General features: G+C 69.6%; 64 protein-coding genes (2 of these 64 cut by a window edge). 40 read left to right on the top strand and 24 right to left on the bottom strand.

Annotated features, from left to right (window positions below; all coding sequences use genetic code 11):
- The 6 genes from HW566_RS03285 to HW566_RS03260 form a co-directional block, all read left to right on the top strand.
- On the top strand, positions 1–369 hold the 3' portion of the coding sequence (locus HW566_RS03285) for a hypothetical protein (RefSeq protein WP_178010381.1). Its footprint begins 45 nt before the window's first position; the window shows 369 of its 414 coding nt (coding positions 46–414); the start codon falls outside the window, past its left edge; the stop codon is at positions 367–369.
- Between the two features lie 95 nt (positions 370–464).
- Positions 465–677 carry a hypothetical protein gene (locus HW566_RS03280; protein WP_178010378.1) on the top strand — a complete coding sequence of 71 codons (213 nt, stop codon included), beginning with the start codon at positions 465–467 and terminating at the stop codon, positions 675–677.
- Positions 678–693: 16 nt separating this feature from the next.
- The gene (locus HW566_RS03275) at positions 694–3,573 is read left to right on the top strand and encodes a tape measure protein (protein WP_178010377.1); all 2,880 of its coding nucleotides are present in this window, start codon (positions 694–696) and stop codon (positions 3,571–3,573) included.
- A gap of 2 nt (positions 3,574–3,575) precedes the next feature.
- Positions 3,576–4,352, top strand: a complete 777-nt coding sequence (locus tag HW566_RS03270) for a hypothetical protein (RefSeq protein WP_178010375.1) — start codon at positions 3,576–3,578, stop codon at positions 4,350–4,352.
- A gap of 8 nt (positions 4,353–4,360) precedes the next feature.
- Entirely contained in the window at positions 4,361–5,431 is a 1,071-nt protein-coding gene (locus HW566_RS03265) for a hypothetical protein (protein ID WP_178010373.1), read from the top strand.
- A gap of 146 nt (positions 5,432–5,577) precedes the next feature.
- Positions 5,578–6,162, top strand: coding sequence for a hypothetical protein (locus HW566_RS03260; RefSeq protein WP_178010371.1), 585 nt, complete (start codon positions 5,578–5,580; stop codon positions 6,160–6,162).
- Here HW566_RS03260 and HW566_RS03255 read toward each other — a convergent pair.
- Both HW566_RS03255 and HW566_RS03250 read right to left on the bottom strand, forming a co-directional pair.
- Positions 6,159–6,425 carry a DUF732 domain-containing protein gene (locus tag HW566_RS03255; protein WP_178010369.1) on the bottom strand — a complete coding sequence of 89 codons (267 nt, stop codon included), beginning with the start codon at positions 6,423–6,425 and terminating at the stop codon, positions 6,159–6,161. The two genes, HW566_RS03260 and HW566_RS03255, sit on opposite strands and share 4 nt — an antisense overlap.
- Before the next feature lie 104 nt (positions 6,426–6,529).
- The gene (locus HW566_RS03250) at positions 6,530–6,718 is read right to left on the bottom strand and encodes a hypothetical protein (protein ID WP_178010367.1); all 189 of its coding nucleotides are present in this window, start codon (positions 6,716–6,718) and stop codon (positions 6,530–6,532) included.
- 102 nt (positions 6,719–6,820) lie between these two features.
- On the opposite strand from HW566_RS03250, the gene HW566_RS03245 reads away from it, so the two are divergent.
- The 12 genes from HW566_RS03245 to HW566_RS03190 all read left to right on the top strand — a co-directional run bounded on the left by HW566_RS03245 (position 6,821) and on the right by HW566_RS03190 (position 14,598).
- On the top strand, positions 6,821–7,768 hold the full coding sequence (locus HW566_RS03245; RefSeq protein WP_178010365.1) for a M23 family metallopeptidase: 948 nt from the start codon (positions 6,821–6,823) through the stop codon (positions 7,766–7,768).
- A complete protein-coding gene (locus tag HW566_RS03240; protein WP_178010363.1) occupies positions 7,765–7,908 on the top strand; it encodes a hypothetical protein in 144 nt (47 codons plus the stop codon). Before HW566_RS03245 ends, HW566_RS03240 begins: the two co-directional genes overlap by 4 nt.
- On the top strand, positions 7,905–8,315 hold the full coding sequence (locus tag HW566_RS03235; RefSeq protein WP_178010361.1) for a hypothetical protein: 411 nt from the start codon (positions 7,905–7,907) through the stop codon (positions 8,313–8,315). Before HW566_RS03240 ends, HW566_RS03235 begins: the two co-directional genes overlap by 4 nt.
- The gene (locus tag HW566_RS03230) at positions 8,312–8,803 is read left to right on the top strand and encodes a hypothetical protein (protein WP_178010360.1); all 492 of its coding nucleotides are present in this window, start codon (positions 8,312–8,314) and stop codon (positions 8,801–8,803) included. The genes HW566_RS03235 and HW566_RS03230 overlap by 4 nt, the downstream gene beginning before the upstream one ends.
- The gene (locus HW566_RS03225) at positions 8,803–9,093 is read left to right on the top strand and encodes a hypothetical protein (RefSeq protein ID WP_178010358.1); all 291 of its coding nucleotides are present in this window, start codon (positions 8,803–8,805) and stop codon (positions 9,091–9,093) included. Before HW566_RS03230 ends, HW566_RS03225 begins: the two co-directional genes overlap by 1 nt.
- Before the next feature lie 13 nt (positions 9,094–9,106).
- Positions 9,107–9,484, top strand: coding sequence for a hypothetical protein (locus tag HW566_RS03220; protein ID WP_178010356.1), 378 nt, complete (start codon positions 9,107–9,109; stop codon positions 9,482–9,484).
- A complete protein-coding gene (locus HW566_RS03215; RefSeq protein WP_178010354.1) occupies positions 9,484–9,981 on the top strand; it encodes a hypothetical protein in 498 nt (165 codons plus the stop codon). Before HW566_RS03220 ends, HW566_RS03215 begins: the two co-directional genes overlap by 1 nt.
- A 28-nt stretch (positions 9,982–10,009) precedes the next feature.
- Positions 10,010–10,633, top strand: a complete 624-nt coding sequence (locus HW566_RS03210) for a hypothetical protein (RefSeq protein ID WP_178010352.1) — start codon at positions 10,010–10,012, stop codon at positions 10,631–10,633.
- Positions 10,626–11,519, top strand: a complete 894-nt coding sequence (locus HW566_RS03205; protein WP_178010350.1) for a hypothetical protein — start codon at positions 10,626–10,628, stop codon at positions 11,517–11,519. The genes HW566_RS03210 and HW566_RS03205 overlap by 8 nt, the downstream gene beginning before the upstream one ends.
- Positions 11,516–12,019, top strand: a complete 504-nt coding sequence (locus HW566_RS03200; RefSeq protein ID WP_178010348.1) for a hypothetical protein — start codon at positions 11,516–11,518, stop codon at positions 12,017–12,019. The genes HW566_RS03205 and HW566_RS03200 overlap by 4 nt, the downstream gene beginning before the upstream one ends.
- A complete protein-coding gene (locus HW566_RS03195; protein WP_178010346.1) occupies positions 12,016–12,879 on the top strand; it encodes a hypothetical protein in 864 nt (287 codons plus the stop codon). Before HW566_RS03200 ends, HW566_RS03195 begins: the two co-directional genes overlap by 4 nt.
- Before the next feature lie 990 nt (positions 12,880–13,869).
- On the top strand, positions 13,870–14,598 hold the full coding sequence (locus HW566_RS03190; RefSeq protein WP_178010344.1) for a hypothetical protein: 729 nt from the start codon (positions 13,870–13,872) through the stop codon (positions 14,596–14,598).
- A 132-nt stretch (positions 14,599–14,730) separates the two neighbouring features.
- On the opposite strand, the gene HW566_RS03185 is transcribed toward HW566_RS03190, so the two are convergent.
- Positions 14,731–14,988: a hypothetical protein gene (locus tag HW566_RS03185; protein WP_178010343.1), complete on the bottom strand. Its 258-nt coding sequence runs from the start codon at positions 14,986–14,988 to the stop codon at positions 14,731–14,733.
- A gap of 79 nt (positions 14,989–15,067) precedes the next feature.
- Here HW566_RS03185 and HW566_RS03180 point away from each other — a divergent pair, with 79 nt between their 5' ends.
- Positions 15,068–15,226, top strand: coding sequence for a hypothetical protein (locus HW566_RS03180; RefSeq protein ID WP_178010341.1), 159 nt, complete (start codon positions 15,068–15,070; stop codon positions 15,224–15,226).
- A gap of 502 nt (positions 15,227–15,728) precedes the next feature.
- Positions 15,729–16,067 carry a hypothetical protein gene (locus tag HW566_RS03175; RefSeq protein ID WP_178010339.1) on the top strand — a complete coding sequence of 113 codons (339 nt, stop codon included), beginning with the start codon at positions 15,729–15,731 and terminating at the stop codon, positions 16,065–16,067.
- Positions 16,068–16,952: 885 nt separating this feature from the next.
- Here HW566_RS03175 and HW566_RS03170 read toward each other — a convergent pair.
- The gene (locus HW566_RS03170; RefSeq protein ID WP_178010337.1) at positions 16,953–17,141 is read right to left on the bottom strand and encodes a hypothetical protein; all 189 of its coding nucleotides are present in this window, start codon (positions 17,139–17,141) and stop codon (positions 16,953–16,955) included.
- A 95-nt stretch (positions 17,142–17,236) separates the two neighbouring features.
- Positions 17,237–17,512 carry a hypothetical protein gene (locus tag HW566_RS03165; protein ID WP_178010336.1) on the bottom strand — a complete coding sequence of 92 codons (276 nt, stop codon included), beginning with the start codon at positions 17,510–17,512 and terminating at the stop codon, positions 17,237–17,239.
- Positions 17,513–17,616: 104 nt separating this feature from the next.
- Between HW566_RS03165 and HW566_RS03160 the strand changes: the two genes are divergently transcribed.
- The 3 genes from HW566_RS03160 (at position 17,617) to HW566_RS03150 (ending at position 18,944) form a co-directional block, all read left to right on the top strand.
- Complete coding sequence (locus HW566_RS03160; protein ID WP_178010335.1) at positions 17,617–17,877, top strand: hypothetical protein; 261 nt, start codon at positions 17,617–17,619, stop codon at positions 17,875–17,877.
- Positions 17,874–18,059, top strand: a complete 186-nt coding sequence (locus HW566_RS03155; RefSeq protein ID WP_178010333.1) for a hypothetical protein — start codon at positions 17,874–17,876, stop codon at positions 18,057–18,059. Before HW566_RS03160 ends, HW566_RS03155 begins: the two co-directional genes overlap by 4 nt.
- 588 nt (positions 18,060–18,647) lie before the next feature.
- Positions 18,648–18,944, top strand: coding sequence for a DUF7882 family protein (locus HW566_RS03150; protein ID WP_178010331.1), 297 nt, complete (start codon positions 18,648–18,650; stop codon positions 18,942–18,944).
- Positions 18,945–19,259: 315 nt separating this feature from the next.
- Here HW566_RS03150 and HW566_RS03145 read toward each other — a convergent pair whose 3' ends face one another.
- The 3 genes from HW566_RS03145 to HW566_RS03135 form a co-directional block, all read right to left on the bottom strand.
- On the bottom strand, positions 19,260–19,511 hold the full coding sequence (locus HW566_RS03145; RefSeq protein WP_178010330.1) for a hypothetical protein: 252 nt from the start codon (positions 19,509–19,511) through the stop codon (positions 19,260–19,262).
- A gap of 266 nt (positions 19,512–19,777) precedes the next feature.
- Positions 19,778–20,206 (bottom strand): hypothetical protein, encoded by a 429-nt coding sequence (locus HW566_RS03140; protein WP_178010328.1) that lies wholly within the window; start codon positions 20,204–20,206, stop codon positions 19,778–19,780.
- 10 nt (positions 20,207–20,216) lie between these two features.
- Positions 20,217–20,492, bottom strand: a complete 276-nt coding sequence (locus HW566_RS03135; RefSeq protein WP_178010326.1) for a hypothetical protein — start codon at positions 20,490–20,492, stop codon at positions 20,217–20,219.
- 90 nt (positions 20,493–20,582) lie between these two features.
- Here HW566_RS03135 and HW566_RS03130 point away from each other — a divergent pair, with 90 nt between their 5' ends.
- Entirely contained in the window at positions 20,583–21,542 is a 960-nt protein-coding gene (locus HW566_RS03130; protein ID WP_256728847.1) for a DMT family transporter, read from the top strand.
- 3 nt (positions 21,543–21,545) lie between these two features.
- Here HW566_RS03130 and HW566_RS03125 read toward each other — a convergent pair whose 3' ends face one another.
- The 5 genes from HW566_RS03125 to HW566_RS03105 form a co-directional block, all read right to left on the bottom strand.
- Entirely contained in the window at positions 21,546–22,523 is a 978-nt protein-coding gene (locus tag HW566_RS03125; protein WP_178010322.1) for an NAD-dependent epimerase/dehydratase family protein, read from the bottom strand.
- Positions 22,520–25,177: an alpha/beta fold hydrolase gene (locus tag HW566_RS03120; RefSeq protein WP_256728846.1), complete on the bottom strand. Its 2,658-nt coding sequence runs from the start codon at positions 25,175–25,177 to the stop codon at positions 22,520–22,522. Before HW566_RS03120 ends, HW566_RS03125 begins: the two co-directional genes overlap by 4 nt.
- Positions 25,174–26,196, bottom strand: a complete 1,023-nt coding sequence (locus HW566_RS03115) for a 3-oxoacyl-ACP synthase III (protein WP_178010321.1) — start codon at positions 26,194–26,196, stop codon at positions 25,174–25,176. Before HW566_RS03115 ends, HW566_RS03120 begins: the two co-directional genes overlap by 4 nt.
- Before the next feature lie 159 nt (positions 26,197–26,355).
- On the bottom strand, positions 26,356–26,763 hold the full coding sequence (locus HW566_RS03110) for an ImmA/IrrE family metallo-endopeptidase (protein ID WP_178010319.1): 408 nt from the start codon (positions 26,761–26,763) through the stop codon (positions 26,356–26,358).
- Entirely contained in the window at positions 26,750–27,118 is a 369-nt protein-coding gene (locus HW566_RS03105) for a helix-turn-helix domain-containing protein (RefSeq protein ID WP_178010317.1), read from the bottom strand. The genes HW566_RS03110 and HW566_RS03105 overlap by 14 nt, the downstream gene beginning before the upstream one ends.
- A 57-nt stretch (positions 27,119–27,175) precedes the next feature.
- Here HW566_RS03105 and HW566_RS16205 point away from each other — a divergent pair, with 57 nt between their 5' ends.
- Positions 27,176–27,577: a helix-turn-helix domain-containing protein gene (locus HW566_RS16205; protein WP_178010315.1), complete on the top strand. Its 402-nt coding sequence runs from the start codon at positions 27,176–27,178 to the stop codon at positions 27,575–27,577.
- Here the strand turns inward: HW566_RS16205 and HW566_RS03095 are convergent.
- On the bottom strand, positions 27,493–28,029 hold the full coding sequence (locus HW566_RS03095) for a nitroreductase family protein (RefSeq protein WP_178010314.1): 537 nt from the start codon (positions 28,027–28,029) through the stop codon (positions 27,493–27,495). The genes HW566_RS16205 and HW566_RS03095 overlap by 85 nt on opposite strands.
- Positions 28,026–28,433, bottom strand: a complete 408-nt coding sequence (gene msrB, locus HW566_RS03090) for a peptide-methionine (R)-S-oxide reductase MsrB (RefSeq protein WP_178010312.1) — start codon at positions 28,431–28,433, stop codon at positions 28,026–28,028. Before msrB ends, HW566_RS03095 begins: the two co-directional genes overlap by 4 nt.
- A gap of 66 nt (positions 28,434–28,499) precedes the next feature.
- Between msrB and HW566_RS03085 the strand changes: the two genes are divergently transcribed.
- The 5 genes from HW566_RS03085 (at position 28,500) to groL (ending at position 32,482) form a co-directional block, all read left to right on the top strand.
- A complete protein-coding gene (locus tag HW566_RS03085) occupies positions 28,500–29,495 on the top strand; it encodes a DUF2332 domain-containing protein (RefSeq protein ID WP_178010310.1) in 996 nt (331 codons plus the stop codon).
- 9 nt (positions 29,496–29,504) lie between these two features.
- On the top strand, positions 29,505–29,747 hold the full coding sequence (locus tag HW566_RS03080; protein WP_178010308.1) for a DUF3263 domain-containing protein: 243 nt from the start codon (positions 29,505–29,507) through the stop codon (positions 29,745–29,747).
- 29 nt (positions 29,748–29,776) lie between these two features.
- Complete coding sequence (locus HW566_RS03075) at positions 29,777–30,361, top strand: LytR C-terminal domain-containing protein (RefSeq protein WP_178010306.1); 585 nt, start codon at positions 29,777–29,779, stop codon at positions 30,359–30,361.
- A gap of 121 nt (positions 30,362–30,482) precedes the next feature.
- Positions 30,483–30,686: a cold-shock protein gene (locus tag HW566_RS03070; RefSeq protein WP_178010304.1), complete on the top strand. Its 204-nt coding sequence runs from the start codon at positions 30,483–30,485 to the stop codon at positions 30,684–30,686.
- A 176-nt stretch (positions 30,687–30,862) separates the two neighbouring features.
- Positions 30,863–32,482, top strand: a complete 1,620-nt coding sequence (groL, locus tag HW566_RS03065) for a chaperonin GroEL (RefSeq protein ID WP_178010302.1) — start codon at positions 30,863–30,865, stop codon at positions 32,480–32,482.
- A 76-nt stretch (positions 32,483–32,558) separates the two neighbouring features.
- Here groL and HW566_RS03060 read toward each other — a convergent pair whose 3' ends face one another.
- The 3 genes from HW566_RS03060 to HW566_RS03050 form a co-directional block, all read right to left on the bottom strand.
- Positions 32,559–32,846, bottom strand: a complete 288-nt coding sequence (locus HW566_RS03060; RefSeq protein ID WP_178010300.1) for a WXG100 family type VII secretion target — start codon at positions 32,844–32,846, stop codon at positions 32,559–32,561.
- Positions 32,847–32,971: 125 nt separating this feature from the next.
- Entirely contained in the window at positions 32,972–34,624 is a 1,653-nt protein-coding gene (locus tag HW566_RS03055) for a sensor histidine kinase (protein ID WP_178010298.1), read from the bottom strand.
- Positions 34,625–34,736: 112 nt separating this feature from the next.
- Positions 34,737–35,429: a response regulator transcription factor gene (locus tag HW566_RS03050; RefSeq protein ID WP_091503198.1), complete on the bottom strand. Its 693-nt coding sequence runs from the start codon at positions 35,427–35,429 to the stop codon at positions 34,737–34,739.
- Between the two features lie 89 nt (positions 35,430–35,518).
- On the opposite strand from HW566_RS03050, the gene HW566_RS03045 reads away from it, so the two are divergent.
- Entirely contained in the window at positions 35,519–36,523 is a 1,005-nt protein-coding gene (locus tag HW566_RS03045) for a CPBP family intramembrane glutamic endopeptidase (RefSeq protein ID WP_178010297.1), read from the top strand.
- Between the two features lie 6 nt (positions 36,524–36,529).
- Here HW566_RS03045 and HW566_RS03040 read toward each other — a convergent pair whose 3' ends face one another.
- From HW566_RS03040 to HW566_RS03030, 3 genes are all read right to left on the bottom strand, one after another.
- Positions 36,530–38,173, bottom strand: coding sequence for a DNA repair helicase XPB (locus HW566_RS03040; RefSeq protein WP_178010295.1), 1,644 nt, complete (start codon positions 38,171–38,173; stop codon positions 36,530–36,532).
- 73 nt (positions 38,174–38,246) lie between these two features.
- Positions 38,247–39,986, bottom strand: coding sequence for a helicase-associated domain-containing protein (locus tag HW566_RS03035; protein WP_178010293.1), 1,740 nt, complete (start codon positions 39,984–39,986; stop codon positions 38,247–38,249).
- Position 39,987: 1 nt separating this feature from the next.
- A complete protein-coding gene (locus HW566_RS03030; RefSeq protein WP_178010291.1) occupies positions 39,988–40,263 on the bottom strand; it encodes a multidrug ABC transporter ATPase in 276 nt (91 codons plus the stop codon).
- Positions 40,264–40,375: 112 nt separating this feature from the next.
- On the opposite strand from HW566_RS03030, the gene HW566_RS03025 reads away from it, so the two are divergent.
- Positions 40,376–40,759, top strand: coding sequence for a cold-shock protein (locus HW566_RS03025; protein WP_178010290.1), 384 nt, complete (start codon positions 40,376–40,378; stop codon positions 40,757–40,759).
- Positions 40,752–41,360 carry a DUF3027 domain-containing protein gene (locus tag HW566_RS03020; protein WP_372955786.1) on the top strand — a complete coding sequence of 203 codons (609 nt, stop codon included), beginning with the start codon at positions 40,752–40,754 and terminating at the stop codon, positions 41,358–41,360. The genes HW566_RS03025 and HW566_RS03020 overlap by 8 nt, the downstream gene beginning before the upstream one ends.
- A gap of 76 nt (positions 41,361–41,436) precedes the next feature.
- Here the strand turns inward: HW566_RS03020 and serC are convergent, their stop codons facing one another.
- Positions 41,437–42,549: a phosphoserine transaminase gene (serC, locus tag HW566_RS03015; protein WP_178010286.1), complete on the bottom strand. Its 1,113-nt coding sequence runs from the start codon at positions 42,547–42,549 to the stop codon at positions 41,437–41,439.
- Between the two features lie 124 nt (positions 42,550–42,673).
- On the opposite strand from serC, the gene HW566_RS03010 reads away from it, so the two are divergent.
- The 7 genes from HW566_RS03010 to HW566_RS02980 all read left to right on the top strand — a co-directional run bounded on the left by HW566_RS03010 (position 42,674) and on the right by HW566_RS02980 (position 52,920).
- The gene (locus HW566_RS03010; protein ID WP_178010284.1) at positions 42,674–43,372 is read left to right on the top strand and encodes a metal-dependent transcriptional regulator; all 699 of its coding nucleotides are present in this window, start codon (positions 42,674–42,676) and stop codon (positions 43,370–43,372) included.
- Between the two features lie 245 nt (positions 43,373–43,617).
- Positions 43,618–44,511 (top strand): M23 family metallopeptidase, encoded by an 894-nt coding sequence (locus tag HW566_RS03005; RefSeq protein ID WP_178010282.1) that lies wholly within the window; start codon positions 43,618–43,620, stop codon positions 44,509–44,511.
- A 314-nt stretch (positions 44,512–44,825) separates the two neighbouring features.
- Positions 44,826–45,323 (top strand): HNH endonuclease, encoded by a 498-nt coding sequence (locus tag HW566_RS03000; RefSeq protein ID WP_178010280.1) that lies wholly within the window; start codon positions 44,826–44,828, stop codon positions 45,321–45,323.
- A gap of 34 nt (positions 45,324–45,357) precedes the next feature.
- Complete coding sequence (locus HW566_RS02995) at positions 45,358–47,061, top strand: endo-1,4-beta-xylanase (protein WP_178010278.1); 1,704 nt, start codon at positions 45,358–45,360, stop codon at positions 47,059–47,061.
- 177 nt (positions 47,062–47,238) lie between these two features.
- The gene (locus HW566_RS02990) at positions 47,239–47,910 is read left to right on the top strand and encodes a hypothetical protein (protein WP_256728933.1); all 672 of its coding nucleotides are present in this window, start codon (positions 47,239–47,241) and stop codon (positions 47,908–47,910) included.
- Between the two features lies 1 nt (position 47,911).
- Positions 47,912–49,459 carry a DNA polymerase Y family protein gene (locus tag HW566_RS02985; protein ID WP_178010276.1) on the top strand — a complete coding sequence of 516 codons (1,548 nt, stop codon included), beginning with the start codon at positions 47,912–47,914 and terminating at the stop codon, positions 49,457–49,459.
- A complete protein-coding gene (locus tag HW566_RS02980; protein WP_178010275.1) occupies positions 49,459–52,920 on the top strand; it encodes an error-prone DNA polymerase in 3,462 nt (1,153 codons plus the stop codon). Before HW566_RS02985 ends, HW566_RS02980 begins: the two co-directional genes overlap by 1 nt.
- Positions 52,921–53,079: 159 nt before the next feature.
- Here HW566_RS02980 and HW566_RS02975 read toward each other — a convergent pair whose 3' ends face one another.
- Both HW566_RS02975 and HW566_RS02970 read right to left on the bottom strand, forming a co-directional pair.
- Positions 53,080–54,420, bottom strand: a complete 1,341-nt coding sequence (locus tag HW566_RS02975; RefSeq protein ID WP_178010273.1) for an alpha-amylase family glycosyl hydrolase — start codon at positions 54,418–54,420, stop codon at positions 53,080–53,082.
- A gap of 61 nt (positions 54,421–54,481) precedes the next feature.
- Positions 54,482–54,654, bottom strand: partial view of an MFS transporter gene (locus HW566_RS02970; protein WP_256728845.1) — the 3' end only. Its footprint extends 1,072 nt past the window's final position; only the last 173 of its 1,245 coding nucleotides appear in the window; its start codon lies off the right edge, out of view — the gene reads right to left on this strand; its stop codon occupies positions 54,482–54,484.

Raw genomic sequence — 54,654 nt, 5'->3', positions numbered from 1 at the left:
ACCCGCGAACCCGGCCCCAAGCCGGACTTCCTCGTCGTCGAGGATCACCTGAAGTGCCAGACCAGCGAGGGGGAGATTTCTCTCGACCTGCGCATCCCGATCGAGCGTCTCGAGCTGTTCATGGACATGGACGGCATCGAGGAGAAGAAGCTCCCGAAGTACCTGCGCGACGACATCCTCTGGCCCGAGGACCGCGACAAGATCGTGAGCATGCGCGACGGCGCGAAGGCGTTCCAGATCCTGCTGAAGTACGCCGAGACGATCGGTGAGCGGATGGGCGCCAGCCTGGGGGAATCCTCGCCCTCTACGCCTTCGTCGGAAAGCACAGGCGGGCCGTCCGATTCGACTTCCGACGCTATCTCGGACTGAGCCTCGACGACGTCGGCCGGTCGATCTCCTACCGGGAGGCGATCGACCACGTCGCTGAGCTCGAGAAAGAGTTCGGGTCGCACACCAGCGCCTCGGTGGCCGGGTGGGACTACGCCGTCACGTACGGCGAGTTCCTGACGTGGATGCACGCGACGTCGTTCATGAACGCGAACCGCGACACCAAGACCCACCCCGACCCGGTCGACCTGCCCACGCCGTGGCGGCAGGAGCAGGAAGTCGACGTCACCGCCGAGGAGCGCGAAGCCCTCCGCGCGGACCTGCGGGCACGATCCGCGTTCGCGCACTGATCCCCAGGGGGTGCCCATGACCGTTGTCGGCGCGGGCGAAGTCCCCATCTCCGCAACCTTCCCCGGCTTCCGGGGCGCCGTGATCTCACAGACCGACGCGGCCGCCTCGGAAGCCGGCGGACGGTTCAAGGCCGCTTTCGGGCGTGCCGTAAAGGGCATCGCCATCACCGTGGCAGCGGGCGTCGCCACCGCGTCGGCGAGCATCGCCGCGATCGGTGCGAAGGGCCTGGACCGGGCCCTGAACATCCAGGACGCCAAGGCACAGCTGACCGGTCTCGGCCACGACGCCCAGTCGGTCGGCACGATCATGGAGTCCGCCCTCGCCTCGGTCAAGGGCACCGCGTTCGGGCTGGACCAGTCCGCCCAGATCGCCGCGTCCAGCGTCGCCGCCGGCATCCGTCCCGGCGAGGACCTCACCCGTGTCCTCAAGCTCACCGCCGACTCGGCGACCATCGCGAAAGCACCGCTTTCGGAGATGGGTTCGATCATCAACAAGGTCGCCACGAACCAGCGGCTGACCACTGAGACGATGCAGCAATTCCAGGACCGGGGCATCCCGATCCTGCAGGCCGTCGCTGCCCAGATGAACATCACCGCCGACGAGGCCGCCGACATGGTCTCGCGCGGCGAGGTGGACTTCGCGACCTTCCAGGCCGCCCTCGAGTCCAGCGTCGGCGGCGCCGCCCTGTCCTCGGGGACCACCGCGCGCGGCGCGTTCGCCAACATCGGTGCCGCGTTCTCACGCATGGGCGCCATGTTCGTCCAGCCCGCCGTCGACGGCGCGCCCGGCCTGTTCACCTCGATCGCCGGCGCCGTCGACCGCGCGTCGGCAGCTATCGCTCCCTATGCCGCAGCGTTTGCCGACCGGCTCGGACCTGCCATCGCAACAGTGGCCGCCTACATCGACACCGTCGACTTCGGTCGCGTCATCGCCGGAGCCGAGGGCCTCTACGCCCTCGTCGCGGGTGGGGACTACTCGAGCAAGCTGCGCGAGGCGTTCAACCTCGAAGAGGACTCCGGGTTCGTCACCACGGTCCTCAACATCCGCGACGCGCTCACCGGCGTGTACGCCCTCATCGTCCAAGGCGATTTCACGAGCGCACTCCGCCGGGCCTTCGGGCTTGAGGAGGACTCCGGCTTCGTCACCTTCGTCCTCGGCGCCCGTGAGGCCGTCGCCGGGTTCTTCTCCTCGCTCTCGCAGGGGGACCTCGGCGGGGCGGCGTCAAGCATCGGCGCGTCGCTTTCGACGCTGCAGCCGGCGTTCGCGTCGCTGGGGGAGAGCCTGCCCAAGATTGGGCAGGCGATGGCCACCGTCGCCGCGACCGGTGTGACGGTGCTCGTCAACGTGCTCGCCTTCCTCTCCGATCACGTCGACACGATCATCAAGTTCATGCCGCTGATCGTCGCCGGCCTCATCGCCTGGAAGGTCGGCACCGCGCTGGTGTTCGCGGCGCAGCAGAACCTCGCGGTGCTGCAGCTGCGGATGCTGCCCCTGACCACCGCGAACACGTTCGCCCGCCTCGCGGCCGCGCGAGCGGAGCTGCAGCTCGCGGCCGCGACCGGCACGAGCACCGCGGCGCAGTCCGGCGGCATCCTCGCAACCGTGCGCGGCACGGCGGCACTCGTGGCGCAGAAGGTCGCGATGGTCGCCACCCGCGGGGCGATGCTCGTGGCCACCGCGGCACAGTGGGCGTGGAACGCCGCCCTCACGGCGAACCCGATCGGTATCGTCGTGGCCGCGATCGCAGCACTCGTCGCCGGGCTGGTGTGGTTCTTCACCCAGACCGAGCTCGGGCAGGCGATCTGGGGTGAGTTCACCCGGTTCCTGGGTGAGGCCTGGGCGAACATCGTCGCCGTCGCAACGAACGTGTGGGGCTCGCTCGCGTCGTTCTTCACCGACCTGTGGAGCGGCATCGTCGACGTCGTCACGAGCGTGTGGAACGGCATCGCTTCGTTCCTGCAGCCGGTGTTCGACTTCATCGCGACCCTGATCCGGGTGTACGTCGAGACGTGGATCAACATCATCCTGGTCCTCGCGGCTGTGCTCGTGACGGTCTGGAACGGCATCGTGTCCGTGGTCACCACAGTGTGGAACGCGATCGTCGCGTTCATCACCCCGATCGTCACGGCGATCGTCGACTTCATCGTCGGGTACGTCACCGGCCTGTGGACCTTCTGGTCCGGGGTGTGGACGCAGGTCAGCTCGTTCTTCACCGGCATCTGGAATGGGCTCCTGGCCTTCCTCGTCCCCATCATCGCCTCGGTGGTGATGGCGGTGCAGGGACCGGTGCAGGCCCTCTCCGGCTGGTGGAACGGCGTATGGGCGGGCATCAGCGCGTTCTTCGCCGGGATCTGGAACGGCATGGTCGGGGCGGTGTCCTCCGCGATCGGTCAGATCGGCGGGTTCGTCGGCGGCATCTTCGACACAGTCATGAGCGCGATCGGCGACGCCGGTCAGTGGCTCGTCGACGCCGGCGCCGATGTCGTCCGTGGCTTCTGGGAAGGCATCTCCGGAATGGGCGGGTGGCTGCTCGAGCAGGTCGGCGGGTTCTTCGACGGCGTCATCGGGTGGGCGAAAGACACCCTCGGCATCCAGTCGCCCTCCCGGGTCTTCCGCGCCGAGGTCGGGCAGATGGTCGGCGAGGGCATGGCCCTCGGCATCACTGACTCGAGCCCGATCGTGCAACGCGCCATGGTCGCCCTGACCGCGGTGCCACCTCGAGCCAGTGCGCCGGCTGCCGACCAGGGAACGCGAACCGCAGACGGCGCCCGCGAGGTGGCGGGTGGCGGGCCGCTGGTGCAGATGGACATCCACGCAGAAGGTGCCGACCCAGTCGAGATCGGGACCGTAGCGAGCTACAAGATTGCCGATCTCATCACTCGAAAGGGACAGTGACCGTGGACAAGCTCCTTCAACTGACCTCGGGGCGGCTGACGATCCGTCAGTCCCCCCAGGGGGAAGCGCGGCCGCGTGGACTCTACTTCGGCCCGGGCGGCTTCACCGGCTGGGATGACGGCGTCACGATGCGCTCCGAGACCATCGCACGGCCCCAGGCACACGGGGACTTCGACACGCCAGGGTACCTCTCCGGGCGGTTGGTGCCCATGAAGGGGACCTGCTTCGCAGACTCGATGGAAGACCTTGAGGAGATGCGCGACATGTTCGTCGGCCACGGCGGCGACGGCGGTAAGTTCACCGTCACCGTCGAGCGCAACGGGCGGACATTGTTCGGTTCCGCCCGTCAAGCGGCAGGAACCACGCCGACGTTCGAGGACATCGGCACCGGTCGCCGCGCGAAATGGTCGGCCAGCTGGTGGTTCCCCGACCCGCTGAAGTACGGGGCGGCGTTCGACTTCCCCGCGGGCCAGACGGTGCTCGCCGTGCACCGCGGGAACTTCCCCGCTCGGCCGCGCCTGCGCGTCTACGGCGACGCCGGAGGCGGCTACACCATCACAGGCCCCGGGGGCAGGCTCATCGTCATCACCCGCCCGCTCGTCGCGGGCCAGCCGCACACGTTCGACACGGCGACGGGTCGACTCACGATCGGCGGGGCCCGTGCCCTCGGCGGGATCGCCCGATCTGACCTGTTCACCCTGCCTCCCACGTCCGCGACGACGATCTCGGTGAGCAACGGCCTGACGCTGCAGGTGCTGGGGAACGAGACCTACCTGTAGGGGGCACTGTGCTGTTCACCACCGCGATCTGGGATGCACAGTCTGGCGAGGAGCTCGCAGTCCTGCCGGCGAAGGCCGGCACATGGCAGCGCGGGCGCGTGATCGAGCAGACCCACACGTTCCCGCTCAGGTCGCTGGGACTCACCGTCGACGAAGCGTATGTGCTGTTCGGCAAGGACCGCCCCCGAGACCGAGTCCTCACCGTCCTCGGCGACAGTATCCCGCTCTACCACGGGCTGGTCATCGACTCCGAGTACGAGAAGGCCAGTGGGCTGCTCGCCGTGAAGCACTGGGACGTGCGGGAGCTCGCCGCCGGGCGCTGGCTGTTCGGCATCGGCGGCTCCAATCAGACCTTCGCCTGGTCGGGGCTGTCATGGCGGGGCATGGCGCGCCGCGTCGCGCGCATCATCTACACCGACCCGATCTCCGCCGCATGGCCGCTCCCGGTCAACGTCGGCGCCGAGGAGGCCGGCGGGGAGTCGCTGACTTCCGAGGGCTACAAGTTCGAGAACGGCGAGGACCTCTTCACCGTCATCGAGGAGTCCCCGGGCGGACCCGATCTCGACTTCCAGCCTTACAAGCGCGACGGCCGATACGGGTGGGACTTCATCGCCGGGAACCCGTACCTCGCCGGCCCTGGCTACGAGTTCCACGCGCAGGCCGCCAAGTCGGGGCTCACGGACCTGAAGGTCACCACCATCGGGGCGCAGAAAATCACCGGTGTCCACGGCATCGGCGAGGGCTCCGAGTGGGACATGGTCCGCGGTGGCGCGGCGGCGCCCGTCTCGGCCGGCCTCGCACGCGACACGAAGCTGACGCTCAAGGAAGCGTCGCTCGACGTCGTGAACCAGCGGTCGGCCGCGTACCTCGCGTCACGGCTGAACACGTACGAGCAGTGGGCCTTCAACGTCCGCACCGACGACATCAACCTGACCCAGCTCCGCCTCGGCTCCGTCGTCCGCATCGAATCCCGCGGCGACGACTGGATCCGCGACGGCTGGTCCTCACACCGCGTGATCGCGTTCAGCGGCGACATCGCCGCGCCCGACTCGATCGCCCTGACCGTGGAGACAATCTGATGGTCTCAAGACCCACCCCGCACGCTCCCGAGCGAGCCGTCGACCGCCTCCTGACCCGCAACGACCGCACGGAAACGGCGTCTCCGCTCCGGTCCACGTCGGTCACGAACGGCCGGACACGGTTCTTCGGTGAAGATTCCCTCATCGTGATCGGCTCGCAGCTCGTGTCCGGCGTTCTCCGCGTCACAGGCCGGCTCATCATCGACGGCCTCGGCATCCTCACCGTCCAGAACCTCATTGAACTCTTCGGCAGCATGAAGGTCAAAGGCGGCGGCAGCATTGACCTCGACGGCGGCAAGATCCAGACCGGCAGCATCCGCATCGAGAACGGGATGATTTACGTCGGCGACGCGATCGTCATCGACAGCGCCACCAACACGATCCGCGTGGGCGAGGACATCGTCATCGATGGCGCTACCGGCGTGATCGAGGTCGGCGACATGATCCTCGACCCGGCAGAGAACGGCGGGATGATCAAGTTCCCGGGCGGGGGTGAGGTCTACGCTTCCGGCGGCGCGCTGTCCCTCTACTCGTCCTCGGCCGGTGCTTACGTCACGCTCGCCGGAGACGCCGCTGAAGTGCACGGCCCCGGGCTGAACTGGATCCGCATCGACGGTGCCGGAATCCAGTTCGTCGGGCTGCCGACCATCTCGCAGAGCGACGTCCCGGATAGCTTCCTCAACGCAGTTGTGAGCGACAGCAGTGGGCGCTTCCGCCGGGTCGTGGCCTAGTCGCAGAGGTTCGTTCGAGCGGCAGAGACGATCGCTCCGCTGTCGTCGTAGGTGCCCAGGACCCCGAGCTGCTCGTTCTCGATCACCGAGATCTGATCTCCCGGCGTGCCCTCTGCGATCTGCTCGCAAGCGTCGGCGCCGGCCGCGAGTAGCTGCTCGTCGGTCGCGTCGGGGATCTGAGTGTTCTCCGGCAGGTTCTCCCGCACTGCAGCGAGGAACGCGGACTCATCCGCGCCCGCCCCTGCCGACGGCGAGGTCGCCACAAGGGGCTCCGTGTCCGAGTCAATGCTGCTGGACGGTGCCGGCGCCGAGCATCCCGCGAGGAGAGCCAACATCAGTGCGGCGGATGCCGCGATCGCTGAGCGCTTCATTTCCCTGTCCAAGTCCTGATCGTTGTGCGGGAGACGCGCAGCGTGCGCGCTACCGCGGCTTCTGCGAGCCCGGCGTCGAGCGCGGCCAGGGTGACCTCTCGCGCGTGTGCGAGCGCCTTGTCGACGCCGTCTCGTGCTTCCTGCAGCTGAGTGGCTGCCTGCTCGAGCTGCTCGGTCTCTGTCATGTACTGCACTGTACATGCTTCTGCACTCCGCTGTACACACCGTTTCGCGTTTCAGCCCTCGGCATCCGCCGGGGGCTTCGTCATACCCGCAAGGAGAAGACCATGACCAAGATGCTGGCACCCGCCCCGCACGGGCGGTTCGTACGAGGCTGGGTCCCCGGCTCGCACCGCGGACGCGACGACGGCTGGCGCAACCATGACCCCGAGGGCACGAAGCACGTCCAGGCAGTCGTCGAGGGCGTCATCGTCGCGACGTCGAAGGGCGGCCACTACAACGGCGGCTGGGGAAACCAGTTCATCGTCGACCACGGCCACGGGATCTTCACGAGCTACAACCACTTCCGCACCGGCTCCATGATCGGCAAGGGCGTCGGTGACCGCGTGGCCGCGGGCGAGTTCCTGGGCCGCATGGGCTCCACCGGCGCGGCGACCGGCGACCACTCGCACTTCGAGGTCCGCGTCGGCGGCTCGGGCGAGCAGTTCCGCGTCGACCCGGCACCGTGGCTGAACGGCTCGAAGGAGATCCCCGGCGGCCAGCCTGCATCCGGTGGACTCGCACGCCAGCAGCGGCGGGTCCGCGCGAACGTCGGCACCGAGGGATACCTCAATGGCCGGTTGTCGCCGACGGTCGGTGACAACGTCCGCCAGCGGCTCGCATCGAACGTCGTCGGCAACTTCGACGGGTTCATCCGCGGCCAGGAAGTCACCGTCGACGGCGTCACCTCGAACATCTGGTTCCGGGGTGCGTTCAACGGCAACTTCTTCGCCGCGGCGGGCTTCACCTCGCAGTCCACCGATGGTCTCACCGACCTCGGCGGCTCCGCGGCGCCGGCCCCGGCGCCGATCGACGTGCGCCTCTTCGCGTTCCTCTCCGAGGCCTGGTACGTCTTCCCGTCGGCGGAAGCCGCGGTGAACGCCCCGCGCGGCCACCGCGGACCGACCGTCGGCCCTGGCGAGTTCTACGTCCACGAGATCCGCCACGGCGCCTACCGGATCGACGCCGGCTGGCTGCACCCCAAGGCGGGCGCGCACGTTCGGCGCCGCGGGTGAGCGACCGCATCATCGCGGCGACCGCGTGGTCGATCGCGGGGGCGGTATCCACCGTCCTCGCGGTCGGCCTCGCCTACGCCGCCGAGCTCGTGCGCGCCGGCATCGCCGTGCTCGCCGTCTTCGGGGGAGGTGCCTCGTGATCCTCCCCGCCACATGGCAGCGCAAGCTCGCTCACCTCTACGTGCCCGAGATGTTCGCCGTGATCCTAGGCCTCGGGTCGGGGATCTTCGGGGCGAGCATCCTCGCGATGCCGTCGAGCTACCGCAGCATCCCGTCGTTCGCGCAAGCGTTCGTGTTCGTCGCCCCGCACTGGTGGGGGATGGTCATGGTCGTCCTCGGGGTCGCGATGCTCAGCCTGCTCACGCACTCCCGAGCCGCGGCCGCCGTGCCGACGTTCCTGCTCGCGATCGTGTGGGTGCTCTGGGTCGTGCCGATCGCGCTCTCTCCCGGGTTCGCCCCGTCGGCGCCGATCGTCTACGGCATGATCTCGGTCCTCACCCTCGCGGCGGGTCTGGCATGTCTCGTGCCTCGGGAGGAGAAGCCGTGACCGAGTCCAAGCCCGTCCGTCTCACCTCGCCCGCGAACGCGTGGGCACTCGGCGCGCAGCTCATCGCACTGCTGATCCCGGTCCTGTCGGTCGTGGAGATCTACCAGCCGATCGCGCTCGAAGCGATCAGCATCCCGCTGGCCGACACCTGGCAGTGGCTGCTCTTCGTCGGCGCGTCGATCTCGCTGCTCGCCTCGCTCCTGATGCGCGGCGCGTTGGGCAGCGGCAACCGCATGCGCGCCGTGCTGCGCCTCGAGGGCGTAGCGACAGCGATCGTGTCGCTGTGCTTCGGCCTGCTGTGGGCCGCTCTCGTGCGTGAGTACGGCTTCGGCGCGAACCCGCTCACGCAGCTCCTCGTCGGCGGTCTCGGCCTCGTCGCCCTCGGGCGGGTGGGCCAGATCCTCTGGGACCTCTGGCGCTACCGCCGCGCTCTCAATGCCGGCCAGACCGCACGCGTGGAGGCGATCGCCCAGCCGAAGGGGACCTGATGACGGTGGAGTCGGTCGCCGCGCTGCTCGGCGTAGCGGCGGTCGTCATCACCGCGCTCGCCGCTCTCGTGAAGGCCTTCGCGGACCTGATCGGAGCGCGCGGCAAAAAGGACACCGCTCCGGCCCCGCAGCTCGGCATCACCGCCACCCCGCCTGCCAGCGACGACATCGACTACCGCGCGTACCTCGACATGAAGGAGCGCGCGGAGCGTGCCGAGGAGTCGCTACGCCGCTTCCTCAACCGCGGCGACCACATCGACGAAGACACCCAACCACTCGACCCGACCTAGGAGGTCACCCCTGATGGACATCGCAATCCCCGCCGCGCCGCTCGGCATCCTCACCCTGCTCGGCTTCTTCGCCCCCTACGCGATCGCCGCGCTCAACGGCATCCTGCCGGCGGTGACGAAGCCGATCCACCGCAAGGCGGTGTCGATCGCCGCGTCCGTGCTCCTCGCCGTCGTGGTGATGGCGTTCTACTACGGCATTACCCGCGAACCGATCACCGACTGGTGGCTGTTCGTGCTCGTGGCGATCGCCGTCGTGAACGCGTCCTACGCCGTCGTGACCGGCACTTCGGCGAAGAAGGTCGAAGCGGCCGTGACGAAGGACGCCGGCTCGGCCGACGGCGGGAACGTGCCCGACGTCACCTCGATGCCCGACCACCGCGCGGTCGACTGATGCCGCTGATCACCGGGCGGCTCTCGGACTTCCAAGGAAACCCCGGGCTCGAGGTTCACCCGCGGATCGTGTTCCGCCCGAGCGGAGCCGCGGTCGGCGGGACATCGCTGTTCTACAGCCGCCCGGTGATCGTCGACACCTTCGGCCCGGACGGCTCCTTCTCAGTCGAGCTGCAGTCCACCGACGAGCTCTGGCACATCGCCGGAGACGACGTCTGGTACGAGGTCACGATCGACCGTCTCGTGGCAGGCGCGGACTATATGCCCTGGGATCACCCCGGATGGCGGCTGAAGGTTCCCGCCGGGGGCGGGCTGTTTTCCGCGCTCGTGGTCGCTCCGACGAACCCTGCTCAGGTGTGGTTCGGTCCCGGCAAGCGCCCGTGGATGCCGGAGGGCGACGAGCCGACGCAGGCCCTGGTGCCGTCGGCGTACACCGGCTGGTACCGCACCAACACCGTGCCCGATCGGGGCTTGGACAACTACTTCGAATGGGAGTGATGCGCTGATGGTGTGGAAGCCCAAGGCGATGATCGCGCTCGCCAATGACCTGGTCATGGCGGCGGAGATCCTGCGGCCGGATTCTGATTCACGCGCAGCGATCCAGACGATCGCGAACGCGCTGATCTCCACGGCGATCGCGACAGACCCGACCTTGTCGGAGAACGTGGTCGCAGCTGCGGCCGCGGCCGTGGACACCGAGCTCGGGACCCGGGCGCTGCTGCAGTCGACGGGGGCCTCGACCGGGGGGCTGCAGGAGCGGTTCCCTGACAGCGATGCGCTGGGGTGGAAGTCCGACACGGACTTTGTCGACGGGAACCTCGGCACGACCCTGCCCGGCCCCGCGACGGTGGCGGCGCTGCAACGGGTCGGGTTCCCTGTCGGCGCCGACGCGCCGCCCGAGGAGGGCGTCGGGTTCGGTATCCGCGCCGCCGATGGCCGCAACACCGCGCTCGAGACCGCGACGACCTACGACGAGGTGACAGGGGTTGTTCCCCGCTCGCTGCGCGCGCAGATCGCCGATGGTCTCGTCACCGCTCATCACAACATCAAGGGCCCCGCACTGGCGGCGCTCGTGCCCGCTGGCCGGTTCGTTCTGCATGAGCAGGCGGACGGGTTCCACCTGATCCTCGGGGAGAAGACCAATGCCTGACCTCGGCCTCATCGGCGGCGCCACGACCGCCGCCCAGCACCCGTTCACCGTCGAGGACATCTTCGCGGACGAGGGCGGGCTGCTGAAAAAGCGCGGCAAAGTGATGTACGCGCACGACTTCACCCGCGGGTATGGCGGCTGGAACCCCGTGCACAACGCCACCGGCGGGGAGCACCCCCGCTCGCCGCTGTCGCTGGTGGACTACCCCGCCCGTGCGATGCGGCTCGCCGCCCCCGGCCCGACCCTGGGGCAGGGGACCAGCACCGACGCGATCCTGCGTCTCGCGCGGCCGCGGTTCCTCACCGACGCGAACGGCCCGGTCGTGTCGGTGTCGTTCCGATACGCGATCTTCACCGAGTACGCCACCAACGCGTCGGGCGGTTCCCACCAGGCCACCTCGATCAAGTCGATCGGGTTCGGGCTGGACACGCAGGGGTGGTCGGATGCGCAGCGGGAACGGCAGTTCTTCTGCGTCCTCGCTGACTCGACCACGGACGTGAACGTGGAGACGTACCGGCTCCGCGGGTCACGCCCGAACACATCGACGGCGATCCAGTTCGCGAACGTCTCGCCGGCGCGGGCGTCGGGGCTGCTCATCGGGCAGAACGAGAACAAGGTGAACCTCGCCTACGGGCGCCTCACTGTGCGCCCCGGGCTGGTGTCGGACTACATCGAGATGCAACTCGGCGGGAAGACGGTCGACCTCCGCGGGATCACCGCGGTGAACGAGCCCATCCAGTGGGGCGCGACGAACTACAACGCCGACTTCAACGGCGGGTTCAACCCGTTCTTCAGCGTCGAGGTCCTCGCCGCTGCGACCGAGGTCCTCGCTGCCGGCCTCCTCATCACCGACATCTGTGTCACCTACGGAGACGAGCTCGCATGACGTACACGCAGACCCACATCCTGCTGTCGGAGGCATGGCCTGACGGCATCACCCCCGACGCCTCCGACGGGATCTCCAACTTCATCCCGGCGAACGGGTGGACGTGCGAGACCACGGACTTCCTCACGTTCGAGGGCCGGTACATCGGCGTCGACACGGGCACCGCGGAGACCCCAATCGCCCCGCCGACATCGATGGAGTGGGCGTTGATCCCGCAGATCGGGATCGCGCACACGACGTCATACCAGCGGTCGCGGCCGGCGTGGCGTGATGTCACCCCCGCCGATCTCGGCATCACCGTGATCGGGGCGAGCATCGTCACGACCGGCACACCCCGCGTGGTCGTAACCACCAGTCCGACGCAGACCACGATCTTCCAGATCCGCGTCCCCGTCGCCGCCCTCGGCCGGTTCCGGTTCCTCAACCAGATCACCTACACCGGCACCAAGCCCAGCCTGAAGACCAGCCTGATCATGATCGAGAAGGGGCAGACGCTGTGACACGCTACATCGACATCCCGGGATTCACGCCCACCGTGCAAGCACCCATCGACCCCTCCCTCACCGACGGGCACCTGCTGCTCATCGTCCCCGGGAAGCCCGTCGACGGGTACTGGGGGTCCGGGCTCGACATCCCCAACCTCGCCGCATCACGGCTCGCAGCCATCACCGGGAACCCGGGACCCACGGCGACCGTCTTCAACGCATTCGCGAACCCGCAGTCAGGACAGATCGAACGCACCGCCAAGAACCGCCCCCACTTCATGGTCTCGCACCTCGCGAACACCTCCGGTGGCACCGCGGGACTCGGGGCCGGCGCGGGCATCCAGATCCCGATCGCGGTCCGCGACTGGATCCAGGCCCACCCGACACACGACTTCTACCTGTCGCTCGGGTTCCGCCTCACCCGGCAGTACACCGGCACCAGCCCGACGGTCTACCCACTGGCATCACTGAAGTCCCCGGACCTCGGCGGCACGCGAACCTCCGTGGGCATCACAGCAGCGAACGCGCTCGCAGGCACACCCGCCTCGTCGTCTGTGGAACGGCTCGGGTTTACGACGGCATCGCTCCCGGCAGATGCTGCGGAGAAGTTCGCCGCGATCACCAGCGACGGCTACGCACTCTCCGGCGTGCTGTCGACGGTGGCGCTGTACCTCGGCGCGGTCAACACCGCCACCACGAACAAGGCACCCTCGATCGCTGTCACCAGGCTGGCGATCGCGGACCTCACCGCGGGGACCAACCTCACCCACGGTGGAGTCGCCGCAGCCGACCTGGACGCCTGGTCGGCGTCGCTGTCCGCGGGCGGGTACTACAACGGCGACACGAACAGCGACCCCGCGGTGCTGGTCCCGTGAACCAGAAGGAGGCTCTCGCCGAGCTAGAGAAAATTGTCCATGGAATTGATCGAGATGTCGTCGAGGACGACGAAGGCTGGTGGGAAACCTCGGTCGGAGCCGCGTTCGGGGCTCGAAAAGTTGATGCTCTTCGAGCTCTCATCCTGAAACTCACTCAAGACGAGATCGATTCGCACTAACGTCAGCATCATGGCACAGAGGGATCCGATGAGCGTTCTTGCGGCTGCACGAGAGAACGTTGAGTTCTTGGAAGTCGCGTCGCAGACGTTCGACTCCGGGCGGACCCACTTCGCGAAGGTACTTGCCTCCCACGTGCGAACCATGGTTCATCGCACAAGCAGCTCTCACGCGATCCTCCACCAGGCCGCCGCTCTCGATGAGCTGCGGTGGCTCAGCGGCGCGCTAGATATTGACGAAGAGAATCGTCGCGCAGCTGAGGCAGGAAGTACCCTACGGCGCGGTCGTGTCGCGTTCGGGCAAAGCCTTGTGGCGACTCAGGTAGTCGGCTCCCGGGTTACCTACAGGAGTAGTTTTCCTAGCAACGCTGATGATCGCGCCCGCTGGGTCGCTTTCGGTGTCTGGTGGTCAGAGCCGATACTGACGGTCGCCGAGGATGAGGTGTGGTCGAGGAAATCGATCGTGCTCACACTTGCCAACAAGAGTGGCGGATCCCATCTTGATCCATCAATACCCGCCAACCTTGCCAAGCTCGACGCGGAGGGCCTGGGATGGGAGTACCGAGCGTCGTTCGGAGACTACAGACGCGTCCTGCACAGCCCCTTGCCATGGGCTATGCGAACCATCGCGTATGAACTGCTGGCCAGTCTGGACGCGGGACGTCCCGACATATCGCGATGGCAAGGCACGTCGCCATACCGACTGCCAGGGACACCGGCGGCGTTCTGATTCGTTGTCAGCACGACATCTGCTCTCACCCTTGGGTGGCGTACGCCGGGTCGTTAGTACGTTGACACGGTTAGAGTGACGCGCATGGCCCGTAATTCGCCTCGACCCACTGTTGTAAGCATCCAGGGGGTGGTCGACAGGCTTGAAGATGCGCGTGAAGCTCTCGAGGAGATGCGTTCGAGCGCGAGCAAGAGCTCGTACTTTCTTTCGCCTCGCCCCCTGCGTCGTCGCTTCATGGAAATCCTCGGGGCTCTCGCCACTGCCCGCTACGCCATGGACTCAATTACTAAAGCGCGCCTCCGAGCGACGACGGAGAAGTCTGTCGTGGATGAGTTTGCGGCTTGGCAAAGCCGCCGCCGCCGTGAGCTCGACAGTGATCCGCTCCTCGTGTGGTTCGACACCGCCCGCGATGACGCGGTCCACCGTGCGATGACCCCGCTCGCCTTCAGCACCTTCGTGCCGGCGGCTTCGCGGGAGATGATGCGGCCACCTCGCTCGGTGCGTGGGGATCGCTTCGCGTTTAGCCACGACGGCATCTGGTGGATCGATGACGACGGGCTTCCCACGGAGCGACGAGAGCCCGCGGAATTCCTGCCGGGGCGAGGGGGGTACAGCTTTCAGGTCGCTCTGGACGTCGTGCCCGAGGATTGGCCGGCGGAGCTAAGACAGCTCGGCCCAGTGGCACTCGCAGAGAGAGCGCTCCGCCACTATCAGGAAGCGCTGCAGGAATACTGGAATCGATGGTGGCAGCTCACCGCGGCGGGGGCGGGGATATCTGCCGACCCACGAAGCGAAGGCGCTACCGAGCATTGAGGACGAGCGCCGTTGCGCTCTCAGCGCAGGGCGCTCCGCCGCTCCGGCAGATGTACAAGTCCGTGTACCAAACGACCCCGGTCTCCTCTTCGGGGGACCGGGGTCGTTGTCGTTGCTGAGAGCGGCGGAGGGTCAGAGTTCGTCGCGCCTGGCCCAGTACCCGTAGGAACTATTCAGAGTGTCGGCCAGGTCTGCGAGCTGCGCATCATCGAGCTCGGATTCGAACAGTGCTGCAACGGCTTCTTCGGAGCTGTGCCTGGGGGCCGTCCAGAAGTAAGCGTCATCGCTATCACTGTCGTTATCAAGGGGCATGCCGGCGTCGTCGGGGCTGAGGTACTCGGCGTGGAAGCGCTTGAGGTACGCATCTTCGTCATATGGCTTCAGGGTCATGTCGCGATTCTGGCAGAGCGCGTGCCGATGGCGCACCTGAAGATCGCGTAGATCGCCGAGGCGGTCGTACGCTGGGCCCATGACAGAGTGGATTCTCAGAGGTGGCCCCAGGGACGCGCATATCGTGCCGGAGCTGCCGAAGCTCGAAGAGGGCTACTACGTTGACGACGGCGTGCAGGAAGAACTCGGCAGCGGCGACGACAACGGGCACCGCATCGGCACGTTCGTGAAGTACTAGAACCAGCAACGCCCCCGGCGTCTCTCCTCAGGGAGTGGATGCCGGGGGCGTTTGCCGTCAGCTGAATCGGGTCAGTGAAGCGGTGCTCCGCAGCCCCGGCAGATCCAGGGTTCTCCGACGTCTTCTCGTTCGAGGATGTGGTGGCCGCAGTCCGTCATGGCCGTGATCGTAGCGGGCGGGCGTTACGGCCACGTTGCTTCTCCGTGCCGCCAGGGCCCCCGGCGCTCTCCACCTTCGGGTGGGCGAACGCCGGGGGTGTTTCGTCGTTTAGCGCCGGACGACGGCGAGCAACGCGACGCGCACGACAACCTGTTCCATCTCGGAGCTCCTTTGTGTCGGGAGCGGTTCCCGGCGGCGCGGAGTATAAATCCGAGATTTGAGATGCGACGGGGTGGCCGGCGGAAGGAGTATCGCTGTCAGCGGGAGCGGACCCCGCAGCGTCTCGGGCTCGGGCTGAAATCGGCTCTTCGGTCTGGGGCGGCACGCCACTATGGTGAACGCCATGAGGGATATCTTGGGGCTACGTAAGGGAAAGGTCTTCTACGATTTGGGGTGCGAGATCCTGGGCGCTCCGCCGGGCGGTTACTGGGGATCGAGTCTCGCGGATCGCACCGCCCGCCTTGAGGCCGGTAAGCGTGAATCGCGTCGTCGAGCGGAACAGGTTCCGCCTGTGCGCATCCTCGCAGCGGTGAAAGCGCTGATCACGGCTGCGGGCATCGCGAGCAGCGTTACAAATGCTCAGATAGGTGACGCTGCGTTCAGCATCGGACGGGAGTACGGTACCGCGCACCATCGACAGATAGAGGCGCAGATCGCTCGTCACCTGCGCAACAAAGGCTGAGAACTTCTCGAGTCCGCGGCGCCTACGCCCCCGGCGTCCCTCACCTTCGGGTGGGTAGATGCCGGGGGCGTTTCGTCGTTCGTGGGCAGTGTGCGGCGCTCAGGCGGTATCTCCTGGCACAACCAATTCGCCGCGAGGGTGTAGGCCAGTCGCGCCTGCGGCGTACAACGGGTAGGCCCACGAAACGGAGACATCATGCTGGAACTCGCTCACGTCCTATTCGCGCTCACCGGCGTGATACTCGCCTTGAAAGCACCCCGTTTCGGTGGCGGCCGAGGCGAGACCGACGCTCGACGATCGTGCGAGCGCCGCGCCTATTCCTACGGGCGGGTCAGCGGCGCCGAATGCCAAGGGATGCCGCGGCGCCGCTGACCCTCGGTGACCCAAGCCTCGGCGCCGGGGATCTCGCGTAGCGCGTCGGCTAGCGGCCAGGTGGCGGAGGAGTCGTGAGCGTACCAACGCCCCGGCGTCCCTCACCTTCGGGTGGGCAGACGCCGGGGTCTCTTGCTCGTTAGCGGCGGAAAACGGCGAGCACGGCGAGCAACGCGACGAGCAACGCGAGCAACGCGACGAGCACGGCGAGGAGCGCGACAAGCACGACAACCTGATCCATCTCAGGACTCCCTTCTGCCGGGAGCTATCCCCGGCGGCGCGGAGTCTAAGTCCAAGATCGGGGGCCCGCGGGGGGGTTGCCGTCAGCAGCGTCGGGTCAGTGGAGCGGGGCCCCGCAGCCCCGGCAGATCCAGGGTTCGCCGACGTCTTCTCGTTCCAGGATGTGGTGCCCGCAGTCCGTCATGGCCGTGATCGTAGCGGGCGGGCGTTACGGTCACGTTGCGTCCTGACCCCGCGTCCCTTCGCATTCGGCCTGGGACGCGGGGCCTTTTCTCAGGAGACGTCTACGCTCTCATCGGGTTGCAGGCGAACGGTGTACTCGCCGTACTGAGCGCTTACGCCGAAGGAACCTATGCTCAGCGATTCGAGCAGGCCGCTCGTCTTGTTCCCGCTCGCGTCGGTGCGTGTGAAGGTCTTGCCGAGGCAGTCGTGAGACAGTTGCCCTGCGGTCATCATCACCATCGTTGATTTCCTTTCCTGCCCGGCGGCGCCGGGCGATGTGACCACATTCTCTCGGTTCTGCGTCCGAATCGGGCGTGGCAGAAGCGAGTACCGCGTCACGCGTGCCGTCGTGTGACTGCGTTTCGCCACACGACGGTGTTGAGTTCGCCGGCGTCGCTCATCCAGTACACGACGACGACGCGGTCGTTCCAACCGTGTGCGACGGCGGGGAGACGCTCGGCGGGCTTGTGAGGCCACGACACCCACGCCCACACCGTGGGGCGATGCTCGGCCCACTCGAGCGGCTGCGGTCCGTAGGCCTGCATCGGGATCGTGCAGGGTGGGATGCGCATGAGCGTCTGCTGCGACAGCTCGGCGGCTCGCCGGTCCATCGCTTCGGCGTATCTCTTGTTTGTCCCCACGTCGCCGAGACCCCCTTCCTGCGGCCGAGAGACTGTCATGCGCCTCCGACATCGGTCGGCAGTACGCTCGGCCTATGGGGTGGTGGCAGCGGCAGATTGTGGGGATGTGGTCGGGCACCGCGAGGTGGTTGCCCATCAGTCAGATCGTCCTCTGCGTCGCCATGGGGGCACTGAAACTCTCGGAGATCGTCGCCGGCCACGGCGACGGTGCGGATGTCGCATTCGCTATCGGCTGGGGAATCTTCGCCGCCTGGTGGCTGGCTACCCTCGCCGCCTTCCTCGTGGTCAAGCGCCGCATCGTGAACACACCCCCAGCGCCGGAGGGTCAGCGATGACGGACGGGGAAACCGATGACGAGTTCGACATCGGCGCCGAGCCGCGCTGCGAGGTCTGCGGCACCGTCATGCGCACCGTCGACGGCGGGTACCGGTGCGGCGGGTGCGGGTGGGAGCTCGAGATCCCGTGGGTCGAGCGTCCCCCCGCCGGCGAAGACCTCCCAGGCATCCATGGCGGCTGACTGCGATGTCGGCGGTCGACTCGCGTCGTGGGTGGCCGCGCGCGACGGCTACGACCCATGGTTTACCCATGGTTTTGCGCGTGTACTTAGTTGTACTTTGACGTACTGCAACCGTCGCGAAGCGCACAAAGTACATCAAAGTACGCGATGGTACGTCGCACGTCGAAAACGGGGGTTACGGGTTCGAGTCCCGTAGTCGGCTCTCGAGGACGCCCGACGGGCTTGTCCATCGCCCCCGGTTGTGGAGCGCAAACCGTTCAGTTGTGCGCACACGCTGCCGTCTGATGGTCAGCCAGCGGACACCAAGGCGGTTCTCGTCTCAGGCCGTGAACGGGATGCCGTCGCAATACGGCGGCGACTCTCCTGCCGCCGGCTCGCGCACGATGCGAAGGCCGGGGGAGCCGCTGTTGTCGGGCCGGATCGCAGGCGAGGCGCCAACCGAAGCGGGATGATCAGATGTCCTTCAGGGTGCTCGCATCTGCGAGGTCGGTCATGGCGGTGAGCGACCGATGCGTCGGCTCGATGCACCCTTCAGGGCGAGCCCGGCTACGGCCGTCAGCCGGCGAACACGAATTCCGAGGAGCGATTGTGGGACAGCTTTACTACAAGGGTGCGGGACAGCCGCTCGAGATCGAGGACCGCACGCTCGCGCATCTGCGGGTAATCTTCATGACCAAGCTCCGCCGAGGCGAGCCGTTCTTGTTCGAGACGTCGTCGCCGCACGGCACTGGTCACCGCGAGTTCTGGATCCATCCCAGCCTTCCGCTGCAGTTCCATTTCGCGGGGAGCCGCTCGCCGCAGCTGAACCCGAGATGGATCGACGCGCTCATGGCGTCCGCCAACGGTCCGGCTGGATTGCAGATCGTCCCCGAACCGCAGGCATGACCGGCGAGCGTCTCGTCACTGTTCGCGACTGTTCGGCAGACAGAACGGGGGTCTGTCTGCCGAACAGTGCTGCGCGAGACAGCACGCGCTCCTCGTCGGCGGAGTCCCCGCTCCGTTCCCGACGCAACGGGAGGTGATCCCGGCCCCCAAGGCAGAAGCAGCGTCTCGATCACGCTAAGCCACGGTGCACCCGATGCCCGCTTGTATGAGGAGGCCCTCATCGACACGCCGGACGAAGATCGAACATCAATCCGATTCGTCGTCCGCCACGAATAAACGCCCCACCCGGACGCCGCTTTCGGAGGGTGCAACGCGTCACTCGCCGTGGACGTCGTGCTCAGACACCTCGCCGAACCGTTCGGGATTGCCGAGGTCGCGCACGGCGGCGTCGTACGTGCGGAAGTACCCGTCGAGGTACGCGGCGTACGCCCTGGCGTGGCTTTCGTGCTCCTTCCGCGTCAGCGGCTCAGCGAACTGGGAGGGCCGCTGGAACGCCTCGTCGAGGGAGTTTTGGGTGGGGTACCCGAAGCGGTCGGGGTCATGTTCGGTGCGATCCGGCTCTGGCATGGCCAGGCTTGGTGGGTCATTCGAGCGCGACACCCGAGGCGCCGGAGGGCGGTCGGGTCGCCGTGGGCGACAGCTGACTCTCGCAGGTGCGGCGGGAGTGAAGGGGCTATCGCGCACGGCGGTGGTGGCGTAGCGTCACGCGCACCGGTCGGTCCGAAAGCGGCGGCCCTGCCACCCTCCCCCCCAACTCGGTGGGGTCGCCGCGCGACCGACGGGTGCCGGTCACCCGTTCGCCGTCGCCACCCCTGCCGTGACGCCCGAGGGGGTCAGAACCGGTCGATCGAACCGAACTCGTCGTCGACCGGCCACGGCAGGCCGTCGTCCTGCGGCTCGAACGGATCGGTCACGGCAACGCGAGGGTAGCTCGGATGCAGTTGCAGCGTCGCCACCGCGGCGGAGAAGTCAGGATCCTCCTGCGGCCATGCCAGCGGCGTCGAGATGAGGTGGGTGCCGAGGCCGACGACGACATCGACGTCCACCACCGACGCGTCGGCAACCGTGGGTATGGTCACCACCTCGCACACCGACTGTGTCGCGAAGCCCGCGGTCAGCTGCAGGAGGGTGTGGGACACGTCGTCACTGGTGACGAGGGAGTGGTTCCCGTAGACCAGTGTGCGCATTGCAGCAACACTGCCACGGCCCCCGCGGTCCGCACCTAGGGTTGCGTGGCGTCGAAGCGCGATGTACTGCATCACGCGACGCGTGTCAGAGCTTGCGGAGATTCACCAGACGCCAGCCCTCCGGCACCTGCGCGTCGAGTGCGGCACGGTCGTCGGCTTCGACGTCGCGAAGCCCGTCCCGTCGTTCGAATGTCGCCGTGGCGGCGAGCTCGGTACTGCCTTTGATCATCTTCACGGGCGCTCCCACCAGGTGGAAACCCTCCGGTGTCGCGGCACGCGCCTGCTCGCGGATCTCGGCGAGCGAGTGGCCGGTGAGCTCGACGCTGCGACTCTCGACGGGGCGGATCGTGCCGATGTACATGGCGATCAGCCTAGACGCCCTGCCCCGTCGCGTCCCCGCGGTCGAGCTGCGGTTTCGGCGCCCAAGCCTCCGTCGTGCACCATGGACCACGTGACCGATGACACCCCCCGCGCGCACGCCCTCGCCGCCGCGGTCGCGGGTGCCGTGCTCGTCGGCGTGCTGACCGCCGTGCAGGCTCGCATCAACGGCGCCCTGGGTGCTGCGGTGGGCGATGGCTTGGTCGCCGCCGTCATCTCGTTCGGGTCGGGTCTCATCCTCATCGTCGCCATCACCGTCGCGGTTCCGAGCGGACGCGCGGGGTTGCGACGTCTGCGCGACGGCATCGGGCGCGGCATCCCCGCCTGGATGCTGCTGGGCGGTCTGGCCGGAGCCGTCACCGTCGCAACCCAGGGGCTCACCGTCGCCTCGATCGGTGTCGCCCTGTTCACGGTGGGGCTCGTCGCCGGTCAGACCTCGGGCGGACTCGCGCTCGATCGGGTCGGATACGGCCCGGCGGGCGTGGTCGCGGTCACGCCGCCGCGTCTGGTGGGCGGTCTCCTGGCGGTCGCCGGCGTCGTCCTGTGCGCCCTCGGCCCCCGCGGCGAGCCGGCGGCGTGGTGGATGCTCGTGCTGCCCCTCGTGGCCGGTGCGGGCATCGCCTGGCAGCAGGCCACCAATGGTCGGTTGCGACAGGCGATCGGCAGCCCCCTCGCGGCGACGGTCGTCAACTTCACCGGCGGCACCGTGATCCTCGGGCTCGCTGCCGCCGTCAGCATGGTGATCAACGGAACCCCAGCCGCGATGCCGAGTGAGCCGTGGATGTATCTCGGCGGGGCGACCGGAGTGGTCTACATCGTGATGTCGGCTGCGCTCGTGCGCCGCACGGGTGTGCTGCTGCTCGGCCTCGGGTCGGTGGTGGGACTGCTCTGCGCGTCGATCGTGCTCGACGTCATCGCCCCGGCGCCCGCGGGACCGACGCTCATCGCTGCCGCCGGGGCGGCGGTGGTGGCCCTCATCGGCGTCGTGATCGCGGTGGTGCCGTGGCGGCGACGTCGTCGCACCGGAGGATGAGGCTCAGCTGCGGCTGTCGGCGTAGTGACCTGCGAGGCGTTCGAGCCCCTCGTCGATGGTGACCGAAGGGGACCAGTCCAGATCCCGACGGATGGCGGTCTGATCGAACCAGTGCGCCGTCGACAGCTGCTCGGCGAGAAAACGGGTCATCGGCGGCTCGTCCGCGCCCGGGCGGATCTCCCAGATCTTCTCGACGGCCGCGCCGGCGGCCTTCGCGACGACAGCCGGCAGGCGCAATCGGGGCTCCGGGGCCCCGGCAGCGCGGCAGATACCCGCCATCAGGTCGCCGACCGGGCGAGGCTCCCCGTTGGTCAGGACGTACGCGCGCCCGCCGACGGCATCCGCTCGGTGGAGCGCTGCAACGATGCCCGAGGCGGCGTTGTCGACGTAGGTCGTGTCGATGAGCGCGGTACCGCCGTTGAGCAGGGGGAGGGTGCGGCGCCGGGCCCGTGCGACGATCCGCTCGATGAGCTGCGGATCGCCCGGCCCCCACACGAGGTGCGGGCGCACGGCGACCACGCGCATGGCGTCGCCGTCGCGCCCGAGGGCGATGAGCTCGGCCTCGGCCTTGGTGCGGGCGTACTCACCGCGGGCGCGCACCGGGTCCGCGGCATCCGCGCCGGCCCCCGCCAGGGAGGAACCCGCGTGGGCCACCGAGGGGGAGGAGACCTGCACGAAGCGAGCCACCCCGGCACGGGAGGCCGCGTCGAGCATCGTCCGGGTGCCCTCGACGTTCACCGCGTGGAACTCCCGAACATCACCCGCGAGCGACACCTTGGCCGCGAGATGGACGACGGCGTCGGCGCCCTCGACAGCGCGCCCGACGACCTCGGAATCGGTGATGGACCCGAGCACGTCACGCGCGCCGGGCACCCCGGATGGGCGGCGCTGCAGCGTGCGCACCTCGTGACCCGCGGCCAGAAGATCGGCCACGACGGCGCGCCCGAGGAAACCGGACGTGCCCGTGGCGAGGACGATCACGGTGCACCCGGCTTCTCGCCCGCGAGCAAGCGCTCGGCCCACGCCGACAGCCGTGACCGGTCGATCTTCGAGTTGTGGCGGATGTCGGTGGGCAGGCCCGGAACGACGAGAACCGCGGCGAGCGGCAGGTCGGCCGCCGACCTCACCCGGGCGGTGAGCTCGGGGGACGCCAGATCTGCGCGCCGCGCATCGGGAGCGCTCTCGACCACCGCGACGCAGACCTGGCCGCCGCGCGGCCCGACGCCGACGACCGCGGCACGGCGCACGTCATCGACCGTCTCGATCTGCTGCTCCGGCCCGACGGGGGTGACCGGGCCCGAGGACGTGGTGATGACGTGGGGGAGGCGCCCCTCGATCCACAGTCGCCCCTGCGGATCGAGATGGCCGACGTCGCCCGTGCGGTGCCACCGGCCGGCCACAGCGTGGGTCGATCGGACCGCCGCGCGATCGGTGGCCCACAGCCGGTGGTAGCCGCGCTTGAGGTGCGGAGCCGAGATGACGACCTCGCCGGTCACGCCTGCGGCATCCGAGAGCTCGCCGGTTGCCCGCCCCCCGGCATCGAGAGCGCTGATGCGCACTGTGCCCGTCCCGATCGGAGTGCCGACGCAGACCCCCGCGTCGGGCGAACTCTGCGTACGTTCGAGCTCGTCCAGGGTGATATCGGTCACCAGCAGGCACTCGGTCATGCCGTACGGCGTGTGCGCGCGGGCGTTGGGCATGAGCTCGTGCGCTCGGCGCAGGAGGTCGATGCCCACGGGGGCTCCGGTGGAGAGGAACGTCTTCACCTCGGCGAGAGCGGCCCGATCGCTCGGCGAGAGGGCCCCGGCGGTGGCGCAGACGTTCGCGAGCGCGGCGGGCGAGAGGAACACGATGCCCGCCTGGGAGGCGCGGACGGCTTCGGCCACGGCTGTCGCGGTGAGGGTGCGCGGCGCCGAGACGTCCATGCGAGGCGTCGCCGACCGCGTGCCGAGGGCGGGGCCGAGCAGGGCGAAGGGAGCGAAGCCCGTCACCAGTCCGGTCTCGGCGCCGACCTCGAAGTGCTCCGCGAGCGCGTCGCGCAGCGCCGACAGCTGCGCGTGCGTGTACACGACACCCTTGGCCGGCCCGGTCGATCCCGAGGTGAACAGGATGGCCGCCTCGTCCTCGGGGCGCGGTTCGGGAGGAAGCGCGCCGCCCGCGCCGGTACGGGCGAGCTCGACGAGACTCGTCTCGACGCCCAGGGCGCGCGCCGCGGGTGCGGGCAGGTGCGGGGCCGAGATCTTCCGTCCCGGCCAGCCGAGCGCGCGTGCGGCCGCGAGCCCGGCCCGCTCGCCGATCACGAACGCGGGCTCGGTGCCGCGAACGGCGCGGGAGAGCCCCCGGACGCCGAGCCCGCGGTCGGCGACCACGACGACGGCGCCGATGCGCAGACACGCGTAGAGCACCGCCGTGAGGGTCGGACCGGGTTGGACCAGCAGCGAGACACGGTCTCCCGGTCGCACGCCGAAGGCCGTCAGTCCTGCGGCGAGCTGATCGACCCGATCCGCGAGCGAGCGCCAGCTCACGCGTACGGGCTCACCGGCGGTGCGGCGGGTGAGGTCGACCACCGCGGTGTCATCGTCGTCACGGCGTTCGGCCAGCCGCTGCCACAGGGGTGTGGATGCCGGCTCCGGCGTCCCTGCGTCGAGGGAGGCCTCCTGCATCGCGTCCTCGCCCGGTGCGGGAGCCGCAAGCACCCGATCATCCAGCCAATCGAGCACGACGTCCGCGTAGGGACGCTCCTCGGCCAGCATGTGACCGGCCCCCTCGAAGCGGTGCACGTCGGCGTGGGGAAGGCGGCGCGCCAGATCGTCGAGGTGATGCTCGCCGAAGACGGGGTCGCGCGGACCGCGCAGCAGGAGAGCGGGAACGGTCACTCCGGTCAGGCCGCCGGCGATCTCGTCGAGCGCGGGCGTGCTCGGATGGTCGGGCGTGGCCGGGATGTCCGCCACGAAGGCGCCGATGCCGCGGCGACGCGCGGCGCTCGCGTACGGCGCGCGGTACGTCGCGCGCACCGCCGGATCGAGGGGCGGATCGGCCAGCGCCAGGGTGGTGTCGAGGAAGGCCGTGGTGCGGGTCGTGGTGGTGGCGAGGAGCGATCGCGCCCCGGCGACGCGCAGAGCCGCGGGCAACGGCATCCCCGCCGGGTGGTGCACGGCGGTGTTGAGCACGGCGACGGCGTCGACGCGGTCGCGGTGGCGCACCGCCCAGCCGAGCGAGATGGGCCCGCCCCAGTCGTGCCCGAGGGTCACGACACGGCCGGACAGGCTCAGCGCGTCGATCAGGGCGCCGAGGTCGTCGATGCGCTGGTCGAGCCCCCGTGCGATGCCGGTGCGCTCGGAGAATCCCATCTCGAGCTGGTCGACGGCGACGACACGCCAGGCCGCTCGCCCGGAGCGAGCCCGCTCGAGAGAGGCGGCGATGACCCCCCGCCAGAGATACGACCAGGTCGGATTGCCGTGTACCGCCACGATGGTGCCGACCGGTTCGGCGCCGGCGTCCGCGAGCAGCCCGCCGGTGTCGAGCACGTGCCAGTGCCGAGGGGACCCGGCATCGTCGCCGACGCCCGGGACGACGAGCGTGCGCGAGATGCCCGGCTCGACGCCGGGGAGTGCCGCAGGAGCCGCGAGGATCACCAGGCGAGTTCCAGCATGCTCGTGTTCAGACCGGACCCCACGCCCATCAGCAGCACGCGGTCGTCGCGCCGCAGTGTCGCCTGTTCGGCGGCGAGGGTGATGGGGATCGACGCCGGCCCGACGTTGCCGAGCTCGGGGTAGGTCACCGGAACACGCCGCCGGTCGAGGCCCACCGCCTTCACGATCGCGTTGGTGTGGACAGACGAGACCTGGTGGGTGACGTAGCGGTTCATCGACGACCACGAGAAGGTCGACTGGGCTTCGCGCCAGGCATCGACCACGAGCGCGAGCCCGCCCTTGAGGAGCGCCTTGGCGTCGGTGAACATGCCGTCGACGCTGCCGACGCACAGCTCGTGGAACTGCGTCGCGGCACGGGTGACGCCGCCGACGATGCGGTGGCCCTCGGGGTGCTCGCTCGCCCGGCCGAGCACGGCCGCGGCGGCACCCGAGCCGAGGGTGAGCGAGGCGAACTCGCTCATGAAGCCATCGCGATCGAGACCGCCGCGATTGAGTCGGTCGACGGTGTTGACCTGGATCTCGTCGGCATCCTCGCCGTTGACGATGATCGCGTAGTCGATCTGACCCGACTGGATCATCCCCGAAGCCAGGGTCATGCCGTTGATGAAGCCCAGGCAGGCGTTGGCGACGTCGAAGTTGATCGCCGACGACGGCAGGCCGAGACCGTGGTGCAGCCGCACCGCCACGGACGGCTCGAGATGCTTGCGCGAGACCGAGGTGTTGATGATGAGCCCGATCTGGGAGGGAGCGACCCCGGCCTGTTCGAGGGCCTGACGCCCCGCTTCGATCGTCGCGACATCGGAGGACTCGCCTTCGGCCCAGTTGCGTCGTTCGTTGACCCCGGCGACGCGGCGCAGCAGGCCGGGCTTCAACCGCAGCTGCGCGAGCGCGCCGCCCAGTCGTTCTTCGATCGAGTCCGAGGTGGTCACCCTGGTCGGCAGGACGCTCGCGACCGAGAGGAGGGCGACATCGTCATAACGAATGGTGGCGTTTCCGTGCAATGCGACTCCCGCGGTGTCTCCGGTGGCTGGCGGCGACTGCCTCCTGCCAGCGCCGTCGGGCGCATCCGGGCATCCTTCGATTTTAGGTCGACGCTCATGCGGTCGGCTGCATGAGCCCCGTTCTGCTGACGATCGGGCCCGATGGGCGCCCTCGAGCGGTCATGACCCCGCCGGTGCCAGCCGGCGCGCGAGCACCCGTCGGAACGCCTCGACGAGCGTGACGGTGACGTCGAGCTCGACGGCCATCGCCTCGACGTGCCCGGAGTGCAGGGTCTCGGCCCACCCGTAGTCGTCGAGCGTGATGAGACGCTCGGCGGCCCATTCGTCGGCCCGGCGCTCCTGGCGCTCGGCGAGACGGGCGTCAGCGACCACGACATCGCCATGGACGGCGTGCGCGCACTCGTGTGCGAGGACGGAACGGTGCAGCCGGCGTGCCATGCGCGGACGCAGGCGCACGATGCGGGCGTCGTGTTCGTACTCGCCGTCGCGGTCGGGTGGCAGGTCGGTCACGACCACGCTCACTCCGAGCCCCGTCAGCACCTCGATCAGGTCGTCATCCGTCGCCATGGTCCCCTCCGCGATCGCCCTCCGGCATCTTGGCCACTGCCCGACCATCTTCTCGCGGGGGTCGGACACGGATCTCGGTGACGTTCGCGATGTCGCCGGCCCCGGGTACCGTCTCGGTCGAGGCCTGCGCGACGACCTCCGACAACGACAGCCCGACGGCGCGGCAGACGGCGGCGAGCTGGTCGACGGTGAACACCTTGCTCGCCGACAGCGCTCGCGACAGCTGCGAGGGAGACATACCGGCTTCCGCGGCGATGTCGGTCTGCCGCAGGCCTCGTCGACGCATCTCGGACGAGATCGTGACGGCGATGTGTCGGCTCAGCGGGCCGGGGACGGGGGTTTTTCCAGTGGGCACGTGCCAAGTTTGGCAGCGCTGTTGCCATGTGGCAAGACGAAGCCATACTGTTGCCATATGGCAGACAGTTTGCTAAGCGCCCGTGTCGCCCGGTCCGTGCGAGCGATCCTCGCCGAGAAGCGTCTCACCCAGGAGTGGCTCGCTGAGGCCAGCGGCATCCCGATGCGCACCCTCGCGCGACGTCTGCACGTGCGCCGCCCGAGCCCGCTGTCGATCGAGGAGCTCGCGACGATCGCGGTGGCGCTCGGCGTCGGCATGGGCGATCTGCTGCCCGGGTTCGAACACCCCCGCCCGCAGGAGGAGCGGGCAGCTCGGACACCCCCGCCCGCAGGAGGAGCGGGGAGCCCGGACCCCGCCGACGTGATCGACTCAGATCACGGCAGTCTCGAGATGAAGGACTCGGCGTCGACCGTCTTGCGACGTCCTGAATCCCGTCCCTCGGGCTTGCCGCCCACGTAGAGCCACCCGAGCAGCTCTTCGCGCTTGCCGAGTCGGTGGGCCTTGGCCACAGCCTTCGACCGCGTCGCATCGCCGGTGCGCCAGAACACGCCCCAGCCTGCCTCGTCGAGAAGGAGGCTCAGCATGTGGGCGACGCCCGCGGCGACGGTCTCCTGCTCCCAGCGGGGCACCTTGCTCTTCTTGCTGTAGCTCGCGACCACGGCGATCAGCAGCGGCGCGCGCATGGGCTTGGTGGAGATGCCGCCCTTACCGTCCGCCTTGTTGAGGGCGCGACCGAGACGCAGCCGGTCGTCGCCGCGCAACTCGATCAACCGCCACGGGCGCAACGACGAATGGTCGGCGACGCGACCGGCCGCCGACACCAGTCGCACGAGCTCGTCGTGCGACGGTGCCGCGTCGGTCACGCGCGACCACGAGCGGCGTGCGCGGGCTGCCTCGTAGGCGCCGGTCACTTCCCCTGCTCGGGGGTGAACGACAGCGACAGCGAGTTCATGCAGTACCGGTCGCCGGTCGGCGTGCCGAAGCCGTCGGGGAAGACGTGGCCCAGGTGCGAGCCGCAGTTGGCGCACCGCACCTCGGTGCGGACCATGCCGTGCGAGCGGTCTTCGATGAGCTCGACCGCCTCGGGCCGCACCGACTCGTAGAAGCTCGGCCAGCCGCAGTGCGAGTCGAACTTCGTCCCGCTCTGGAACAGCTCGGAGCCGCACGCGGCGCAGGTGTACAGGCCGGCGCGTGCCTCGTCGAGCAGTTCACCGGTCCACGCACGCTCGGTGCCCGCCTGGCGCAGCACCGCGTACTGCTCGGGGCTGAGCTCCTCGCGCCACTGCTCGTCGGTCTTGTTCACGGAATACGTCATGTCTGCTCCTTCGCCTCGTCCTATTCAACTCGACGATCGGGGTGTGTGTTCCCGCACAATGGCCTCATGCCCGATGAGATCTCCGCCATCGTCGAGCGCTACCGACGCTTCGCCGTCGTCGAGGCGCCCGGAAGGTCGGATCTGTACGCGGCGTGGGCGAGCCGCGTCGCCGAGGACCCCGCGGTGCAGCGCGTGCTCGTCCGGCTGCCGGGGATGCGGCGTCAGCCGCCCCTGGTGTTCGCGGTGAGCCGACTGCTGGGTTCCGGCGACGTCGATGCCGAGGCGTGGTCGGCCTGGCTGCTCGAGAATGCGGATGCCGTCGTTGCCGAGTGCCTCGCGCGGTCGGTGCAGACCAACGAGCCGCTGCGGTGCGCCGCGCTGCTGCCCGCGCTCAGCCTCGTCGACGGCCCCATCGCGCTCCTCGAGATCGGTGCCAGTGCGGGGTTGTGCCTGTACCCGGATCGCTACTCGTACGTCTTCACCTCTCGGGACGACGAGGTTCGGCTGGACCCCGACGACGGCCCGTCGCCCGTGGTGCTCCACTGCTCGGTGCGTGGCGAGCGGATGCCGCGTGTGCGCATGCCCGAGGTGGTCTGGCGCGCCGGCATCGACCTGAACCCTCTCGACGTGCGGGAATCGCGCGACGTGGACTGGCTCGCCGGGCTCGTATGGCCGGGCGAGGTCGGGCGCGCCGAGCGCATCCGCGCCGCCGCCGGGATCGCGGCGGCCGATCCGCCGCTCCTGCGGTCGGGGGATGCCCTCGCGCTCCTCGCCGAGGTCGCGGTCCAAGCGCCGGCCGACGCGACGCTCGTCGTGTCGACCCCCGGGGTGCTGGCGCACATCCCTCGGGCGATCCGCGGCGAGGTGATCGCGGCTGCACGCGCCGCGGGGCGGTGGCTGACCATCGACGATCCGGCGCTGCACGACGGGTGGCGCGGCGGCATCCCGATCGGATGGGCGGACGGCTTCGCCGTGGCGCTCGACGGGGAGATCACGGCGGCGGCGGATCCGCTCGGACGCTGGTGGGAGTGGCGTCCCGGATCGGAGACGAACGCGCCGTAGCGTGGGGTCGTGGCTCTTTCGGATCGCGACCGTTCGCTCCTCGACTTCGAGGCGCTGTGGAGCGGGCACACCGGCGCCAAGGAAGAGGCCGTACGCGCCCAGCTCGCGTTGACGCCGGCGCGCTACTACCAACTGCTCGGTCGCCTGATCGACTCGGCGGATGCGCTCGCCTACGACCCGATGCTGGTGCATCGCCTGCGGCGCCTGCGGGCCGCCGGACGGCGTGCCGGCGACGGCCGCGCAGCCATGTGACGCTGAGGTTCGGCAGATAGCATTCCCCCGTGCCGACAACGACATACCCGAAAGACCGCTTCGACGAGCTGCCCGCCGATCTCGCTCGTGTCGGCGCGCACCGCGCCGAGAACCCGCGGCTGCGGGCCAGCGTGCTGCTGTTCTGGTCGGCGGTCGCGGTGCTCGTGCTCGTCGCGGCCGGCATCTTCGGCACGCTTGTCGTGACCGGACGCATCTCGCTGTTCCCGACATCGAGCTCGACGGCGCCCGCCGCCGAGGCGCCCGCGGCCGCCGCGCCGGTGGTGGACACGTCGTATCCGGTGCTCATCCTCAATGCCACCACGGAGCGGGGCTTGGCCAACTCGGTCGCGGACGTCGTGGTCGCCGCGGGCTGGAGTGCAGAGACGGTGGATGCCGGCGAGGCCGGGTCGCAGGATTTCCCGACGACGACCATCTACTACCTGACCGTCGAGGACGAGGGGGCCGCTCGAGGGCTGGCAGAGGTCATCGGGGGCGCCGACGTCGAGCTGAGCGATGCCTACCCCGGCCCCGCCGACGCCGACGGGGCACCCGGAAAGCAGCTGACGATCGTGCTCGGCGCCGACCGGGTGGAAGGCGCCGAAACCGGCGGATGACGGCCTGTGTTTCACGCTCGTGAAGTTCTCGATGCAGACGTGTCAACAGTGAGCGGAACGGCGGAATCGTCTCGAACGCCCTGCTTACGATGACGCTGTCGCACAGCATCAGGAGAGTCGCATGACACAGGGCACCGTGAAGTGGTTCAACGCCGAGAAGGGCTTCGGCTTCATCACCGTCGCGGAGGGACAGGACGTCTTCGTCCACTACTCCAACATCGAGATGAGCGGATTCCGCGTTCTCGAAGAAGGCCAGGCGGTCGAGTTCACCGTCGGCACCGGGCAGAAGGGCCCGCAGGCCGAGTCGGTGCGCCCCGTCGCCTGACCCCGACCACCAACGACAGAGCGCGCCGCAGATGCGGCGCGCTCTGTCGTTGACGCGCGCCGTCCGCGGACGGGTGGCTTGCACTCCCCATGGGCGAGTGCCAGAATGGCTTTAGCACTCGCATTCATCGAGTGCTAATTGACTGTTCTCCACCGTCCGGGAGGGACGACACACACATGGCAAAGATCATCGCTTTCGACGAGGAGGCCCGACGTGGCCTCGAGCGCGGCCTGAACATCCTGGCCGACGCCGTCAAGGTGACGCTCGGCCCCCGCGGTCGCAACGTCGTGCTCGAGAAGAAGTGGGGCGCCCCCACCATCACGAACGATGGCGTCTCGATCGCCAAGGAGATCGAGCTCGACGACCCGTACGAGAAGATCGGCGCGGAGCTCGTCAAGGAGGTCGCCAAGAAGACCGACGACGTCGCTGGTGACGGAACCACGACCGCGACAGTCCTCGCTCAGGCGCTCGTTCGCGAGGGACTGCGCAACGTGGCTGCCGGCGCCGACCCCATCTCGCTCAAGAAGGGCATCGAGAAGGCCGTCAAGGCCATCACCGACCAGCTCCTCGCTGACGCCAAGGAGGTCGAGTCGAAGGAGCAGATCGCGGCCACCGCATCGATCTCCGCCGCCGACGCCTCGATCGGCGAGCTGATCGCCGAGGCGATCGACAAGGTCGGCAAGGAGGGCGTGGTCACCGTCGAGGAGTCCAACACCTTCGGCACCGAGCTCGAGCTCACCGAGGGCATGCGCTTCGACAAGGGCTACATCAACCCCTACTTCGTCACGGACCCGGAGCGCCAGGAGGCTGTCTTCGAGGACCCGTACATCCTCATCGCGAACCAGAAGATCTCGAACATCAAGGACCTTCTGCCCATCGTCGACAAGGTGATCCAGGAGGGCAAGGAGCTCCTCATCATCGCCGAGGACGTCGAGGGCGAGGCTCTCGCGACGCTCGTGCTCAACAAGATCCGCGGCATCTTCAAGTCGGCTGCCGTCAAGGCTCCCGGCTTCGGCGACCGTCGCAAGGCTCAGCTGCAGGACATCGCGATCCTCACCGGCGGCCAGGTCATCACCGAAGAGGTCGGCCTCAAGCTCGAGAACGCCACGGTCGACCTGCTCGGCCGCGCTCGCAAGGTCATCATCACCAAGGACGAGACCACGATCATCGAGGGTGCCGGCGACTCGGCTCAGCTCGAGGGTCGCGTGACGCAGATCCGTCGTGAGATCGACAACACCGACAGCGACTACGACCGCGAGAAGCTCCAGGAGCGTCTTGCGAAGCTCGCCGGCGGCGTCGCCGTCATCAAGGCGGGTGCGGCGACCGAGGTCGAGCTCAAGGAGCGCAAGCACCGCATCGAGGACGCCGTCCGCAACGCGAAGGCAGCCGTCGAAGAGGGTGTCGTCGCCGGTGGTGGCGTCGCGCTCATCCAGGCGGGCAAGACCGCTTTCGCGGGTCTCGAGCTCTCGGGTGACGAGGCGACCGGTGCGAACATCGTGCGCGTCGCGATCGAGGCCCCGCTCAAGCAGATCGCGCTCAACGCCGGTCTCGAGCCGGGCGTCGTGGCCAACAAGGTCGCCGAGCTCGAGATCGGTTTCGGCCTCAACGCCGCGACCGGCGAGTACGGTGACCTGTTCGCACAGGGCATCATCGACCCCGCCAAGGTCACGCGCTCGGCGCTGCAGAACGCTGCGTCGATCGCCGGTCTGTTCCTGACCACCGAGGCCGTCGTCGCCGAGAAGCCGGAGAAGAACCCGGCTCCCGCGGGCGACCCGACGGGTGGCATGGACTTCTGATCCATCGCACAGAACGGCCCCTCCTTCGGGAGGGGCCGTTCTGTGTTTCCGGATCGGATGCCGCGGGGCGCGCCGATCAGCGGAAGAGGCCCGCCGCCGTCGTTTCAGCGTGCACGTACTGCTGGCCCGCGGCGTCCAAGGCGGCACCGATGTCGGTCAGTGCGGCCTCGACCTCGCGCTGCGCTGCACGCCAGCGCTCGACGACGGATTGGAAGGCTACCGAGGCGCCGCCCGTCCACGACGCCTGGAGGCGGGTGAGCTGCGCCATCATGGCGCCGGTGTCGCTCTCGATGCGCCCTGAGGTGGCGCGGATGGCTGCGGTGGCGCTGGCCACGGCGTCGCTGTCGATGGAGAAGGCGGCCATATCGTCTCTTTCGCTCGCTGCGGTCGGGGGATGCTCACAGGTTAGAAAGAGGCCGATCGCGGCGAACACCGAGCGGTAACGGCAGGGGAGAGGCGGCACGCCTCGGCTTTGGGGGAGGAGACGTGTCAGCCGCGGTCGTCTCGCAGACGCGGCAGCGGCTGCGTCGCGATCCAGAGGTGCTCGGCGGCGTCGCGCCGGTCGGCGAGCGGGAACGAGACCCGGAAGGTGGCACCGCCGCCGGGCGTGCTCTGCACATCGATCGAGCCGTGCAGAGCCTCCACGATGGAGGCCACGATCGACAGGCCGAGACCGGAGCCGCCGGTCTCTCGTGTGCGCGAGGTGTCGGCACGCCAGAACCGCTGGAAGATCTTCTCGCGCAGCTGTTCGGGGATGCCTTCGCCGTGATCGATCACCGAGATCCAGCCCATGCGCGTGTGGCTGTCCAGCCCGACCGCGATCTCGATCGGGGTGCCCTCGGGGCTGTAGCGCCGGGCGTTGCCGATCAGGTTGGCCACGACCTGCCGGATGCGATTCTCATCGCCGAGGACGACGGGCACGAGCGGGGGCTCCGCGGGCTGCAGCAGGGGCGGCTCGACGGGCGCGCGCTCCGCGGCGCGCGCGTCGGGCGTACGCCGTGATCCCTGGCGCTCCTCGCGGGGCCGGCGCCGCAGGCGTGAGAGGCCGGGCCCGCTTCGGGCCCGGCCGCCGGATGCGCGCGGGGGTCGGGTCTCGTCGCCCGGGGCGCGCAGGTCGAGGGTGAGCCGCTCGTCGGAGAACTCGACCACCGACACCTCGCGCTCGGGCGCCGCGGCCCGCGTGTCGAGCGCGGCGTCGCGGGCGATCGGCCGCAGGTCGACGGGGGCGATCGTGAGGTCGCGACGCTCGTCGAGCCGGGCGAGGGCCAGCAGATCCTCGACGAGGCCGCTCATGCGTACGGCCTCCTTCTCGATCCGCTCCATCGACTGGGCGGTGTGCTCGGCATCGGTGATGGCGCCCATACGGTACAGCTCGGCGTAGCCGCGGACGGTGACCAGCGGCGTGCGCAGCTCATGGCTGGCGTCGCCGATGAACCGGCGCATCTGCTGGACGGTCGCATCGCGCTGTGCCAGGGCCGTGTCGATGCGGTCGAGCATGGCGTTGATGGCGATCTTCAGGCGGCCCACCTCGGTGCCGGGGGAGATGTCGCCCATCCGTTGGCTCAGGTCGCCGGCCGCGATCGTCATCGCGGTGTTCTCGACCTGGCCGAGGCTGCGGAAGGTGAGGGTGACCAGCCAGCGGGTGCCGAGGGCTCCCGCGACGAGGATGAGGGCGGCGATGACGGTGTAGATGCTGATGAAGTTCGCGACCGTCTGGGTCACCGACGTCAGCGGCAGCGCGACGAGCTGGGTGTAGCTCTCGCGCGAGCCGTCGGGCTGCAGGATGTCGACGCTGGCGTGGAACGTCGCCGGACCCTCGCGGGCGGCGAGCTCGAACGGCTCGGTGCCCTTGACGACGGTCTTGTCGAGGGTGAACGTCGTGGGGATCTCGGGTCGCGGGTACTCGGGGCCGCCCGCCACCGACAGCAGCTGGCCTTCGGGGCTGTAGACGGCGACGACGAAGTTGGTCGGCGGTGCGGACGGGTTCGCCTCGAACGAGGCGATCCCGTCGTCGACGGTGACCTCCATGACCGTCGTGGCCAGATCGGTCGGAGCGAGAGAGCGCAGGCTCTGGTCGAGAGCGACCACCTGAGCGTTGCGCAGGAACACCATGGTTCCCACGCCCGCGGCCACGAGCCCCATCGCCAACAGGGTGACGATGACGCCGGTGACCTTCGTGCGCAGGCTGATGCCGCGCCACCACCGGGTGACGCTGTCGTTCGCGGCGTCTGTCAGGCTTTCGTCTCCGGGTATGTCAGGCCGACTTGTCGGCCTTGAGCATGTAGCCGAAGCCGCGCTTGGTCTGGATCAGCGGCTCTGAGGAGTGCGGGTCGATCTTGCGGCGGAGGTACGAGATGTAGCTCTCGACGATGCCGGCGTCGCCGTTGAAGTCGTACTCCCAGACGTGATCGAGGATCTGCGCCTTGCTGAGCACCCGGTTGGGATTGAGCATCAGGTAGCGCAGCAGCTTGAACTCGGTGGGAGAGAGGTCGATCGACACGTCGCCGACCTGCACGTCGTGGGTGTCCTGGTCCATCGTCAGCTCGCCCGAGCGGATGATCGACTCCTCGTCGGCCTGCATGGTGCGGCGGAGGATCGCCTGGATGCGCGCGACGATCTCGTCGAGGCTGAACGGCTTGGTGACATAGTCGTCGCCGCCCGCGTTGAGGCCTTCGATCTTGTCCTCGGTCTCGTCCTTCGCGGTGAGGAAGAGGATCGGTGCGGTGTAGCCGGCGCCCCGAAGCCGCTTGGTGACGCTGAAGCCGTTCATGTCGGGCAGCATCACATCGAGCACGATGAGATCGGGCTCCTCCTCGAGGACGGCCGAGATGGTCTGGGCGCCGTTGCCGACGGCGCGGACCTGGTAGCCGGCGAACTTCAGCCCGGTGATCAGCAGGTCCCGGATGTTCGGTTCGTCGTCCACGACGAGGATGCGCGGTGCTGTCATAGCCCCATACTGGCACCGGAATCCATCGGTTTGCTGGATATCGCGCCGCCCTGCGTCGAGCTGGTAGAGGTCGAGGGCAGGATGGAGTCATGCCGCGTCCGATCGATTCCGACCGTCTCGCATTCCATCGGCTCGTCTTCGCGCGTCGGCGACGCGGGTGGTGGACCCCGCTGGCCGTGGGAGGCCTCGGTCTGGTCCTCTACGTCGTCGGGATCCTGATCGCCGCTCTGGTGGCGGTGCTCGTCGCCGTGGCGAACCCGGATGCGGCACGTGCGCTCGATGACATGCTCGCCGACGCCGGTGCCCTCGACATCTCGTCTCCGATGTCGCTGCTGTTCGGACTCGGCACCATCGCCCTGATGCTGCCGGCGTATCTCCTGGCCTCGGTCATCGTCAACGGCCGCCGGCTCGGCTTCGTCTCGGCGGTCTACGGGCGGCTGCGCTGGCGGTGGCTGGTCGTCTGCGCTGCCCTGGCGGTGGCCACGGCGATCGTCGTCACGCTCGTGACCGCCCTGCTCCCCGGTGACGAGGCCGCGGCTCCGGCCACGCCGCCCACGGGCGCCACCTTCTGGCTCAGCCTGCTGGTCGTCCTGCTGGTCGTGCCGGTGCAGGCCACCGCCGAGGAGTACGTCTTCCGCGGATACCTGATGCAGGCGATCGGCCGGTGGCTGCGGCATCCGCTCTTCGCGATCCTGCTTCCCGTCCCGCTGTTCGTCGTCGGGCACATGTACGACCCCGTCGGGCAGGCCGCGGTCGGGCTCTTCGCCATCGCGGCGGGATGGCTGACCTGGCGCACCGGAGGCCTCGAGGCCGCGATCGCCGTCCACATCGTGAACAACCTTCTCGCGTTCCTGCTCGGACTGGGCGGTCTGTCGGACCCGTCGGCCACCGACGTGGGCTGGGTGAGCTTCGCCAGCAGCGTGCTGCTCCTGGGCGGCTACTGCCTCGCCGTCGAGCTGGTGCTGCGACGGCGCCCGATCGTGCGGACCTACGCGCTGCCGCGTTCGCCCCTGCCGGCGCCGATCCCGATGCCGACGCCGACGGCGACGGTGCCGCTCCCGGGAGAGCCGACGCCCGACATCACCCGGAGGTAGCGCCCGTCAGGCCGCCGCGAGGGTCTCGGCGTCGAGGATCGTGTAGCTGTAGCCCTGCTCTGCGAGGAACCGCTGCCGGTTCTGCGCGAAGTCCTGGTCGACGGTGTCGCGCGCGATGAGGGTGTAGAAGCTCGCCGTGTGCCCGTTCGACTTGGGACGCAGCAGCCGGCCGAGGCGCTGCGCCTCCTCCTGTCGCGAGCCGAACGATCCCGAGACCTGGATCGCCACCGAGGCGTCGGGGAGGTCGATCGAGAAGTTCGCGACCTTCGACACGATGAGCACGGGCACCTCACCGGTGCGGAATGCGTCGTAAAGCTCCTCGCGCTCGTCGACCGGCGTCGCGCCGGTGATCTTCGGGGCGCCCAGCGCCTCGGCGAGCACGTCGATCTGGTCGAGGTACTGGCCGATCACGAGGATCTGCTCTCCGGGGTGCTTGGCGACGAGGTCGCGGACGACATCGATCTTCGCGTGCGCCGTGGCGGCGAGGCGATACCGCTCGTCGTCGGCGGATGCCGCGTACTCGAGCCGGTCGGACGCCGGGAGGTCGACGCGGACCTCGTAGCAGACGGCGGGGGAGATGAAGCCCTGGGCCTCGATCTCCTTCCACGGGGCGTCGAAGCGCTTGGGGCCGATGAGGCTGAACACGTCGCCCTCGCGGCCGTCCTCGCGCACGAGCGTCGCGGTCAGTCCCAGGCGCCGTCGCGCCTGCAGGTCGGCGGTCAGCTTGAAGACCGGAGCCGGCAGCAGGTGCACCTCGTCGTACACCACGAGACCCCAGTCGAGCGCATCGAGGAGGGCGAGGTGGGCGTACTCGCCCTTCCTCTTGGCGGTGAGGATCTGATAGGTCGCGATGGTGACCGGCTTGACCTCCTTGGACTGGCCGGAGTACTCGCCGATCTCCTCGGGCGTCAGGCTCGTGCGCTTGAGCAGCTCGTTGCGCCACTGGCGGGCGCTGACGGTGTTCGTGACGAGGATGAGCGTCGTCGTCTTGGTGTCGGCCATGGCGGCGGCGCCGACGAGGGTCTTGCCCGCGCCGCAGGGGAGCACGACGACGCCCGAGCCGCCCTCGGTGAAGATGTCGACGGCTTTGCGCTGGTACGGCCGGAGGCTCCATCCGGTCTCGTCGAGCTCGATCTCGTGCGGCGTCCCCGGGGTGAAACCGGCGAGGTCCTCGGCGGGCCAGCCGATCTTGAGCAGCTCCTGCTTGATCTGTCCGCGCGCCCAGGCATCGATCACGAAGGTGTCGGGCGTGGGGTGGCCGAGCAGGAGCGGCTGGATGCGCTTGTTCTTGGTCACCTCGGCGAGCACGGCGGCATCCGTCGAACGGAGGATGAGGGTGCCCTCGTCGTCGCGCTCGATGACGAGGCGGCCGTAGCGGGTGACCGTCTCGCGGATGTCGGTCGACACCGACGGCGGCACCGGGAAGCGCGACCAGCGGTCGAGGGTGCCGAGCATGTCCTCGGCGTCGTGGCCGGCCGCCCGGGCGTTCCACAGGCCCAGCCGTGTGATGCGGTAGGTGTGGATGTGTTCGGGAGCGCGCTCGAGCTCGGCGAAGATCGCGAGCTCGTGGCGGGCGTCTTCGGCGTGCGGGTGGGCGACTTCGAGCAGCACGGTGCGGTCGCTCTGGACGATCAGGGGGCCATCAGCCATAACGAGCAATCGTACCGGTGCCGGACGGTCCCGGATCTGCACCGACGTCGACGGAGCTCGCCGCGGCGGCCCCTCAGGCGAGACGCGCCGACACGATGCTCGACACCGGCAGCGTCCGCTCCACGTCCGAGGCCCGGTCCCGCCCGCGCAGACGACCGCCGCCGAGACCCGTCGCCTCGAGCACGAACTCGCGGGTCGTGCCGTCGGGGAGGCGCACGCTGACGACGATGACCGCGCGGGCCCTGACGGCCCGCTCGAGCTCGCGTCCCAGCCACGCGGCATCCGCATCTCCGGCATCGTGCGCGGCACGCAGTCGTTCGACGAGCGTGCGGTGCCGCGGGTCGGGTCCGGAGGGGCGGGAGGCGTCGGCGGGCTCTGCGAGGCGGGCACGGTCGAGCGCGCGAACGGCCCCGTGCTCGTCGACCGCGGCGACCGGATAGCGGGCGTCGCTCAGCATCCAGAAGACCGCGTCGACCGAGCTGCGGCTGACGAGTCGGTCGCCGTCGGCGACCAGCCCCAGCGGACGGAGCGCCTGGTCGACTGCGAGCGTATCGAGCGCCCCCGGCTCGGATGCCGTCACCTGGGTACGACCGGTCGCGTCGAGCCCGACGCGCAACCGGCCGTGGCGGCGCGCGGCGCGCTCGAGCTCGTAGGCCAACGGTTGCGGCAGCCCGGTGAGGGAGATGCTCGCGAGGAAGTCGGCGAGGGACGTCGCGTCCTCGCCGGCGGCGAGGGCGGACCCGATGGACTCGGCCGAGAACCGGTAGGTGGATGCCTGTGCGCGGGACTCCCGACGCGCCGCTCGGCGCAGCCGGGCGTCGATCGCGGGATGGAGCGGGCCCGGCGCGATGGCGGTGAGGTCGTTCTGCAGGAAGATGCGATCGACCTCGCCGGGCAGGTGCTGCTGGAGGGCGTCGTCGTCGACGTCGCCGCCGGCGGCCAGGGGAGCGGCCCACGACGCCGGTCGCCCCGACGCGTCGACGATGGCCCACAGACGCCACTGCGCCGCGAGGCGGGCGGCGCGCGCCGGCCACGCCGGATCGAGTGGGTACGCACAGGGCCAGTCGCGCAGCGGCATCCATCCGCCGGCGTCGGTGCGCAAGGCTGCGGGGAGCGCGTCACGGAGCCGATGCGCTGCGGTGCTCCAGCGCTCGACCGTGCCGCGCAGCAGCCAGGCGCTGCCTTCTGGGGTCACCCGCCACTCGCGGTCGACGGCGGCGAGGAGCTCCGCGTCGGCGCCGATCGCGATGACGAGGTCCGCCGCCTCGGCGTCGGCCACGGCCCCGGCCTCGATCAGCCGGCGTCGGTCGCCGGCGCCGAGGGTGCCGGTCCCGGTGCGGCCGAGGGGGGACGGCGCGGCCAGCGACAGCACATCGGCGAGCGACGACAGTGCCGTGAATGCTCGCTCGGCCAAGTGCGCGTCGTCTTCTCGCGTCGCCTCGTCGGGCGTCTGCGTACTCTCGGGCGCCGCCTCCGTGCTGCGGGGCAGGTCGGCCCAGACCGCGGCGACTCCCGCGTACGGCTCTCCCGTCGGCGCGGCGAAGCCGAGGGCGACCAGCCGGTCGAGCTCGTCACCGGGTCCGATCGGCTCGTCCGAGGCGAGGGCTCGGTCGATGGCCTCGACGAGCGGGCGCGAAAGGATCGGCGCGGCCTTGGCCACCGCCGTCGGGTCGAGCAGCGCCTCGGCGGCGTCGAAGAAATCCGCCCAGGCGGCATCGGGCGAGACGCTGCGGGCGCGGAGCAGGGCGATCAGCGCGTCGTCGTCCGCCGCGGCGAGCCAGCTCGCGAGGGCACGGGCGTCGACGGGAGACACGTCACCGTCCCTTGTTGGCCCGGCTCCGTCGGACGAACGTCATGATGAGCACCGCCAACAGGAGCGCGAACGCGATCGGGGGAGCGATCCACACCAGGGCCGTCACGGTGGGCCATGCGCCGGTGGCGAAGTCGGCCTGCTCCATTCCCGTGGCGGTGCCGATGATGATCGAGAAGAAGCAGACGATCGCGAGGATCAGCAGACCCAGCGACATGAACGCGAGGACGCGGTCGATGCGGCGGACCGGCAGGTCATCGCTCGGGCTCGGGGTGCTCATCCGCATCAGCGTAGCGGCTCGCGGTGGTGCCGTAGGCTGGATGTCGGGGCGCACACCGTCCCGGCATTCCGTTCTGCCCGTGAAAATCGGGCCGTCACAGCGAGGTACGCACATGCCCACCGGCAAGGTCAGGTTCTACGACGAGGAGAAGGGCTTCGGGTTCATCTCCTCCGACGACGGCCAGGACGTCTTCCTGCACGCCACGGCCCTCCCGGCGGGCACCACCTCGCTCAAGCCGGGCGCGCGTCTCGAGTTCGGTGTCGCCGATGGCAAGCGTGGCCTGCAGGCGCTCGCCGTCCGGGTGCTCGAAGCCCCCGTCAGCCTCAGCAAGCGCAACCGCAAGCCCGCCGACGACATGGCCATCATCGTCGAGGACCTCGTGAAGCTGCTCGACGGCATCGGCGCGGACCTGCGCCGCGGTCGCTACCCCAGTTCGGGTCACGGCAAGAAGATCGCCGCCGTGCTGCGCAAGGTCGCCGATGACCTCGATGCCTGAGTCCGCACCGCTCGACGAGCGGCTGCTGACCGCACACGATCTCGCCCGCGCGGCCCTGGCCGAGGTGACCCCGGCGACGACCGTCGGCGAGCCCGTCGATTACGTCGACGAGGGCGACGGCGTCGTCTCGCTGCGCTTCGCCAATCGCCTCCCCGGCTACCCGGGGTGGCTGTGGACCGTGAGCGTCGCCGTGGTCGAGGACGCCGAGCCGACGGTGCTCGAGGTCGAACTGCTCCCCGCCGTCGGCGCGCTGCTCGCTCCCGACTGGACGCCGTGGGCCGTGCGGCTCGCCGAGTATCAGGCGGCGCAGGCGGCAACGGACGAGGACGAGTCCGATGACGCCGATGAGTCGGACGAGAGCGCGGACCTCGACGAGGACGAGGACGACCTCGCCGACGACGAGGATGCGGACGACGAGGACGCCGACGACGAGGACTACGTCGAGGACAGCACGGCCGTCACCCACGCCGGCGACGTCGACGGCGTCGACATCGACGCGCTCGACGACTCCGACGACGACGATGACGACGACGACGACGAGTCGGACGACGAGGACGACGACGACGAGTCGGTCCACGACGAGGCGCCGAACGAGCGCTGAGCCCGCGATCCGCTGACGACACGAAGAACGGGTGCCGCGCGATGCGGCATCCGTTCCGTCGTTCCGGGCTCTGCGATCAGAGGCGTTCGATCGTGTAGTCGATGCACTTGATCAGCTGACGCACGTCGTCGGGCTCGATCGAGACGAACGTCGCGACGCGCAGCTGGTTGCGGCCGAGCTTGCGGTACGGCTCGGTGTCGACGATGCCGTTGCCGCGCAGGCTCTTGGCGACGGCGGCGGCGTCGACCGACTCGTCGAAGTCGATCGTGACGACGACGGGGGAGCGGTCGGCCGGGTCGGCGACGAACGGGGTGGCGTGCTCGGAGGCCTCGGCCCAGTCGTAGAGAGCGGAGGAGGACTCGGCGGTGCGATCGGCGGCCCACTGCAGGCCGCCGTTGCTGTGGATCCACTCGAGCTGCTTGTCGAGCAGGTACAGCGTCGCGACGGCGGGCGTGTTCAGCGTCTGGTTCAGACGCGAGTTGTCGAGCGCGTTCTTCAGGCTGAGGAACTCGGGGATGTAGCGCCCTGAGGCGGCGATGCGCTCGATGCGCTCGATCGCGGCGGGCGAGACCGCGGCGAACCAGATGCCGCCGTCGGAGCCGAGGTTCTTCTGCGGCGCGAAGTAGTAGACGTCGCACTGCGACACCGAGAAGTCGATGCCGCCGGCGGCGCTGGTCGCGTCGATCACGGTGAGCGCGCCCTCGTCGCCGACGACGCGGCGGACGGGGGCGGCGACGCCGGTGGAGGTCTCGTTGTGCGGCCAGGCATAGACGTCGACGCCGGCGACGGCCTCGGGGGCGATGCTCGATCCCGGCTCGGCCTTGCGGATGTCGGGGGCCTCGAGCCAGGGCGCGGCGGCGGCGGCGCCGAACTTGCCGCCGAACTCGCCGAAGACGAGGTTCTGCGCGCGCTGGTCGATCAGGCCGAAGGCGGCGGCATCCCAGAACGCCGTCGAACCGCCGTTGCCGAGGATGATCTCGTAGCCGTTGGGGAGGCGCAGCAGGTCGGAGAGACCCGAGCGGACCTGGCCGACGAGGCTCTTCACGGGCGACTGGCGGTGCGATGTGCCGAGGAGGATCGAGCCGGGACCCGACAGAGCAGCGACCTGCTCGGGACGGATCTTGGCGGGACCGCAGCCGAAGCGGCCGTCGCGGGGGAGGATGTCTCGGGGCAGAGTGACGTGCGCCATGTGCCGATTCTAGGGGCCCGGCCGGCGTCGCCCGTGCCGCCCGCCGGGGCCGAGGGCAGCCTTCGATGGCCGGTCCAGCGGATAGGCTGGGATCCTCCAGACCACGCGTACGACAAGGGCAGTGATGACCGATCTCATCGACACGACAGAGATGTATCTGCGTACCATCCTCGAGCTCGAGGAAGAGGCGATCGTCCCGCTGCGTGCCCGTATCTCCGAGCGCCTCGGTCACTCCGGCCCCACGGTGTCGCAGACGGTGGGACGCATGGAGCGCGACGGACTGGTCGTCGTCTCGGAGGATCGCTCGCTCGAGCTGACCGGCAGCGGGCGCCAGAAGGCGGTCGACGTGATGCGCAAGCACCGTCTGGCCGAGCGCCTGCTCAGCGACGTCATCGGGCTCGACTGGGCGTACGTGCACGAAGAGGCGTGCCGCTGGGAGCACGTGATGAGCGAGCTCGTCGAGCGACGCCTCATCGAACTGCTCGGCCACCCGACCGAGTCTCCTTACGGCAACCCGATCCCCGGTCTCGACCAGCTCGGCGACGTGCCGGCGCGCACCTTCGACGACGGCGTCGTCGGACTCGTGCGCCTGCTCAACGAGACGGGTGGTCCGATCGAAGGGACCGTCCGACGTCTGGCTGAGCCGGCGCAGGTCGACCCCGAGCTGCTCCAGCAGCTGCGCGGTGCCGGTGTGGTGCCGGGTCGCGAAGGAACCTTCCAGTTCTCGGAGGGGTACGTCCTCGTGCAGATGGACGGCCTCGAGGAGGGGCTCGAGCTCCCTGTCGAGGTGGCATCTCACATCTTCCTCACGCGCCGCGACTGATCCGGCCTCTCGCGATCCGTCGCGCCGACACTGAGCGTCGGGTGGGGATGATGGCCCTAACGTGACTTATTCGTTACCTTCCGGTAGCCTCGAGAAGTCTTCAGGCGAGAAGCCCGCCCGAGACCGCTGCGTGGATTGCCTCTTCGGCTCGTCGTCCACACGGTGACACCCGAAACGTCGCGTGCTCGTCACGCAGTATCGACGAGCCAGCGTGAATACTCTCGCGGAGGCGCCGGAGGACTGATTTGGCTGAACACAAAGATTCGTCGGCGGACGTACCCGACGTCGACGCGACGAATCCCGACCGCACCGGTAGCGCCCTGCGATCCCGACTGCGATTCCCGGTGGCGAAGAAGCAGAACCGAGAACTCGCGACCGCCCAGAACCGTGCCGCCCGTCGCCGTCGGAAGGTCCATCCCGTCCGCAGCGGCCTCACTGTCGCCGCCGTCGTGGGTCTCGTGGCCACCGTCGCCATCCCGGCCTTCGCCGCGGTCCGCGCGACCTCGGCGGACGCGATGACGCTGCAGCAGGTGGCAGCCGACAACGCGCAGTCGATCGTCGTCGCCTCCGAGGCCTCTCCCGCCGCCCTCGATCGCAGCGGCTTCACGGCGACCACGCCTGAGGAGATCCAGAAGAAGAAGGACGAGGAGGCCGCTGCCAAGGCCGCCGCCGAGGCTCTGGCCAACCGCATCTCGGCCAGCAGCTCGACCGCGTCGTACAGCCAGTCCGTTCCGCTCGTGGCTCCCGGTTCGGGACTCGTGCGGCGCCCGCTGATGTCGTTCAACAACTTCGGCACCCCCTATGCCGGCCACCGGGGCACCGACTACATGGCCGACCGCGGCACCCCGATCTACTCGGTCGCCGACGGCACCGTCGTCGCCTCGAGCGAGAGCGGTCCGGGCTGGGGCGTCTACGTCAAGGTCGCCCACAACATCAACGGCACCAACGTCACGAGCCTGTACGCGCACATGGACTGGGGCACTCGCGCCGTCCAGGTCGGCGACACCGTCTCAGCGGGGCAGCTCCTCGGCCAGGTCGGCGACACCGGCCGGGCCTTCGGCACGCACCTGCACCTCGAGATCGTGATCGACGGCACGTACATGAACGCCGAGTCGTGGCTCGTCGCCAACGCGGGCTGACGACACGCATCATCCGTTCACCTTCCGGCGACCTTCACGGGCACGGGTGTGTACTACCCTGAACGCGACGCTCGCGCACGCCGAGGGGGAGCCGATGGGACGAGGACCAAGCATTCGAACCGTGAATGCGATCGGTCGCTATGTCCTGCGGCATCGTGTGCACCACTGCGGCCCCGGCCGCCGATCAAGGCGCTGTCTTCATGACGGCGCCTTTTTTCGTGCTCGCACCCTCGCGGGACCTGCCCGCACGGAGTGCGCGACGTCGATCATCGAACATCCGCTGAAGCCGTCAGGGCAGTTCGTGAGGACACAAGATGCGCACTCTGGTACTGAACGCCGGGTATGAACCCCTCGCCGTGGTGTCGTTCCGCCGGGCACTCCTCCTGGTGTTGAACGACAAGGCGACGATCGTCGAGCACGTCGTGCACGACCCCGTCCTGGGGATCGACGGGATCTACGAGCGGCCCGCGGTCATCGTGCTGACCCGGTACGTCCGGATATCGAACGCACGCCGCGTCCCGGTGACCCGGCGGGGGGTGCTTCGCCGCGACGCCCACCGGTGCGCGTACTGCGGCAAAGCCGCGTCGACCATCGACCACGTGCTGCCGCGCTCACGGGGAGGCAGCAACTCGTGGGAGAACCTCGTCGCGTGCTGTCTGCGGTGCAACAACCTCAAGAGCGACCACACGCCTCAGGAGATGGGGTGGGAGCTGCGCTGGGCGCCGAAGCCACCGCGGGGTCCGCAGTGGACGGTGCGCGGGACCGAGCGCACCGACCCGATGTGGGAGCCGTATCTGAGCCTCGCGGCCTGACCGCCGCGCCGGCGGGTCTCGCTACGTTGGTCTCATGGACCGCTTCCGCCAGCTCGCGCGCGCGACAACCGTCGTGGTCGTCGTCGGCGCTGTCATCGCCCTGGCGGGCTGCACCTCGACGGATCGGTCGGCGGAGCGCGGGACCGTCATCGACCTGCTCCAGCAGGACTGGCGGCACATGCCCGGGGTCGTCGCCGAGGATGACGCTCTCCGGGTCTCTCCGACGGCGATGACCATCGTCGAGCAGGACGGCGGCGGAGGCCAGCCGAATCCGCCGGTGAACCTCGTGGGAACACATCTGATCACGGGGGGCGATGTCGAGCTCAGCGTGTCGCTCTCGGAGGTGACCGCCGACGCCACGCTCGCGGTCTACGACAGCCCACCGGTGATCGCCGACGAGTTCCGGATCGAGCCCGCCGGGCTGCGACTCACGCTCGAGGGCCTCGACCTGCGGATCGCGGTCTTCGACGGCTCGCCCGGCGAAACGGTGACCGACCCGCAGCCGGCGAGCGTCGAGCACGCGACTGTTTCCGATCCCGAAGCGGTGCTCTCGATCCGTCGGTCCGGGGATCTGCTCGAGGTCGCGAGCGGTGGCGAGACGGTGTCGTCCTCGTCGTTGGGCGACGTCTTCTCCTCCGGTGAGCTCTGGCTCGGGCTCTCGAGCGAAGCGGGGTCGTTCTCGGTCGATTCGTTCATCGCCGAAGCGCCGGCGGGTGCTGCCCTGGCTGCGGCCGGTCCCGTCGCAGCCGGCGCCCAGCCCTCCCCGGACGGGCTGCAATCCCTCGCCGACCGCGCCCGCCCCGGTTTCCGGATCGGTGCCGCTGTCGCGCTCGGCCCGCTCGCCTCGGACGCGGAGTACGCCGACGAGTTCGTGGGCGACTTCGGCGCCCTCACCCCCGAGAACGCGATGAAGCCGCAGGCGCTCTCACCGCGGCAGGGCGAGTACGTCTTCGACGAGGCGGACGCACTCCTGGATCTCGCCGAGAGCAAGGGAATCGCCGTGCACGGCCACACCATCGCCTTCACCGAGGCGATGCCCCGCTGGATGCAGGAGCTCCCCGCCGATTCCGAGGACGAGCGCCGGGCGAGCGCCGAGGCGCTGATCGACTACGTGACCACCGTCGTCACGCATTTCCGAGGCCGCCTCGACTCGCTCGACGTCGTCAACGAGCCGTTCGACGTCGACCAGGGAACCGACCTCCAGCAGAACATCTGGTACCGGGTCTTCGGGCCGGGCTACCCGGTTGTGGTCTCGCAAGCGGTCCACGACGCCGACCCGGATGTCAGGCAGTTCATCAACGAGAACGGGGCCGACGTCCCGGGGCCCCGTCAGGACGCCCTGCTCCGGCTCGCCCTCGACACCAACGAAGGCGGTGGCCACATCGACGGTGTCGGCCTCCAGGCCCACGTCTACCACCTCGACACCGACGCCATCTCGGCCGACGATCTCGAGACGACACTCGACACGTTCGAGGATGCCGGGCTGATCGTCCGGATCTCGGAGAACGACGTCACCGACAGCGAGGGTCAGGACGCCCAGGCCGAGCAGTACGCCACGGTGCTGGCGACCTGCCTCCGCTCGGAGGCCTGCGTCTCGTACACCACGTGGGGGGTGGACGACCGGTACGACTGGTGGGTCGACGACGACGGCGACCTGCAGGGGGCTCACGACTTCCTGTTCGCGGACGGGGAGCAGACTCCGGCGTACGACGCCGTGAGGCGGGTGCTCGCGGACTGAACATCGACTCCCCGCGAAGCTCCCGGTCGCGACGGGCAGCGGGGAGCGATGTCCGAAGTCGGTCGTATCTTCGATCTCGACATTGAAGGCCTAGAACATATGTTCTAGCCTGATGAAGTGAGGTCGATCGTGCGCAACACCGCTGCCGCTGAGGACGTGCAGCGCCTGCGCGCGCAGATGGAGCGGATGCAGGGGCGACGCCTCGATGCGCCGGTGCTGCCCACCCATCCCGCGCTGGCCGGCCTCCTGCCCGGACGGGGACTGCGTCCCGGCGCGGCCTACTCGCTCGGCTCCTCGTCGTCGCTGCTGTTCGCCCTGCTGGCTCAGCCGTCGCAGACCGGGTCGTGGTGCGGGGTGGTCGGCATGCCGGGCTTCGGGGCCGAGGCGGCAGAGGCGGCCGGCGTCGACCTGTCGCGGGTCGTGCTGATCCCCGATCCGGGGGCCCGTTGGCTGGCCGTCACCGCGACGATCGCCGACGTGCTCCCGGTGGTCGCGGTGCGCCCGCCCGAGCGGGCGAAGGACTCCGACATCGCCAAGCTCGCCGGAAGGCTGCGCGATCGGGGAACGGTGCTGCTCGTGCAGGGGCCGTGGCCGCAGACCGAAGCGATGCTCGATGTCACCGACCCGCGCTGGTCGGGCCTGGGCGACGGGGACGGCTACCTCAGCGACCGCGAGCTCACGGTCACCGTCTCGAGCCGGCGCTTCCCCGTGCCGCGTTCGTCGCGGATGCTGCTGCCGGCGCCCGACGGGGCGCTCGGGGCCGCTCCGCAGCCCGCGCACGGCACGGGCATCGCTCCCCAGCGCGAGACGTTCGAGAACGAGCCGATCCCGATGCGGCGGGCGGTCTGAGATGGCCGCGCAGCAGGGTGAAGGCCTCGAGCCGGTCCGCAGCCTCGTCGTGTGGGTGCCCGACTGGCCGGTCGTCGCTCTCGTGCGCGAGAGCGGCGGCAGCATCGGCGACCCGATCGCGGTGTTCGAAAAGGGCATGGTGGCGGCCTGCTCGCCCGCCGCGCGTGCCGACGGGGTGAGGCGCGGGCAGCGTCGACGCGACGCGCAGGCCCGATGCCCCTCGCTCCGGGTGGCCGACGCCGACCCCGTGCGCGAGCACCGTCAGTTCGCCCCGATCGTCGCGCGCCTCGAAGAGATGGCGCCGGGGGTACAGGTGCTCGAGGCGGGCCTGTGCGCGCTGCGGGTCCGGGGCCCCGCTCGCTTCTACGGCGGCGAGACCGAGGCCGCGGGTGCGCTGCTCGCCGCCGTCACCGAGGGCGACCTCGATGCCCGGGCCGGGGTGGCCGACGGGCCGTTCACCGCGCAGCAGGCCGCGCGGATGAGTACGCGAGCCGACCGGCCCATCCGGGTCGTCGAGGCGGGGCACTCGGCCGAGTTCCTCGCCCCGCTCACGATCGCCGTGCTCGACGACGACTCCGTCGACCTCTTCGCCCGGCTGGGCGTGCAGACCCTCGGCGACCTCGCCGCCATCGCGCCGGAGCGCTTGGTCGAACGCTTCGGACCCCGCGGCGCCCGGCTTCACGCCCTCGCCGCCGGAGCCGACTCCCGACCCGTCACACCGCGTACCCCGCCGCCCGAACTGCACCGCGAGGTGGCGTTCGAGCCGCCGCTCGAGATCGCCGATCAGGTGGCGTTCGGCGTGAGGGTCGCGGCCGAGGAGTTCGTCTCGGGGCTCGGCGCCGTCGATCTGGTGTGCACCGAGCTGCGCGTCGTCCTCACCGGCGACCGCGGCGAGACGAGCAACCGGGTGTGGCTGCATCCGGGCACGTTCGACGCCGCGGCCGTGGTCGACCGGGTGCGCTGGCAGCTCGCAGAGAGCGGCAAGCTCTCGAGCGGCGTGGCGCGGGTCACGCTCGAGCCCGAGGCCGTCGATGCGGCATCCCACCATGCCGTCTCGCTGTTCGGGTCGGGTCCCGAGCAGCGGGTGCACCACGCCCTGTCGCGGGTGCAGGCCATGCTCGGGCACACGGGCGTCGTCACACCGGTGGTGGGCGGCGGGCGTTGGCTCGCCGAGCGGCAGGTGCTCGTGCCCTGGGGAGATCGCCCCGTCGCGAGTGAGCGCGGGCGGCCGTGGCCGGGAAGCCTGCCCGATCCGCTGCCCACCACGGTGTTCGAGCGCGCGCTGCCGCTGGCCGTGGTCGACCGCGACGGCGACATGGTGGCCGTCGACGGGCGCGGCGAGCTGACCGCGGCCCCGGTGGCGCTGGTGTCGGCGAACGGGTCGCGCGGCATCCGATCGTGGGCGGGACCGTGGCCGGTGACCGAACGGCAATGGGATGCCACGCGCGCGCGACGCGCCCACCGGTTCCAGATGGTCGATGCGACGCAGACCGCCTGGCTGCTCGTGTGCGACGGCGGCGAATGGCTGGCCGAGGGGCGGTACGACTGATGGGGTTCAACAATCCGTCGGTGTCGTGGTCGGAGATGGAGCGGCTCCTCAGCGGCAACCGCACCCCCAGCGCGCCCCCGGGCGCCGATGGCGGCGACAGCCCGGCGTGGTCGCGCAAGCGCGGGAAGTACGCCGCGCCGGCGATCGAACGCCCCGAGAACGCCGTGCCGTACGCCGAGCTGCACGCGCACAGCTCGTACTCGTTCCTCGACGGTGCGTCGTCACCCGAAGAGCTCGCCGAGGAGGCGGAGCGGCTGGGCCTGCACGCCCTCGCCGTCACCGACCACGACGGCTTCTACGGCATCGTCCGCTTCGCCGAAGCGGCCGAGCAGCTCGCCGTGAAGACCGTGTTCGGCGCCGAGCTCTCGCTCGAGCTGCCGCAGCGGGTAGGGGCTGCCCGCAACGAGGCCGATCCGCCCGGTGAGCACCTGCTCGTGCTCGCCCGGGGCGAGGAGGGATACCACCGCCTGGCCGGCGCGCTCACCCAGGCGCAGCTCGCCGGCGCCGAGAAGGGCAAGCCGCGGTACCGGCTCGACGACCTCGCCGATGCCGCGGGCGGGTACTGGAGCATCCTCACCGGATGCCGCAAGGGCGCCGTGCGGCAGGCGCTCGTGCAGCGGGGGCCCGCCGCGGCCGCCGCTGAGCTGGACGCGCTCGTGGCCCGGTTCGGCCGCGAGGCGATCGAGGTCGAGCTGATCGATCACGGCGAACCGCTCGACTCCCGGCACAACGACATCCTCGCCGGGCTCGCCCGCGACCGCGGGCTGCCGGTCCTGGCCTCGAACAACGTGCACTACGCGGTTCCCGAACGGGCGCACCTGGCCGCAGCGATCGCCGCCGTCCGCGCCAACCGCGGGCTCGACGAGCTCGACGGCTGGCTGCCCGCGCATGCCGGCGCGCACCTGCGTTCGGGCGCCGAGATGACGCGTCGCTTCCGACGGTACCCCGGTGCCGTCGCTCGCACGGTCACGGTCGCCGACGAGCTGGCGTTCCCGCTGCGCCGGGCCAAACCCGCCCTGCCCAAGCTGCCGGTGCCCGAGGGGCACACGCCGATGACGTGGCTCCGCCACCTCGTCTGGGAGGCGGTGCCCCGTAAGTACCCGAATCTGCCCGAGAAGGACCGGGACCGCATCGAGCGCGAGCTCGGCGTCATCGAGCAGAAGGACTTCCCGGGCTACTTCCTCATCGTCCACGGCATCGTGCAGGAGGCGCGGCGCCGCGGCATCCTGTGTCAGGGGCGGGGCTCGGCCGCGAACAGTGCCGTCTGCTATCTGCTCGACATCACCGCGATCGACTCGATCTACTATCAGCTGCCGTTCGAGCGCTTCCTCTCGGCGCTGCGCGAGGAGGAGCCCGACATCGATGTCGACTTCGACTCCGACCGGCGCGAGGAGATCATCCAGTGGGTCTACGAGACCTACGGGCGCGAGCGGGCCGCGCAGGTGGCGAATGTCATCCAGTACCGGCCGAAGAACGCCGTGCGCGACATGGCGAAAGCGCTCGGGCATTCGCCGGGGCAGCAGGATGCCTGGTCGAAGCAGGTCGAGCGGTGGGGGGCGAACCTCGACACCGGACCCGACCACGACATCCCCGAACGGGTGCTCGCTTACGCCGCCGAGCTGCTGAAGGCGCCGCGGCATCTCGGCATCCACTCCGGCGGCATGGTGCTGACCGACCGTCCCGTCGGCGAGGTGGTGCCGATCGAGCACGCGCGCATGGAGAACCGCACCGTCATCCAGTGGGACAAGGACGACGCCGCCTGGATGGGGCTGGTGAAGTTCGACCTGCTCGGCCTCGGCATGCTCGCGGCCCTGCAGTACTGCTTCGACCTCATCGCGGGGGCGACGGGAGAGAGGTTCGAGCTGGCGACCCTGCCGAAAGACGAGGCGGCGGTCTACGACATGCTGTGCCGGGCCGACTCGATCGGGGTGTTCCAGGTCGAGTCGCGCGCGCAGATGGGCTTGCTGCCCCGGTTGCAGCCGCGCCGGTTCTACGACCTGGTGATCGAGATCGCCCTGATCCGGCCGGGGCCGATCCAGGGTGGCGCGGTGCACCCGTATGTGCGGCGCAAGCTCGGGTACGAGAAGACGACGTACCCGCACCCGAAGCTCAAGGGGGTGCTCGAGCGCACGCTCGGGGTGCCGGTCTTCCAGGAGCAGCTCATGCAGATGGGCATGGTGATCGGCGGGCTCTCGGGTGAGGACGCGGATCTGCTGCGGCGGGCGATGGGGTCCAAGCGCGGGGTGGAGCGCATCGACTCGCTCAAGCAGAAGCTGTACGCGGGCATGGCCGAGAACGGCCTGGTGGGGGATGCCGCCGACGACATCTACGCGAAGATCCAGGCGTTCGCGAACTTCGGCTTCGCCGAGAGCCACTCGCTCTCGTTCGGTCTGCTCGTCTACGCGAGCTCGTGGATCAAGCTCCACTACCCGGCGGCCTTCCTCGCCGGGCTGCTGCGCGCCCAGCCCATGGGCTTCTACTCCCCGGCGACCCTCGCCGCCGACGCCCGGAGGCACGGGGTCGAGGTGCGGCGCCCCGACCTGCACCGGTCGGGCAGCGAGGCGCTGCTCGAACTGGTGGATGGGGATGCGGCGGCCCGGCCGGCCGCGGCGCCCGGGGTGCCCGCGGAAGACCGCACCGCGGGTGGCAGGGCCGCCCCGACGGGGCGCGACAGCTGCCTCGGCGAGCAGCCTCCGGTGCCGGTGTTCGACATCAACGCCCCCGACGAGTCCGCCGAGCATCGACGTGACGGCGGGTTCGCGGTGCGGCTGGGGCTCGCCGCGGTCACCGGCATCGGCAAGAAGTTCGCCGAGAGGATCGTGGCCGAGCGCGAGGCATCCGGTCCCTATCGCGACATGCGTGACCTCGTGCGACGCACCGGAGCCGACACCACGCAGCTCGAGGCCCTCGCGACCGCCGGGGCGCTGGAGTGCTTCGGGCATACCCGGCGCGAGGCGATCTGGCTGGCGGGATCGGCCGCGCAGGACCGCATCGAGTACCTGCCCGATTCGCTCATCGCCGTGCAGCCGCCGCTGTTCACCGACCAGTCGAGCTACGACGTGCTGGCCTCCGACCTCTGGGCGACGGGCATCTCACCCGACGACCACCCGATGACGCACTACCGATCGCAGCTCGATGCCCGCGGCGTGCTCACCGCCGGCGACCTGCGCGAGCACGAGACCGGCCGTCGCGTCGAGATCGCCGGGCTGGTCACGCACCGGCAGCGGCCGGCGACGGCATCGGGCATCACGTTCCTCAACCTCGAGGACGAGCACGGTCTCATGAACGTCATCTGCTCGACGGGAGTCTGGCAGCGGTATCGCCGCGTCGTGCGCGACAGTCCCGCACTGATCGTCCGCGGCATCCTGGAGCGGTCGAACGAGGGCGTCGTGAACCTCCTCGCCGATGCGTTCGAGGACCTGCGGGTCGGGGTCCAGCACCGGTCGCGGGACTTCCGGTGAGTCGCGTGGCGGCTGGACGCGAAGCCTCGCGTGGCGGTGGCGGTGGCGCGACCCGACGCGAATCGTCGCTTGACGCGACGGGAGACAGCCGTTCGGGTCGGCTCGCGTGCTGGGGGCAGGCGTGAGCACCGCCGACCCGACGCGGATCGTCGCTTGACGTCAGGGGGTAGACGTCAGCACGGCCCACCCGAGTGGAGGGAGGATGGCGTTGCCGTCTTGCAGGTCGGCTGCGCCGGCGAGCACGCGCGTCGCATCGGCGATCGCCACGGTCACGGGCACGTCGGCCAGGTTGAGGGCGGTGATGACGGCGGCGTCGCCGGTCGCCGTTCGCAGCACCATCGCGGTGTTGTCGGTGTGGATCACGTCGGTGTGGGCGCGGTGGAGCCAGGGATGCTGCCGCCGGAGCGCGATGAGCTGCTGATGGGTGCGGAGAAGGTGCTGCGCGCTCGCCGGCAGCGAGCTCGGGACAGGCGGAGCATCGGCGAAGGCGGGGCGTACCGCGTCGTCGCCGCCGAGGCGCTCCTCCTTGACGGCCTCGTAGCCGTACTCATCGCCGGCGTAGACCGATGGCACGCCCGCCACCGTGAACAGCACAGCGAGCGCATGCGGCACGAGCTCGGGGCCGATCGCCGAGGCGATCCGGGTGACGTCGTGATTGCCGACGAACGTCTGGGGTGCGAAGACCGACAGCAGCTCGTTGTTGCGCTCGATCGCGTGCTTCAGCTCGAACAGGTTGCGGTCGGCGATGCCGTGCCAGATTCCCTGCCACAGCTCGTACTGGGTGAGCGCGTCGATCGTCGACTCCTCGACGATGCGGGCCGCGTCGCCGTGGATGACCTCGCCGAGGAACCAGGCGTCGGCGTACTCGGCGCGCACCCGGGGCAGCACCTCTGCCCAGAAGGCAGGCGGTACGGCGTAGGCAGCATCCAACCGCCATCCGTCGATGCCGCGGCCCAGCCAGCGCGTCATGACATCGACGACCAGGTCGGCCACGGCGGGGGAGTCGTGGTTCAGGGCGACGAGAGCGTCGTGCCCCTCGAAGACGTCGGCGTCGACCGGATCGCCGGGCTGCCAGCCGTCCCACCGGACGCGGAACAGGCCGGCGGTGTCGGCATCCGGCCCCTGCTCCTCGAGGGCGCGGAACGCGGGATGGTGGCGTCCGACGTGGTTGAAGACCCCGTCGAACAGCACCCGGATGCCGCGCTCGTGGGCGGCCGCGATGAGACGATCGATGTCGTCGTCGTCACCGAGGCGCGGGTCGATGCGGAAGTGATCGGTCGTGTCGTAGCCGTGCGTGCTCGAGGCGAACACCGGGCCGAGCAGAAGCCCGTTCAGGCCGAGCTCGACGACGTGGTCGAGCCACGCCTCGATGCGCGCGAGCCGGTGGACGACCGCGGAATCCCTCTCGTCGCCGTCGGAACCGTCCGGCCGGATCGGGGCTCCAGTGAATCCGAGGGGGTACACGTGCCACCACATGACGGTCTCGACCCAATTGCTCATCCTCGCAGTCAACACGAGCGCATCCGGGTTGGGAACGGCGTGCGAGATGCGGCGATCGGACCTAGGGTGCGGTCCGGTCCTCGCGTGGCCGTTCCATCAGCCGCCAGGTACCGCCCGTCAGCGGCAGGGCGGTGGCGACGGTGTAGACGACCGCGACGATGCCGAACGACACGAACAGGCCCAGGCCGTCCGCGGCGATGCCGCCGAGGAGGGCCCCGAGCGGGACTCCCGCCC

The sequence above is a fragment of the Microbacterium oleivorans genome, from assembly GCF_013389665.1.
GTDB lineage: Bacteria > Actinomycetota > Actinomycetes > Actinomycetales > Microbacteriaceae > Microbacterium > Microbacterium oleivorans_C.
The sequence above is the reverse complement of the archived record's forward strand: the minus strand, read 5'-3'. Positions and strand labels throughout refer to the sequence as shown.

Coding starts and splice junctions, on each gene's coding strand:
- HW566_RS03190 (WP_178010344.1), top strand. CDS start 13,870: ATGGCCCGTAATTCGCCTCGACCCACTGTTGTAAGCATCCAGGGGGTG.
- HW566_RS03045 (WP_178010297.1), top strand. CDS start 35,519: ATGCCGCGTCCGATCGATTCCGACCGTCTCGCATTCCATCGGCTCGTC.
- HW566_RS03060 (WP_178010300.1), bottom strand. CDS start 32,846: ATGGCCGCCTTCTCCATCGACAGCGACGCCGTGGCCAGCGCCACCGCA.
- HW566_RS03250 (WP_178010367.1), bottom strand. CDS start 6,718: ATGACAGAGACCGAGCAGCTCGAGCAGGCAGCCACTCAGCTGCAGGAA.
- HW566_RS03025 (WP_178010290.1), top strand. CDS start 40,376: ATGCCCACCGGCAAGGTCAGGTTCTACGACGAGGAGAAGGGCTTCGGG.
- msrB (WP_178010312.1), bottom strand. CDS start 28,433: ATGACGTATTCCGTGAACAAGACCGACGAGCAGTGGCGCGAGGAGCTC.
- HW566_RS03200 (WP_178010348.1), top strand. CDS start 11,516: ATGACGTACACGCAGACCCACATCCTGCTGTCGGAGGCATGGCCTGAC.
- HW566_RS02990 (WP_256728933.1), top strand. CDS start 47,239: ATGGAGCGGATGCAGGGGCGACGCCTCGATGCGCCGGTGCTGCCCACC.
- HW566_RS03165 (WP_178010336.1), bottom strand. CDS start 17,512: ATGGACCGGCGAGCCGCCGAGCTGTCGCAGCAGACGCTCATGCGCATC.
- HW566_RS03030 (WP_178010291.1), bottom strand. CDS start 40,263: ATGAGCACCCCGAGCCCGAGCGATGACCTGCCGGTCCGCCGCATCGAC.
- HW566_RS02985 (WP_178010276.1), top strand. CDS start 47,912: ATGGCCGCGCAGCAGGGTGAAGGCCTCGAGCCGGTCCGCAGCCTCGTC.
- HW566_RS03185 (WP_178010343.1), bottom strand. CDS start 14,988: ATGACCCTGAAGCCATATGACGAAGATGCGTACCTCAAGCGCTTCCAC.
- HW566_RS02995 (WP_178010278.1), top strand. CDS start 45,358: ATGGACCGCTTCCGCCAGCTCGCGCGCGCGACAACCGTCGTGGTCGTC.
- HW566_RS03180 (WP_178010341.1), top strand. CDS start 15,068: ATGACAGAGTGGATTCTCAGAGGTGGCCCCAGGGACGCGCATATCGTG.
- HW566_RS03020 (WP_372955786.1), top strand. CDS start 40,752: ATGCCTGAGTCCGCACCGCTCGACGAGCGGCTGCTGACCGCACACGAT.
- HW566_RS03225 (WP_178010358.1), top strand. CDS start 8,803: ATGACGGTGGAGTCGGTCGCCGCGCTGCTCGGCGTAGCGGCGGTCGTC.
- HW566_RS03220 (WP_178010356.1), top strand. CDS start 9,107: ATGGACATCGCAATCCCCGCCGCGCCGCTCGGCATCCTCACCCTGCTC.
- HW566_RS03170 (WP_178010337.1), bottom strand. CDS start 17,141: ATGGTGATGATGACCGCAGGGCAACTGTCTCACGACTGCCTCGGCAAG.
- HW566_RS03000 (WP_178010280.1), top strand. CDS start 44,826: ATGCGCACTCTGGTACTGAACGCCGGGTATGAACCCCTCGCCGTGGTG.
- HW566_RS03010 (WP_178010284.1), top strand. CDS start 42,674: ATGACCGATCTCATCGACACGACAGAGATGTATCTGCGTACCATCCTC.
- HW566_RS02980 (WP_178010275.1), top strand. CDS start 49,459: ATGGGGTTCAACAATCCGTCGGTGTCGTGGTCGGAGATGGAGCGGCTC.
- HW566_RS03275 (WP_178010377.1), top strand. CDS start 694: ATGACCGTTGTCGGCGCGGGCGAAGTCCCCATCTCCGCAACCTTCCCC.
- groL (WP_178010302.1), top strand. CDS start 30,863: ATGGCAAAGATCATCGCTTTCGACGAGGAGGCCCGACGTGGCCTCGAG.
- HW566_RS03055 (WP_178010298.1), bottom strand. CDS start 34,624: ATGGGGCTCGTGGCCGCGGGCGTGGGAACCATGGTGTTCCTGCGCAAC.
- HW566_RS03070 (WP_178010304.1), top strand. CDS start 30,483: ATGACACAGGGCACCGTGAAGTGGTTCAACGCCGAGAAGGGCTTCGGC.
- HW566_RS03135 (WP_178010326.1), bottom strand. CDS start 20,492: ATGTACATCGGCACGATCCGCCCCGTCGAGAGTCGCAGCGTCGAGCTC.
- HW566_RS03145 (WP_178010330.1), bottom strand. CDS start 19,511: ATGCCAGAGCCGGATCGCACCGAACATGACCCCGACCGCTTCGGGTAC.
- HW566_RS03210 (WP_178010352.1), top strand. CDS start 10,010: ATGATCGCGCTCGCCAATGACCTGGTCATGGCGGCGGAGATCCTGCGG.
- HW566_RS03175 (WP_178010339.1), top strand. CDS start 15,729: ATGAGGGATATCTTGGGGCTACGTAAGGGAAAGGTCTTCTACGATTTG.
- HW566_RS03085 (WP_178010310.1), top strand. CDS start 28,500: ATGCCCGATGAGATCTCCGCCATCGTCGAGCGCTACCGACGCTTCGCC.
- HW566_RS03160 (WP_178010335.1), top strand. CDS start 17,617: ATGGGGTGGTGGCAGCGGCAGATTGTGGGGATGTGGTCGGGCACCGCG.
- HW566_RS03245 (WP_178010365.1), top strand. CDS start 6,821: ATGACCAAGATGCTGGCACCCGCCCCGCACGGGCGGTTCGTACGAGGC.
- HW566_RS03110 (WP_178010319.1), bottom strand. CDS start 26,763: ATGGCGACGGATGACGACCTGATCGAGGTGCTGACGGGGCTCGGAGTG.
- serC (WP_178010286.1), bottom strand. CDS start 42,549: ATGGCGCACGTCACTCTGCCCCGAGACATCCTCCCCCGCGACGGCCGC.
- HW566_RS03205 (WP_178010350.1), top strand. CDS start 10,626: ATGCCTGACCTCGGCCTCATCGGCGGCGCCACGACCGCCGCCCAGCAC.
- HW566_RS03155 (WP_178010333.1), top strand. CDS start 17,874: ATGACGGACGGGGAAACCGATGACGAGTTCGACATCGGCGCCGAGCCG.
- HW566_RS03215 (WP_178010354.1), top strand. CDS start 9,484: ATGCCGCTGATCACCGGGCGGCTCTCGGACTTCCAAGGAAACCCCGGG.
- HW566_RS03050 (WP_091503198.1), bottom strand. CDS start 35,429: ATGACAGCACCGCGCATCCTCGTCGTGGACGACGAACCGAACATCCGG.
- HW566_RS03040 (WP_178010295.1), bottom strand. CDS start 38,173: ATGGCTGATGGCCCCCTGATCGTCCAGAGCGACCGCACCGTGCTGCTC.
- HW566_RS02975 (WP_178010273.1), bottom strand. CDS start 54,420: ATGAGCAATTGGGTCGAGACCGTCATGTGGTGGCACGTGTACCCCCTC.
- HW566_RS16205 (WP_178010315.1), top strand. CDS start 27,176: ATGGCAGACAGTTTGCTAAGCGCCCGTGTCGCCCGGTCCGTGCGAGCG.